The sequence below is a fragment of the Pontibacter diazotrophicus genome (assembly GCF_003367245.1).
In the GTDB taxonomy this organism is placed as follows: domain Bacteria; phylum Bacteroidota; class Bacteroidia; order Cytophagales; family Hymenobacteraceae; genus Pontibacter; species Pontibacter diazotrophicus.
Map to the genome: position 1 here is coordinate 115,344 of NZ_QRGR01000005.1, position 57,671 is coordinate 173,014.

Sequence of the window (57,671 nt, forward strand, 5' to 3'; positions counted from 1 at the left end):
GATCAGAAAAAATGATATGACCGGTGCTCAGACAACAATCGGGGCAGAGGCCATCGAAAGAACAGTGAACACAACTATTGAGCAGGCCATTCAAGGTCGTGCTGCCGGTGTTTACGTTACCCAGAACACAGGTGCGCCAGGTGGCGGTATTTCTGTAAATATCAGGGGGGTAAACTCTATCAATGGAAGTAACGAGCCACTTTATGTAATAGATGGTGTGCAGATTCAGGGAGCTGCATCTGCTGCGGGAACAAACCCATTATCGAGCCTGAACCCAGCTGATATTGAAAGCATGGAGATCCTGCAGGGACCTTCTGCTACAGCCGTTTATGGGTCAAGAGGAACGAATGGTGTCGTACTTATCACGACAAAACGCGGTAAAGCTGGTGAAATACGCGTAAATTACGCTTACCTGTATAGTTTACAGACAGCTCCTGAGCAGCTGCAAGTGATGAACCTGCGCCAGTATGCCCAAATGGATAATGAGTACAGGGAGATTGCAGGCGGAGAAGTTCGTGAAGACTTCCTGGATCCCGCTCTATTAGGCGAAGGAACTAACTGGCAGGAAGAGCTATTCAGGACTGCACCAATGCAAAAGCACCAGCTAAGTGTGAGCGGTGGTAGCGAGAAAACTACGTATTACCTGTCTGGTGAGTACTTAGACCAGGAAGGTATTGCAATCGGATCTGGTTTTGATCGAGCCTCCATACGTTTGAACTTAGATAATAAAGCAAAAGAATGGTTGACAATCAACGGTAATTTCAACTTTGCTCAAACAAACGAGCAATTATCTACAACACAGGGGAATATCATATCAAGAGCAATTCAGTTGCCTCCTCATATCCCGGTAAGAAACATTGACGGTACATACGGTGGAGGTACTGTAACAGCTGGTAATACGTCAGAGCAGTTTACGCCACCTAACCCTATCGGACTTGCCAATATCACGACGAATGAGTTAACCAGAAGACAATTTTTGGGAGGTTTAACTTTTGCTGTCAACATCATTGAAGGATTAGACTTTCGTACTTCAGTGAATGGTAACTTTGATTTCTCAAACTCTAATTACTTCCTCCCAACCTACCGTTTTGGATATCAGCAGAACCCGGAGGCAGTTTTAAGAAACAATAACGGGTTGAATACCAACTGGAACTGGAACCAAATGCTGCAATACAACAAGCAGTTTGGCAAGCATAGTGTGAATGTCATGGCAACGCATGAGTCTCAGGAGTCTACCTGGAGAAACTTATCCGGTGAGAGACGTGGTTTCCAGACGAACGATGTGATCGACCTGAACGCGGGTGATATCCTGACAAGTGTTGCCGGTGGTGGACACGGCGAGTGGGCAATGGAGTCTTACCTGGGAAGGGTTAACTATAACTTTGACGACCGTTACATCATTCAGGCTGCCTTCCGTGCCGATGGTTCTATCAACTTCGGACCAGAAAACAGATGGGGCTATTTCCCATCCGTGTCAGCTGCCTGGAGAGTTTCTGAAGAAGACTTCTTCAACGTTGGTTTCGTGAGTGACCTGAGACTACGTTACGAAATTGGTCTTACCGGTAATCAGGGTGGTAGTGGCGCAATTTTCGGCACACTGTCTTCTGGTCCGACACCATGGGGAACAGGTTTCATACCAAACAGGTATCCTAACCCGAACTTTCAGTGGGAAGAGACAAAGACAAACAACTTTGGTATAAACTTGGGCTTGTTTGAAAACAGAGTACAGTTAGAAGCTGATTATTACATCAAAGATACAGATAACCTGATTCTCGTAGCCACACTGCCTTGGTACATGGGTACAAGCGGTGTTGGTGCTATCGCAGCCCCTACTGTGAACATCGGTTCCCTGCAGAATAAGGGATGGAGTTTTACCCTGAATACTGTTAACATCGACAACACAAACTTCAGATGGGAGTCAAATTTCAACCTGTCTCACTTTGTAACGGAACTGACAGCTCTTTCTACTGAAAGCAGCATCCTGAACCGTACAACAAGAGAGTGGAACACCTGGACACAGCGTTCAGTTGTAGGACAGGCTCCATGGTTGTTCTATGGTTATATCGAAGAAGGATTGTTCCAGGATTTAGAGGACCTGCAGAACAGCCCGCGCCCGGCTGATAACAACGGCGAGCCTTTGCCAATTGGTGAAAACAGCATCTGGGTTGGTGATGTGAAGTACCGTGATGTAAACGGCGATGGCATTATCACGGGTGAAGACCAGACCTTCATTGGTAATCCTTGGCCAAAGTACTATGCCGGTTTCACGAACACCTTTACCTATAAAGGCTTTGATCTGAGCATTCTGATTACAAGCACACTTGGTAACGATATCTTTAACTATCTCAAAAGAGAAAACACAAACCCGAACAACATGAACCTTGGCCGCAATCTCTTTATAGATGCGTTTGACTATGCCAGAGTAGCGTTGGACGAGGAGGGTAATCCTTATCTGGAGAATCCGGAAACTAACGTGGCCAGAATGTCTGGCGGTAACAACAGAAACGGCAACTTCGAAAGACATACAGACAAATTTGTAGAAGACGGATCGTTTGTTAGGCTTAAAAACGTAACCTTGGGCTATAACCTGCCAACTTCATTGATTCAGAGACAGAATTTCATCAAGTCGGCCAGAGTAGGTTTCAGTGCTCAGAACGTGTTCACTATTACTAACTACACTGGATATGATCCTGAAGTTGGTTCACACGTGGGTGGTCTTGAAAACGCCAATTCTGCTGCCATAGGAGTAGATTATGGCCGCTATCCGTTAACACCGATTTACTCTGTTAACATGAGTATTGACTTTTAATTTAACACAACAATCAAAATGAAAAATAAATATTTATTTATAGGCGGGTTCCTGGCATTGTCTGTATTCTCAGGCTGTGAGAGCGAGTTTCTCGAAAGGCCCCCACAAGACACATTGGTGGATGCGAACTTTTTTCAAACAAATGAGCAGCTTTTAGCCGCTTCAGCGCCGCTGTATAGTGTAGTTTGGAAGGACTATGTGGATAAAGCCTACTGGGCACTGGGTGATATAAGAGCTGGAACGCTTTTCCGGGCCTGGGGTAACAGAGACCACGTACTATTCAACACCACAGAAGTTTCGAGTGAAAATGCTGAAGCCTACCGCGCTTTCTATATTGTGATAGGACAGGCTAATTCGCTTATCCAGAATGTGAACCGATATGCAGGAGCAGACACAAGTCCGGAAATAAGGAACCAGGTGATTGCCGAAGCAAGATTTATGCGGGCTACTGCGTACGCTTTCCTTGTAATGAATTATGGTGCAGTTCCGATTATTGAAAACAACCTGGATCTGTTAAATAATGCGGAGGTAACCCGTAATACAGTAGAAACAGTTTGGGAGTTTATTACAAGAGACTACCTGTTTGCTGCTGAGAACTTACCAGCGACTCCTGGTCAGCCAGGAAGGATAACCCGATGGTCGGCCGAAGGAATGCTGGCCAGAACTTACCTGAATAGAGCCGGAGTAGGTGGAACAAGAAACCAGGAATACCTGGATTTGGCGAAGCAATACTCCGAAAGAGTAATCCAAAGCAATGCTTACAGCCTATTACCTGACTACGCTAATCTGTTCAGATACCCTTATGATAACAATGCGGAATCCATGTTTGAGCAGCAGTGGGTTTTCACAACTGACTATGGGTATGCGAATACAATGGTTTCTCAGCTAACCTACAGCAATGATATTGCCAACGGTGATGGCTGGGGAGGTGACCTTAGCGCATCCTGGTGGATGCTGAGCCAGTATGATGGCCTGATGGAAGACGGTTTCACAAATGACAGACGCCTGAAAGCTACCTTCATGTTACCGGGTTTCCATTATCCGGAAATATCCCAGACAGTTAGAGATGCTGATGGTACTGAAAGAATGCAGGAGTTGATTTTCCCGGCACCAGCACCAGACGGAGACGCGAGCTTTGCCAATGTGAAGAAATATGTAGTTGGAAAATCAGAAGACGTTGGTGGGCAGTCAATCACGCAGCGATACCCTAACAACACCTATATGTTAAGGTTCGCGGAGATGTTCCTGATTTATGCAGAAGCATCCCTTGGCGCTGATGGATCTACTAATGATGCGCAGGCACTAGCGTATTTCAACACGATTCGCGCAAGAGCTGGAGTTCCTCCTCTTGATGGACCGATTACCTGGGACGATATTTATTCAGAGCGCGTGAAGGAGTTTGCAGTGGAGGGATTAGCTTGGTATGACTTAGTGCGCCTGCACTACTACAACCCGCAGCACGCTTATGATATTGTCAATAGCCAGGACCGCGGTCTTTTTGTAGTTCATCCAAATCGCATGCCGAACCCGTCTTCCTGGGAGTTTGCCAAAACAGAGTGGTTTGAAGAAAGAACGGCTACCGCTAATTCAGGAAACTTCGAGCTTCCGATACCGGCAGCAGAAGCAAGCCAGGCACCAGGACTGAGAGCAGAGCCTATTCCTTATATTTTTGGTGGTTAGTATCAACATCATTCATTGTAGAAAAAGATATTTATGAAATTTAATTTGAAATCGTTGTTATTCCTCTTCTTCGCGTTTGCGACGGCAGGAATGTTTACAAGCTGTTCGGATGATGATGACAATCTCCCGAGCGGCGGTACACCTAGGGTGGATTACATCAGGGTTACCAGACCTGAAGCATCAGACTCCCTAATTGCAATGGCAGGCCAGGGAGCTATGATTGCCATTGTTGGTCAGAATTTAGGAGATGCGCGTGAGATTTGGTTTAATGATCAACCCGGTGCCTTATCACCTACCTTCGTTACCAATAACTCTATCATCACCAGAGTTCCTACAGAAATACCGCTGGAGATCAATAACCAGATGAAACTGGTTTTCGCGAATGGTGATTCTTTGCTACATGATTTTGTAGTAGATATCAGCGAACCAATGCTTTCCGGTATGCTGAGTGAGTATGTGAACACAGGCGATGTAGCCGTGATTGTTGGTAACTACTTCTACGAACCCGTTACTGTGACTTTCACAGGAGGCGTAGAAGGCGAAGTGATCTCTGTAGATGATGATGTGATTGAAGTAAGAGTACCGGAAGGCGCTGAGCCAGGACCGATTACTGTGGCAACCAATTTCGGTGAGACAGAGTCTGAATTCTGGTTCCGTGATAACAGAAACATCATTGCAAGCTTTGATGAAACAACGGAAGGCTTATGGCACGGACCGGATTATATTAAAGCAGATGATCCTGTTATCCCTAACATCAGCGGTAACTTTATCCGAGTTAATCGCCAGTTAGGAGCATGGGCCTGGTTCGAAATGTACGTGGGTGGTGCAGACTCCGATATAGCTTTAGAAACAAGAAATATTCCGCAGGCAGCTTTTGCAAACCCTTCGGACTATGTCATTAAAATGGAAATCAACACATTAGCTCCTTTAACAGGTGCAAACATCAGAATGTACATGGGCCAGGACGTAGGGGGCGAGCGAGGTGAAACCTATTATAACTGGACACCTAACATAGACACAAATGGAGAATGGGAAACTATCACTATTCCATGGGAAGAATTCTATGCTGATAATGCTGAGTTTGCATACAACCCGAACGGGTATGGCGTGTCTTTCCACTTTAGTGGTCCGCTTGCAGTGGAAGCGAATTTTGCGATAGATAATATGCGGGTAGTACCTAAAGCGAATAATTAATTCTTATAAAATATATATATATGTATGAAGAATTTTTATAATACAAGGCTACTCTTGCTTATCTGCCTGGTGCTGTCGATTGGGTTTATAACCTCATGCGATGACGATGATGATGTTGATCCAACATCAGGGCAGGTGCAGTTGCTAAGCTTTGGCCCTACCGGTGTGCAACATGGAGACGAGATTCGGTTTTTTGGTCGAAATCTGAACCGTGTAGAGGCTATTGAAATGGCTGGCGCTACCGTTACAAGAGCGGATTTTATTGAGCAGACAACAGAACTCATCAGGCTCATGGTGCCTGATGAGGCCATGGAAGGATTAGTTACGCTTAGACTTGATAATGGCGAAGAGGTTGTTTCCAAAACGATCTTGAGTTTCAATGTTCCAATCACCATCACTTCTGTTACCGAAGAAGCAAGACCTGGTGCTAACATCACCATAACCGGTACTAGGCTTGATTGGGTGGAAGGTGTCGTGTTTGACAGAGACACAGTAGACGAGTTTGTCAGCCAGACAGCCTCTGAACTGGTACTACAGGTTCCAATGACTGCAAGCACCGGAACACTGTTCCTTCTAGGTGGCGGAACAGAGCCAATGTCTATTGAAACGGAGAACGAACTGGTAGTAACATTGCCTCAGGTAACGGCTTTACCTACAACGCCTTTCAATACCGGTTCAAACCTGACCATTACAGGTACTAATCTGGATCTTGTAAAAGCAATCATGTTTACAGGCGTAGGCGAAGCCGTAGTAACTGAATTTGTAAGCCAAACGCCTACTCAGATTGTCGCGCAGATACCAGCCAATGCGGCTACGGGTCCTCTTACGCTAGTGGCATTATCTGACGTGGAGGTAGAAACGACACAAGAGATAACCGTTGTTTTACCTGCGGTAACAGCATTGTCTCCTAGTGCTGTCCGACATGGACAGAACCTGACTATCACGGGTACAAACCTTAACCTCGTAGAGGAGATCCAATTTACAGGAGTAGGTGAAGCCAATGTAAGTGAATTTGTAAGTCAGTCTGCCACACAAATCGTGGTAGAAGTGCCCGGTAATGCATCAACCGGTACATTAACGATGGTGACAAGTTCAGGTGTAGAGGTTGAAACCACGCAAGAGGTGAATATTTCTCTACCGACTATCACTTCGCTATCACCAAGCCAGATAGATCCGGGGCAGAACTTGACCATCAACGGAACAAACCTTGATCTTGTTGAGATGATCGAGTTCCAGGGCGGTGCTGAGGTAACTTCGTTTGTTAGCCAGTCAGCAACGCGCATTGTTGTACAGGTTCCGATGGATGCCCAAAGAGGAGCTTTGACATTGACCACTAACACAGACTACGTGGTAGAAACAGAAGCTGAGGTTAATATCATACTACCTGCTATAACAAGCTTATCGCCTGAACCAGTAGCTCACGGCAGCTATCTTACTATCACAGGTACTGAACTGAACCAGGTAGAGACCGTTGTATTCGATGGAGGTGTAGAAGTTTCTGATTTTGTAGCGCAGAATGACAACCAGATTGTGCTCACAGTTCCTGCTGGTGCTCAGGCAGGCGAGTTGATCTTCATCACGCATTCTGGCTTCGAAGTATCTACTGGAGTAGAGGCACAAGTTGGTGGCCCAGGTCCTGACATTGACTACTACATATATGATAATGCCCTGCGTACAAACCCTGCTACTGGTGATGCAGAATGGCAACAGTGGGGTGGTTGGGAAACTGAATCCCAGGATCTTGCTAATACAGAACACCCAAACAGAGGCCCTAGAGCTATCAAAGTAGTGTATAGCGGTGAATATGGTGCTCTTCAGTTGCATCCGATAGATGCCGATGTGTTAGAAGGCTATTCAACTTTAGTACTTTATGTACGTGGGTCAGTTAACAGCACACTTGCTGTTCAGGTTAAAAATGGTGATGGTGACAATTCTGAAGATGTTCCTTTTGATGTTACAGCTGGAGAGTACACGCTGGTTGAGATACCTCTCAGTTCTTTAGGTGACCTTTCCAGCGGAATAACAGAATTCATGATCAAAAACTACGGAACACTACCAAATACTGTCTATATCGATGATATTGGATTACGTGAGTAAGACTTCGGTTACTAAAAAAAGGAAGAGCAGCAATGCTCTTCCTTTTTTTTTTACCATCATTGATTCGCAAAAGAATCTTCCATAATATAATACCCATATCGATTGGTTTATGCGCAGTACATTTTGCCTGACTGCAGATTCCCCTCCTGGGGGTAGGGGCCCTCTTGGAGGGGCAGGAGTGGGTTCTGCAGAACAGCTTCGTGCGCAGTATTCTGGTGATAATGGTATAAGTTGATTTGGTCAATGAAATGATATTAACGCATCAGTAAGCATGGCAAACAAATATATACCTTTGTTAAGTTATTTTAATGATAAACTTTGGATAAGAGAGAAGCTCGCTTATTAAATATATTTTTAAAATGTGAATGGTGCGAATGGATAAAACCTTTACTATACTTTTGGGCTTGCTTGTCGCGAGCCTGTTCACTTCCAAAGTGTTAGCCCAGAAATATGAAGCCGAAAACGCGACACTTGCCGGAGGAGCATCGAAAATAGCATGTGCAGGCTGCTCTGGAGGTAGTGCCGTGGCGCAGGGAGAGGGTAACCTTACTTTCACGGTGACCATTCCAACAGAAGGTTTCTACAATATCTATATCAAAGCGGCTGCTCCATCAGGCGATAAAATAAACAAGCTTGAAATAGGAGGGAACACCTTAGACTTTTCGCTGAAACAAAACAACCAGTATACCACCCATAAGCTAGTCAGCGCCCAGAAACAGGCTGCCGGCCAGCACCAGGTGAAAATTTCCAAATCCTGGGGTTGGATTGACATTGACTACATCGAGTTTGAAAGCGTGGACGGAACAGACAGGTTTGATTTGAACCAGACCCTCGTTACTCCAAATCCCACCAAAGAGGCAACAGCCCTATATAATTTTCTGCTGGACAATTACGGAGACAAGATCATCTCCGGAGTGATGACCTTAAATAGTTTTGATGAGTCAGAATGGCTAAAGGAAAACACCGGAAAAGAACCCGCCTTGCTTGGAATCGACTTCATGCACAGTGGCCGGGACTATGATTGGTACGATGATGAAACTCCTATTAATGACGCTAAAACCTGGTACAGCAGAAACGGCATACCCGCCTTAATGTGGCACTGGCGTGATCCTTCCCGTACCACTGAAGAATTCTATACCAGAACTAACACTAAGCCAGAAGGTACTACATTTGATATTTCCAGAATCTCTGACCCGACCTCAGCAGAATATACTGCCATGCTGGCTGACATTGATTATGTAGCAGGCATGCTGAAAGAACTGCAGGACCAGAATGTACCCGTAATATGGAGGCCTTTGCATGAAGCGGCAGGTGGCTGGTTCTGGTGGGGAGCCAAAGGTCCTGCGCCATTAAAAGCGCTGTGGCACCTGATGTATGACCGCATAGTAAACCACCACGGCTTGCGCAACCTGATTTGGGTATGGACAAGGGAGCCCGACGATGATGCCTGGTACCCTGGTGACGAGTATGTGGATATAGTAGGGCGTGACATTTACAAAGACGGAGATCATGGCTCTCAGACGCTGGAGTTTAGCGACATGAACAGCCGGTACGGCGGCAAAAAAATGCTGACTCTGAGCGAGGTAGGCTCTTTCCCGGATGTTGACAATCTTGTAAGCGACGGAGCCGCCTGGTCCTGGTATATGCCCTGGTATGGTGGGTACACCCGCGATAGCAAGTATAATTCTCTTGCCCTGTGGAGAAAGATGTTTGCGCATGAGTATGTGATTACGCTCGACGAAATGCCGCAGCTAAGCACATACGAAAGGCAAGACCCGGTAACTGAACCAACAGGCTTGTGGAACAGCCAAAAAGAGAAACCGGCTTTTGTGGCTTATCCAACCATGGTGGTGAGAGATTTAGTCATCAGCAGCGAGAGGAGAATGAAAACTGTTACTGTTTATAATGCGCAGGGAAAGTTGGTGAAGAAACAAAACATAGGCGGAACAACTGCTACCGTATCTTTCACGGACCTCGCTCCGGGATTATACCTAGTGAAAACAAATTTGAATGGAGCAGCAGTGAGAATTATAAAGAAATAGCCGCTGCTAATAATCTGCAGAAGGCGCAGCTATCAACTCTTTTCAACAGCATAATAATTGTGTTAAAAAAGCAGCACCCTCTCCAGTGCCACCTCGCTTTCGGAGGGGGCTTTTTAATACAGCCCGAACTGTATATGTCTCTAATTTCCTAACAATGCTTAATATGAAGAAACGCTACTTCCTTACTTTACTTTTATCTTTTGTTTGTATCATAATGCAACAGCATGCCTGGGCGCAGGCCTTAGGGGAATATACTTGGAAGAATGTGCAGATACAGGGAGGAGGTTTTGTAACGGGTATCATATACAACCCATCAGAAAGAAATTTAGTGTATGCGCGAACGGATGTAGGAGGTGCTTACCGGTGGAGCGAAACAAACAAAAACTGGATACCACTCACAGACCATCTGGGGCGGGACGAAGAAAACTACACGGGTATTCTTAGTTTAGCAACTGACCCTTCAGACCCTAATAACGTCTACCTTGCCACCGGGCTATATACCCAGTCGTGGGCGGGTGCGGGAGCAATACTAGCCTCAGCCGATAAGGGAAATACCTGGACAAAGACAGAACTGCCTATCAAGTTAGGCGGCAACGAAGATGGCCGGTCAGCAGGAGAACGGCTGATGGTAGACCCGAACCTTGGCAGTGTGCTTTACCTGGGGTCCAGCACCGATGGCCTCTGGAAAAGCACCGACAGCGGAGGAAACTGGAGCAAAGTGAACAGCTTTCCGGTAGAAAGCTCTCCCATAGCATCAGGTGGGATTTCATTTGTACTGTTTGATGAAGCCAGCGGAACAACAGGAGAGCTTACGCCTACTATCTATGTAGGCGTGCTGCAAACAGGAACCAACCTCTACAAGAGCACAGACGGAGGCAGTACCTGGCAAGCCATCGCGGATACTTCAATCAACTACATGCCGCACCAGGCTGCCCTGGCTGCAGATGGTACTTTGTACATTACTTACTCAAACGGTCCGGGGCCTAACAATGTAACGGCAGGAGCAGTCTGGAAACTGGATGCAGCAACAGGCCAATGGACTAATATCAACCCACCGGCAGGCCAGGGTGGTTATGCCGGTCTGTCACTCGACCCAAAGCAGTCGGGTACACTTATCGTTTCTACTATAGGCAGGTGGTGGCCCCGTGATGAGGTGTTTTATTCCAGCAATGGCGGAGCAAACTGGACAGCTCTTTTAAATGAAGCCACTTTCGACCATTCGCTGGCTCCTTATGCTGCCGCTTCCACGCCGCACTGGATAGGTGACGTTGAAATTGACCCCTTTCATTCAGACAATGCCTGGTTCACCACAGGTTATGGCGTGTACAACAGCAACAACCTTTCTGCTGCCGAAAGTAACAGCCCAGCCAAATGGATGTTCCAGAACCAGGGGCTGGAGGAAACAGTACCGCTACAGCTTATCAGCCCGCCTTCCGGTGCTCCTTTAGTCAGTGCTTTAGGCGACATAGACGGCTTCCGGCACGAAAACCTGGAGGCTTCTCCTGCTGCCGGTCGTTTGTCACCTACCTATGGCACCAACACAAGCATCGACTTTGCAGAGAACAAGCCTGCCTTTATGGCGCGAACACACTATAACGCGGATGGCAGGTTTGGAGCATACTCCACCGATGGCGGCGGCACCTGGACAGCCTTTGCCAGTGCTCCAGCAGGCACTACCGGAGGGGGCACGATTGCTGTTTCTGCGGATGGCACCACACTTGTTTGGGCTCCCGCCGGAGCATCAGGAGTATTCTATTCCCGAAATAATGGCGGCAGCTGGACCGGCGCGACTGGCATATCAAAAGGAGGCTTGAAACCTGTGGCAGACCGTGTGAACGCTAAGAAGTTTTATGTGTATGATGTCGAGGCAGGTCGGGTTATGTTGAGTACCAATGGAGGAACATCCTTTTCCGCAGCAGCTACAGGTCTGCCTACTGTGCCAGATTGGCAGCTTTGGGCCGCAAACCTGGAAGCCGTATTTGGCGTGGAAGGGGAGCTTTGGCTAACGAATCCGAATGGCGGCCTTTACCGCTCCACCAACTCCGGAGGCACTTTTCTGAGGCAATTTAATGTACAGGAAGCAGTAAAAGTAGGATTCGGTAAAGCGGCACCCGGCGAAACCTATCCGGCAGTATATATAGCCGGCAATGTTAATGATGAAAGCGGTTTCTTCCGCTCCGACGATGCCGGGGCTACCTGGGTGAGAGTAAATGATGAGCAGCACCAGTTCGGCGGCGTGAACGACATAACCGGAGACCCCCGCGTATTCGGACGGGTGTATGTAGCCACAAGTGGCAGAGGCATCGTGTATGGAGATATTCCGGGTATTGTGAATGGGATAGAAGATGAGCAGAAAATCTCCTTCACTTACTTTCCAAACCCTTTCAGCACGACTTTACAACTAGAAGCTGATGCGCCCTTTACTTACACTATCGTGAATATGCTGGGAGTGCAGGTAGCGAAGGGGCAATGCAGCGGCAAATGTGCTATTGGCGCCAACCTGGAGGCTGGAATCTATATTCTGACGGTAAAACAAAGAGAAAAGGTACAGTCTGTAAAGATTCTGAAGTACTAAAGTTGCGGGTGGCATTTATTTAATCTATAGATGAGTTATTACTTGCATTGGATTTAAAATCTAGCTTTCTGTGTTAGAGTACTTAGTACAGTAAGGCTTACATGCATGTTTGTTGCAGGTATGTACAACTTTACTTAATTTAGTTGCCATCATCTATCAGCATGCAGTTTTTAAAAAAGTCCCGTCTTTTCCGTCTTTTCGTGCTTACTGCTTTTTTTGCAGGTTGCCAGGAGAAAGATGCTAAAGTTGAAACAAGTGCATCGCAGGAAAAGCAGGTTCCCGCCGAGACGCTGTTTTCTTTGTTGCCAGCAGCGCAAACCAACATCAGTTTCAGCAATACCATACAGGAAAATCCCTATGGAAATATTTTAGCTTACCAGTACTTCTACAACGGGGGCGGTGTTGCTGTTGGTGATATCAACAACGATGGTCTGCAGGATATCTATTTCTCCGGAAACATGGTTACCAACCGCCTGTATCTGAACAAGGGCAACATGCAGTTCGAGGACATCTCAGTGCAGGCTGGCGTGGCTGGCAGACCGAACAACTGGAAAACAGGTGTGTCTATGGCCGATGTAAACGGAGACGGCCTTCTGGATATGTATCTCTGCTATTCCGGAAACATGCCTCCTGAGGCCCGGGCAAATCAGCTCTTCATTAACCAGGGGCCAGATGCCAACGGTGTTCCCAAGTTTAAAGAGCAGGCAAAGGAGCTTGGCCTTGCCGATGCCTCTTTCAGCACAAGCGCTTCTTTCTTTGATTACGACCGGGATGGCGACCTGGACATGTTCCTGCTCAACCACAACCCCATTACTTTCAACAACCTGGATGATATTGCAATAAAGGAGATTCAGAAAAAGACGGAGCCGGAAATGCGGGTAAAGCTGTTCCGGAACGATGGTGGCAAGTTCGCTGATGTGTCTGATAAAGCAGGTTTCGCTGGCTCTGCATTTACGTATGGGCTTGGAGCTGGTGTAGCGGATATTAACAACGACGGCTGGCTGGACATATACATTTCGAACGATTACTCTGCGCCGGACTACCTTTATATCAATAACGGCAACGGCACTTTCACTGATAAAATCAACCAAAGCATCGGGCACATCTCCCTGTATTCTATGGGAAATGATGTAGCAGACATCAACAACGATGGCCTGCTGGATGTGTATACCCTCGACATGCTGCCAGAGGATAACCGAAGGCAGAAGCTGTTGTTCTCGCCGGATAACTACGAGTACTTCGACCTTTTTGTGCGGGCAGGATTTAATCCCCAGTACATGCGCAACATGTTGCATGTTAATAACGGAGATGGCACTTTCAGCGAAGTAGGACAGTTGGCAGGTATCTCGAATACCGACTGGAGTTGGGCACCGCTGTTTGCCGATTACGATAACGACGGCTGGAAAGACCTCTTTGTGTCGAACGGCTTCCTGCGCGACTTTACCAACTTGGACTTTATTAAATACAGAAGTTCCTACTTCCAGAGTGCAGGCGGCAGGGGAGGCCCGAAGGCTATTCTGGACCTGGTAAATAAGATACCTGCCTCCAATGTGAACAACTACATTTATAAGAATAACGGTGACCTGACCTTCACTAACAAAGGTGTGGACTGGGGAGTGAACATTGCCTCTAACAGCAACGGTGCCTCCTATGCTGACCTGGATAATGACGGTGACCTGGACCTGGTGGTCAACAACATCAACAAACCTGCTTTTATTTACCAGAATAAAGCCGATAAGCAGCTGAACCACAAGTACCTGCAGGTAAAGCTACAGGGAGACAATAAGAACACGCAGGGTGTTGGCGCGAAAGTACTGCTGTATAAAGATGGTATGCAGCAGTACCAGGAGCAAATGCCTTCACGAGGGTATCAGTCAAACGTATCGCCGGTGCTGCACTTCGGTGTAGGCGAAGCAGCTACAGTCGACTCGCTGCGTGTGGTGTGGCAGAGCGGGAAGCAGCAGGTGCTGCGCGATGTAAAGGCAAACCAGGTGCTCGTGCTAGAGGAGAAAGAGGCTACTTCCACGTACCGTTACCCTAAAGCTAAAACGACTTCTGCTTTAGAGCCAATCAAATCGCCGGTGTCGTTCACACACCAGAAAAACACTGTAAATGATTTCAAACGTCAGCCGCTGCTGGTGAACCCAATGTCTTTCTCAGGCCCGGCTCTTGTAAAAGCGGATGTAAACGGCGATGGCCTGGAGGATGTTTTTGTGGGAGGTGGAGCAGGACAGGCAGGGGCATTTTACCTGCAGCAAAAAGGCGGACGGTTTGCCGCTAAGGCTTCAGCAGCTTTTGAGGATGATAAGTTGAGCGAAGACGTAGATGCCCTATTCTTTGATGCAAACGGTGACGGGAATGTGGATTTATACGTCAGCAGCGGGGGCTATGGCAATTTTGCACCCGAAGACCCTCTGCTGCAGGACCGCCTATACCTGAACGATGGGAAAGGCAACTTTACTAAAAATGCCGCTGCCTTACCTAAGATGCTGACCAGTAGCAGTAGTGCTCGTTCCGCAGACATCAATGGCGACGGGCACCTGGATTTGTTTGTAGGAGGCCGGGTTATTCCCGGTCGTTATCCGGAGCTGCCAAGAAGCTATGTGCTGCTGAACGACGGCACCGGCAGGTTTAAAGATGCGACCGCCACCGTAGCACCCGCTTTACAGCAGATAGGCATGGTATCGGATGCTGCCTGGCATGACCTGGATGGCGACAACAAGCCTGAACTGGTGATAGTAGGAGAGTGGATGCCGGTAACTGTGTTCAAAAACACCAACGGAAAATTAAGCGATGCCACCGGTACTTATTTTAGCAGAAACTACAGTGGCTGGTGGAATAAACTGGTGATTGAAGATTTTAACCAGGATGGAAAACCGGACCTGATGGTAGGGAACATGGGGTTGAATTCACAGGTAAAAGCTTCCGAAAATCAGCTGGCAGAGCTATATTACAAGGATTTCGACGACAATGGTTCTGTGGACCCTATCCTGACGTTCCACATCAAAGGGCAGAGCTACCCCTATGTAACTCGCGATGAGCTGCAGGAGCAGGTGAGCATGATGCGCACGCGTTTCGCAAGCTACGAGAGCTACGCCGATGCGACACTGCGGGATATCTTTACGCCGGAGGAACTTAAAGGGGCAAAACAACTGTCTGCTAATTACTTACAAACTGCTTACTTTGAAAGCAGTGCAGGTGGAAAGTTCATTCAAAGGCCCCTGCCGATAGAAGCACAGTTTGCACCAATCTACGCCATCAGCCCGGTTGATTTTAACAAGGATGGGAAACTGGATGTGTTGATGGCTGGAAATATGAACCAGGCTCGTCTGCGGTTCGGGAAGTATGATGCCAGCTATGGTGTGCTATTGCAAGGAGACGGTAAAGGCAACTTCACTTATGTGCCGCAGCATAAATCGGGCCTGCAGGTAAAGGGGGATGTCAGAAGTATACTTACTGTTAATAATTTGGTCTTATTCGGAGTGAATCAGCAGGATATAAAGGCATACAAAATCAAGTAACTATGAGAAAACTACTGCCCTTCATTTTTATTCTGATGCTGATGTTTGGTTGTAAAGAGCAGGAGGAGCAACCGCTTTCCTTCAGCAGCCAGGACATCAGTGAAGTTATCGCTGAAATGACGGACATCATGGTAAACGATGTCACCAACCCTCCATTGGCGGCACGCTTTTTCTCTTATGCTACGCTGGCGGGTTACGAGGTGATGGCTCAGAACGATAGCAGCCGCCAAAGCATGTACGGCGTCCTGAATGAATATCCTAAAATAGAGAAGCCTGCCGGGCTAACGGGATACTCTCCTGAGCTAAGCGCACTACTGGCGATGATGGAGACAGCCAAAAAAATGCAGCCTTCCGGTGCACTGCTGGATGCCTACGAGCAGCAGTTTCTTGATTCTTTACGGAACGCAGGTGTTTCTGTGGAGGTAGTTACAAATTCGCTTGCCTATGCGCAGGCGGTAAGTATAGATATTCTGGCCTATGCCAAAGCAGATAAATACAACCGCATCAGCAACTATGCCCGTTATTCTCCATCAGAGGTAGAAGGCACCTGGCATCCTACGCCTCCCGGCTTTTTTGCACCTGTGGAGCCTTATTTCAACACGATTCGCTCTTTCACCCTCGATACCTGTGCTCAGTTTCAGCCGATACCTCCTGTCGCTTTTTCAAAAGATAAGAGCTCTGAATTTTATACAATGCTGCAGCAGTGCCAGCAAAAAAGTGCCGATAACCTGACAGAAGAGGAGAAAAACATCGCCGCTTTCTGGGACTGCAATCCCTTTGCCTTGCAGGATAACGGACACCTGATGGTGGGCATGAAAAAGATATCTCCTGGTGCACACTGGTTGGGCATCACCGGTATTGCCTGCAAGCAGGCAAACAAAAGCTTTTCTGAGGCCATGGAAATTAATACCATGGTGTCGGTTTCCCTGATGGATGGCTTTATCTCCTGCTGGGACGAGAAATTCAGAAGTAACCGCATTCGCCCGGAAACAGCCATTCGCAGATACATGGATACCTCCTGGAAGCCTTTTCTGCAAACACCTCCTTTCCCGGAGTACCTGAGCGGTCATTCTACTATCTCTGCAGCTTCGGCCGTAGTGCTGACGCACTACTTCGGCGAAAATTTCAAGTATGCCGATACAGTAGAAGTGCGCTATGGCTTACCGGCGCGTGAATTCCAATCTTTCCAGCAGGCAGCCATCGAAGCCGGAGTCTCCCGATTTTATGGCGGCATACACTTCATGGATGCCATTGACAATGGCCGTACCCAGGGGTTGCAGGTAGGGGAGTGGGTTTTAGGCAAAACAGGAAAGGCACCTGCGGCAGAGAAAGGTGCCATCGTGCAGAAGTAGTTTTTTGATTTGATGCTGCTCTTTAGGACATCTGTGTCCGAAAGCGATCTGCCGGGGGACATCCTTGTCCCCGTACATCACCCTTCTAAATGCGCGACATGGATTTCTGCTGCAGATTAAGTTCTGCACACAGATGTGTCATAATCAACTTTGACTTTCAGTTAAAATGCGCAGCAAGGGCGGCCATGTTTTAGTCTTCATAATTCCCTTTTAAAGGTTTTACAACGAAATTTTCTCTCGAAAACTCTTATTTTCTGTTGCAAATGCAGCACTTTAACACGGCAGGTATGCATCTGAAACATTCTATGCCCTCCTGAACCGGGTACTATGCTTACCTTAGCAGTGTAACAAGTAAGCAATCACACTTATCAGAAAAATATGAACTCAACAACTTTTACAAAAATAGTATGTGGAGTATCTGCGGCGTTTCTTTTTTCATGCTCAACGGCGCAACAGGAAACAGGTACAGTCGCTATGGAGCAGCAACTGTCAGATAGTATACGACTGAACCAGGTTGGCTATTACCCAAATGCTCCTAAAATGGCTGTGGTGGTAGGTGAAGTGGAGGATGGTGAATTCTATGTGAAAACACCTGACCTTCAGAAAACGGTATACACCGGGCAGTTGACAGCCACCAAAGCCGGTGAATTCTCAAACAGACCGACACGAGTAGCTGACTTTTCTGACTTCAAAGAGCCGGGAAGCTACGTGCTGGTGATACCGGGAGTAGGACACTCTTATGAATTTGAGATAGACAGAGACGTGCACAAAGATGTGGCGGCAGCCTCTATCAAAGGATTCTATTACCAGCGTATGTCTACAGACCTCCCGGAGCAATATGCTGGTAAATGGGCCCGCGCGGCAGGTCACCCCGATAACGAGGTGCTGATACATCCTTCTGCAGCTTCGACGCAGCGCCCGGCTGGTTCCGTGATTTCTGCCCCGCGTGGTTGGTATGATGCCGGCGACTATAACAAATACATTGTGAACTCCGGCATCAGCATGGGTACCCTACTATCTGCCTACGAAGACTTCCCGGATTTTTATAAAAACCTGGAACTGAACATCCCCGAAAGTGGTAACAATGTGCCTGATATTCTGGATGAGGCACTTTGGAACCTCCGCTGGATGATGGCCATGCAGGACCCGGAAGACGGAGGGGTGTATAACAAGCTCACAACTCCTTCTTTCGAAGGCATGATAATGCCTGAAGAGGCTGCCAAACCGCGTTATGTGGTGCAGAAAGGCACCGCCGCAACCCTGGATTTTGCCGCTGTAATGGCACAGGCAAGCCGTATCTTCAGTAGCTACGAGAATGAATATCCTGGATTGGCGGACTCTGCGTTGGTGGCCGCGGTAAAAGCATGGAGCTGGGCACAACGGAATCCGAATGTAGACTACGACCAGAATGCCATGAATAAGCAGTTTGAGCCGGAGGTTACGACCGGTGCCTATGGCGATAAGGACTATAGTGATGAGTTTATCTGGGCTGCCGCGGAGTTGTATGTGACCACAAAGCAGGATACGTACTACAATGAAGTAAACATGTTACCTGACAATAAGATGCCGCTGCCGTCGTGGCCGCAGGTGCGCCTGCTGGGTTATTATACCCTGAACCGCTTCAGCAATGAACTCACACCTGCTGCGCAGAAGGACCTGCCGGAAATTAAGAATCGCCTTGTATCTTTTGCTGATGAGTTAATAGATGGAGCAGACACGCGTACCTATAGAACAGTGATGGGTAAAACGGAAGCGGACTATATTTGGGGAAGCAGCTCGGTGGCCGCCAACCAAGGCATCGTACTCATTCAGGCATACCAGCTGACAGATGACAAAAAGTACCTGAACGCAGCACTTTCCAACCTGGATTACCTGTTAGGCCGTAACGCTACCGGTTATTCTTTCCTGACTGGATTTGGTGAGAAGTCAGTGATGAAGCCACACCACAGGCCATCTGTAGCGGACGACATTGAGGAACCTGTTCCAGGCCTACTTTCCGGGGGACCGAACGCCAGAGCCGATAAGCAGGACCAATGCACGACCTACCAGTCTACTTTCGCGGATGAGATGTTTACAGACGATGACTGCTCCTACGCCTCCAACGAAATAGCCATCAACTGGAACGCGCCTTTTGTGTACTTGGCGGGTGCCATAGAGGCCCTGCAGGATAGAGCAGCCTTGTAAGCATCAGAAATAAAAGATAGAGGCCTCACCCGTTCAAGGATGAGGCCTCTATCTTTTATGCCGTAAGCTATTGAATTATACTCATTCACACAAACTCCTTCTATAAAGCTAACACTTATTCTATTTGTGGCACGGAGTGAATGCGTTTCCAGTCTTTGGGTTGAGCGCCTTGTAAATTTCCGGTGCCACGTCAGTGGCAGCCGAAAGGCAGGAAATATACACAGCGCGATGCCCGAAGACGAGGCCTCTCGGCCTAGAGAGCACGGAGCAACATAAATGAAACAATAGGTCTGCTGCCGCTGGATGAAATATCACTACGGCAGCTTAGACAAAATTTCATACTATCAAATTGCTCCTTCTCTATGGAATACAGCTCACGAGAAACGGTACTTAATCTACGTACACTTCTTCTGTACTTCCGCACTTCAGCATTTTCTCGCCGAAGTATGGGTTCCGGATTTCTTCGTTTGCGCTGAGCCAGTAAGCACCCTGGTTATTCAGGGCCATCGGGCAATGCTGGTAGTAGAGTGTTTCGTCGGCAGCATCAAAAGCCTTGGCCATAGCGAAGACAGACTCTGACAGTTGCTCAAAGTTCTCACGCTGCGCCTCCAGATCATTTGCCTGTGCAATCTGGGTGGCGCTGTTCACTACCTGCTCTCTCTTCTCCTCAGCATACGCTTTTTCATCGCCAGTGAGGGTTGCCACCGGCATCGCATGGGCTATTTCCAGTACTTCATTGGCCGATGCTTTGGCGGCATTGGCATCAGAGGCGACTAAAGCATCCTTCATGATCATATACTGGCTTACCAGCTGTGAAATCTGCGTTTTCATCGACTCTGCAACGTTACCATAATCAGGAGTTTCCACTACTACGTTTGTTGCCTGGGCAGCGTCTGTTTGTGTCGCTTCTGTGTTCTGCACTGTTGTTTCTGTCGTTTCAGATGTGTTTTCAGAACAAGAGGAGAATGTGAAAGCAGCTACAACGGCTGCTGCGAAAAGTGTCTTTTTCATTTTTTCTTTTTATAGTTATCTGTTTATTTATTCAGTTTTCAATTGATTCAAGGCTCCTAGTGAGTCATCCCTTCCTCATGCACCTCTTCCTCATGCACCTCTTCCTCATGCATTTCTTCTGAGTGCATTTCATCACTGTGCATCTCTTCATCATGCATTTCTTCATGGTGCTCCGTGTTTGCTGTGTTCTCTTCGGTACATGCCGAAAAGGAGAAAACAGTTACAAGGGCTGCTGCGAAAAGTATCTTTTTCATTGTTGTTGAATAAATGTTTTACTTGTTAATATCAAAGAGTTATCTGTTGTTGCACTATAAGACCAATTGCAAACAGCACGGCAACTTATGCCAGCCATCTCAACCACACCAGGTTTCTGTTTGGAGGCTGTTCGTCCCCGGTTTTGCAACAGTCTCTCATGGTGATATAGTTTAGTGTACGTGGCTCTGTACCGGAGCAGGCTGTTTCTCATTTCCTGAGGCATTCTGGCCTGCGCGGTAGGTCTGCTCCGTTTCGCCGCAAGTTAGCATAGCCTCGCCAAAATATGGGTTTCGTATTTCTTTTTGCTCACTCAGCCAAAAAGCTCCCTGGTCTTCCAGAGCCATCGGGCACTTCTGCTTATAAATTACTTCCTTGTTCGTGCCGAATGTCTCCACAGCATCAATCAGGTGGTCAGAGAGGGGCGAAAAGGCTGTGCGTTGCTTCTCAATTGCTGTGCTTTTCTGAATCGCCTCAGCGCTAGATTTTAAAGCAGGTAACAGTTGCATCCACTTCGCATGGGTACTTCCATCGAGCAGGCTCATGTCTACCTGGTTAAGGGCCTGCAGGAAGTTACCGGCGGCTCTGCGCGCAGCAGGGACATCGGAAGCGACTAAAGCATTTTTCAGGGTATAGTAGTTGTCAACGGTTGCAGTCAGCTGGTTCTGAAAAGCCTCCGGAACTTCCATTGTCTTGTTAGCCGGTGCCGACATCATACTATAGTTACCACTCAGTTGTGCGGCTCCATCCACGGCAAAAACACCATTGGTTACCACCTGCTCCCCTTCGCTCACACCCGATTCTATCAGGTACAGATCGCCTGTGCGTGGCCCTAAGGTTACTTCCCGCATTTCAAATGCAGGCACCTCCCGGTCATTTACCATCACATACACCACAGAGCGTTTGCCCGTCCACAGCACAGCAGTGCGTGGTACGGCCAGGGCATTCTCATCTGTTGCTGTCTGAGCAGAGGTGTTGATGCGGGCGTTCACAAACATGCCGGGCTTTAACTGGTTGTTTGGGTTTGTGACTTCGGCGCGCACCTCTACCGCTCTGGTACTGGCATCCAGCACAGGAGTCACAAACTGCACCCTTGCAGTGAATTCTTTTCCTGGTATACCCTGCACAGTGAAGTTAACTGTTGCGCCTTCTCCTACCCAGGAGAGATCAGTTTCATAAGCATCCAGCACCACCCATACCGAAGACAGATTGGCTACCTCAAAAAGCAGGGAGCCTGTACTAACATAATCTCCTACAGCTACCATCCGCTCTGTTACAACTCCGGAGGCATCCGCATAAATGTCGAAATTCGTGATAAGCTCATTGGCATTTTCGATGCGCTGAATCTGCTGGTCAGACAGGTTCCATAGTTTGAGTTTGGTCTTGGCTGCTTCGTACAGCTCCGGCATCAGGTCTCTTGACGTAGCAGCTTCCTGCAGTTCGCGCTGTGCTGTAATAAGTTCAGGAGAATACACAGAGGCCATACGCTCTCCTTTCCGCACTTCCTGACCCGTAAAGTTCACGTAAAGTCGCTCGATGCGTCCCGGAAATTTCGCCGTGATAGAAGAGACCTGCTGCTCGTTCAACTGCACCGTTCCCGACAGCATCAGTTCATTCTCAGCGCTCGTACTTTGTACCGGTGAAGTCTGGATATTGGAGAGGGCAATTGCCTCGGGTGTCATCTCTAACACGTAAGGGCTGGGCTCTCCGGCGCCACTGCCTCCTGTCGTTACCGGAATCAGATCCATCCCACAGATGGGGCACTTTCCTGGTTCGTTTTGCCTGATCTGCGGGTGCATAGAGCAGGTGTATTCGGTTACGCCTGCTACCTCTCCCGCATGGTCGTGCTCCTGCTCTGCAGGCCTGCCTCCGAAGAGGAGCCAGCCCAGTAGCAGGCCACCCAGCGCGACCAGTATGTATGTCGTATATCTCTTGTTTCTTGGTTTCATATGTTTATCTGCTAGATAAATGTCATCCTTTATTATATCCAACTGCCTCTTCTTGTCTATGGGAGGGGAGCAGGCTTTCTGTTAATTGTCGCTGTTCATCAGGCGGTTAATGGCAGACACGGTGATGTGCTGGTCTGTGATTGCCTGCAGTTGCTGTTGCCTGTAACCCAGTATCGCCTGGCGCTGCCTCAGAATCTCCTCGATACCTGCCCCGGCCACGGTATAGTTAGTCGTAAGCAAACGGATGGCCTGCTCATTCAGCGTTACCTGCTCTTCCAGCAGCTGCAGGGTGCTGCTGGCACGCTGGTAATCGTACAGCAGGTTCTCCAGTTCTGTGAGCAATTGCTTTTCAGCAGCTTCTTTGTTGTAAGCTGCCGCTTCCTGCTCAAACCTAGCCTGCTTTTTTGCCGCGTTATACTTCTTGCGGTAGATGGGCAGCGTTACAGTGACCATGGGCATCACCATATTCTCGCCCCCCATCGGCATTTGCGTCATCTCGTCTATTCGGGGCCTGAACACCATGTAATTCAGTCCTACGCCGAACATGGGCCTTCCCATCAGCTGGGCCATTCTGTATTGCGCTTCCCTTGCCTGCTCGTCCCATTCATACATCTGCAGCATCGGGTGGTTCTGGCGTATGGAGTCCTGGATAAGTGCCAGTGTGGCAGGCAGGGCAACAGATGCCAGTGTATCTGCTATCTGTATTTCCTGGTCAGGCTGCCGGTTCAGCAGGTTATTGAAAGCGATCTGCTGCGGCCTCCTGGAATCACGGAGCAGTTGCAGCCTGTTCTCCAGGTCCTTTACCTGCACCCGTATCAGGATGATATCTACCATGCTGCTGCCAGATGAGGCCATGGTGGACATGCCACCCCCGGCCATGCCCGCATTGCTGCCTGCTCTTGAAGGGGTGGAGCCGCTACTTGTTGTGTTACCGCCCATTCCCCCCATTCCCCCCATACCTGAAGAAGAATTGCCAGCCGTGCTGCCACCCATGCTCCCGGAAGGAGCTGTGCCAGTGCTTCGGCGTGTGCTGCCCGGGCTGTTTCCTGAAGGTGCAGCCGTGTACTTCGCCAAGGCCATCCGCTCCAGCGCTTTCATTATCTGCAGTTCACGTTCCAGCAGCTGCACTTCTTCGTCTATCTGGTATAAGCCCAGCCAGGTCGTGCGCACGTCGTGGTAGAGGTTGATTTTGGCTTCTATAAAAGAAGCAAACCTCATCTGCGCCATATAGTTAGCCTCGTTCTTCGACGCGCTCAGTGTACCAAACCAGGGGAACATCTGCATAATAGAGGCTTCACCCACCTGGTTTCCCATAAAGCGTGCCATCGGCGACAGAAAGAAACTAAAGGAAGCCTCCGGATCGGGGAGTGCCCCTGCCTGCGGCACCCTCTCCAACGCCGCCTGATACTCGGCGTAGCGGGCCTTCAGAAGCGGGTTGTTTTCTCCGGCAGTGACCAAGTATTCCTCCAGGGTTTGTGCCTGAATGTTTGGTAACAGTGCCAGGAGCATTATGGTGAATATCAGTAATTTTTTCATGCTGCTTCTTTAACTAACTTCTTAATTTTTACCTCTTCGCGCCAGCTGTATAGTACCGGTACAATCAACAGGGTGATCAGGGCAACCACCATGCCTCCGAAAGTCGGGATGGCCATCGGGATCATGATGTCGGAGCCCCGGCCGGTGGAGGTGAGCACAGGCAGCAGGGCCAGCAGGGTAGTGGCCGTTGTCATCAGGCAGGGCCGAACCCGGCGCATACCTGCTTCTAATACTGTTTTGCGTACCTGCTTTTCAGTCTCTGGCTGCAGGTTGTCAAAGCTCTGCTTCAGGTAGGTTCCCATCACTACGCCGTCATCGGTGGCGATACCAAACAAGGCAATAAAACCAACCCACACGGCCACACTCAGGTTGAAGGTGCGCATCTGGAAGAGCTCTCTTATATTGGTGTCGCCGAAGGAGAAGTTTAGGAACCAATCCTGGCTATAGAGCCACAGCATCATAAAGCCCCCGGAAAAAGCCATGGCGATGGACGTGAAAATGAACAGCGTGGTAGAAACCGATCGGAACTGGAAGTACAGGATGAGGAAAATGATGAGCAAGCTGAGTGGTATCACAACCGAAAGCCTTCTCTCGGCACGCACCTGGTTCTCATAGTTGCCGGAGAACTCGTAGCTTACCCCGGAAGGTACTACCAGCTCGCCGGAGGCTATCTTTTCGCTCATGTAACGCTGCGCATCTTCCACCACCGACACTTCGGCAAAGCCGTCTCTTTTATCGAACAGCACATAACCGGTCAGGAAGGAGTTCTCGCCCCGGATCATCATCGGGCCAGGGCGGTACACCAGCTCTGAAATTTCACCCAAAGGTATCTGGGCACCGCCGGCGGTGGTAATGAGTATTCTGTTGATTGCTTCCGGGTCGTTGCGGTACTCCCGGGCATAGCGGGCGCGGATAGAGTAACGCTCCCGGCCTTCCACCGTGGTCGTCATTGCCATGCCGCCCATCGCCACCTCAATATACTCCTGCACATCAGCCACATTCAGCCCGTAGCGGCCCATGGCGCTGCGGTTAAGCTCTATTTCCATGTAGGGCTTGCCCAGAGATCTGTCTGCATAAACTGCCTCGGGTTTAACAGAGGGCACCTCCTTCAGGTAACGCTCCAACTGCAGACTGAAATCCTCGATGGTTTGCAGGTCCGGGCCATACACTTTCAGGCCCATCGGTGCCCGCATACCTGTCTGCAACATCACCAGGCGCGCTTCAATCGGCTGTAATTTTGGAGCCGACGTTACGCCCGGAATGTTAGCCACGGCCACAATCTCGTCCCAGATATCATCCGGGTTCCTGATATGGTCGCGCCACTGCCGGTAATATTCTCCGTTATTGTCTTTTATCAATTCTCCGGCTTCATCACGCACAAAAGCGCCTTTATCGTCTACCTTAAAGCGCACCCGCTGCCCGTTGGCATTGGTGATGTACTCCGATTTATACTGGATGATGTTCTCATACATCGACATAGGAGCCGGGTCCAGCGCCGTTTCTGCACGGCCCGCCTTGCCCACCACCATTTCTACCTCTGGTATAGCCGTAACCAGCATGTCCAGTTGCTGCACAACGCGCTTGTTGGCCTCCACGCCGGAGTGCGGCATAGAGGTAGGCATCAGCAGGAAAGCACCTTCGTCCAGGGAAGGCATGAATTCTTCGCCTAAACCCGGAAAAGTATGCGCCAGCCCACTCCAGGCAGAAGAGGTTCTGACATTATACCCAGTGGTTTCAATGCCTCTGGCTACCCAGCCGAACACAGAATTGAAGCCCAGCCAGATGTTGAGGCCCAGCAGCATCACAAGGGCCGGCAGAATTAAGAAGGCGCCTTTATTGTCGAGGCACCATAGCAGGATGCGCGGGTAAGCCTTGATAAAGAGCGAAAATGTGCCCAGCACCAGCCCGATGACAAGCAGGATGAACAGGAAATTGACGATTAGGCTGACCGAAACTCCCAAAGGCATCCATTGCGAAGCCAGCAACCATGCTACTGCCAGCACTGCAATACCTACCATAACAGCTGTATTGTACCTGCTGTAGCGCTCCGGTTGGTAGTGTGTGAGCAGGTTGTTGGCGGCAATCAGCAACAGCGTGATACCAGCCAGCGGCATGATAAAGACTGCAATTGCTCCCAAACCCACCAGCAGCCAGTTCAGGATTTTAGACCAGGCTACATTTTTAGACTTCAGCCCCAGAATAGAGTGGGCGAAGGCTGGCATAATCAGGATAGTGAAGATAAGTGAAGCAATGAGCGCAAAGGTCTTGGTCCAGGCCAGTGGCCCGAAAAGCTTTCCCTCAGCAGCCTCCAGTGTAAACACCGGCAAAAAGCTGACGATGGTCGTGGAAACGGCTGTCAGTATGGCGGTGGCTACCTCAGTGGTGGCATTATATACCGTCTTTAGCAACGATTGCCCGGGCGGTGCCTCGTCCAGGTGGCGCAGGATGTTTTCGTTCAGGATAATGCCCAAATCCACCATCGTACCAATGGCAATGGCGATACCCGACAGCGCCACAATGTTGGCATCCACGTTGAAATACTTCATCATGATGAAGGTCATCAGCACGGCCAGCGGAAGCAAGGCAGAGATGAGGAGGGAGGCCCTCAGGTTATATACCATCACAATTATCACGATGATGGTAATGAGGATCTGCAACAGGATGGCCTCGTTCAGTGTGCCCAGCGTCTCGTTGATCAGTTCGGTGCGGTCGTAAAACGGAACCACGGTTACCTTCGAAGTACGCCCGTCGGCCAGCTTTTTGGAGGGCAGGCCAGCAGAAATATCATCCAGCTTTGCCTTTACGTTGTTAATAACGGCCAGCGGGTTGTCGCCATACCTTGCAATCACCACACCGCCCACTGCTTCGGCACCGCTTTTATCCAGCACCCCCAGCATCGATCGGTCGGCAGGCCCGATGTTAACACGGGCGATATCCCGGATACGAACCGGCACATTAGAGGTGACCTGCACCACCGCCTCTTCGATATCCGCTATATCCTGCACATAGCCCAGGCCGCGCACCAGGTACTCCACCTGGTTTATCTCCACGGTATTGGCGCCTACATCCTGGTTGCTGTTTTTCAGGGCGTTCATCACCTGCATAATGGAGACATTGTTCGCCTTCATAGCCGTCGGGTCCAGGTCTACCTGGTACTCCTTTATATAGCCACCCACAGAGGCCACCTCCGCCACGCCTTCGGCACCAGTCAGGGCATAGCGTACATAGAAGTCCTGAATGGTGCGCAGTTCGTGCAGATCCCATCCACCGGCGGGTTTCCCGTTTTCATCACGGCCTTCCAGCGTGTACCAGTACACCTGCCCCAACGCTGTGGCATCCGGCCCCAGCTTTGGCGTTACCTCCGCCGGCAGCAGGCCGCCCGGCAGGGAGTTTAGCTTCTCCAGAATGCGGGAGCGGCTCCAGTAGTACTCGGTGTCCTCGTCAAAGATGACGTAGATACTGGAAAAGCCGAACATGGAGGTAGAGCGGATGGTCTTGACACCCGGCATACCCAGAAGCGAAGTAGTGAGCGGATACGTAATCTGGTCCTCCACATCCTGCGGCGAACGCCCCATCCACTCTGTAAATATAATCTGCTGGTTCTCGCCTATATCCGGTATGGCGTCCACCGGCACCGGGTCGCGGGGCAGAAAATCAACGTTCCAGTTGAAAGGAGCGACGACAATCCCCCAGGAAACGATGAGCAGCAGGAGCAGGACTGTAACCAGTTTCTGCTCCAGAAAGAACTTGATAATGCTGTTTAACATGCTTTATTCGATTGAATACACGATTGTATGGCCACCACAAAGGCAGCAACAAACTATACCTGCCTCAGCGGCAGGCAGAATCGAAAAAGCAGGATCTATAGAAGAAAAGACTGCACCAGCACAGGAATGTCGCGGGCGAGTGGGGGAGACGCGTAACGGGCGTAAGTCGGTTGGATAGCAGCCTCAGGTGCAAACAGCTGTAAGATAATGGTTTGTACAGCGGCAATAAATTTAATATCAAGGGTTTTGCTGAGCGTAATGGCATCATGCTCAGAGGTAGCATCGGTGCGCTCTACTACAACTTTGTGATCTTCGCAGCAATTGTCATCAGCTTCTTTTTCGGCAGCATGGCAGGGAGGCAGGTCTTCCTGCTGCTTCTCCATCGGGCAGTCTGCTGCGGTACCAAAGAGCGTCACATCACGCAACTCGCCGCCACAAATATGCATACCCACTGCCATACCCGTCGAGGAGACGAGCACCAGCAGTGTGAGGGTAAGCAATATGACTTGGCGGTACAGTTTCATGTTTTTGTTATACGTAGTACAAAGGTAAGACAGAAGCGGAGAGGTCTGTTACACAATTTAAGAAAAAATTTACAGAAATTCTCTCTGAAGGAGCTAAACCATTTGTACTACCTACAACACCCTGTGCCGGGAATAGTTCTGTTTTTACGCTACACTTGGTTATCCTTTATCGCTGAAGGCTGGGTAGAGGGTCATGCCGCCGTCCACATAAATAGTAGTGCCGGTGATATAGTCCGCCTCGTCCGTTGCTAGCCAGACAGCCACTTTCGCAATGTCCTCGGGTTCCCCGATGCGGCCGTAGGGTATGAGCGAGAGCATATCTTTGCGGCCCTTCTCTGTACTCCAGACATCCTCGTTTATAGCCGTTTTGATTGCGCCGGGAGAGATACCGTTTACTCTTATTTTTTCGGAGGCAAGCTCCTGTGCCAGTGTTTTCATCAGCATCTGCACGCCGCCTTTGGCCGTGGCATAGTTCACATGGCCGGCCCACGGAATGATATCATGCACCGAGCTGATGAAGATGATGTGGCCCGCGGCGCGTTTTTCCTCCTGCTTTACCTTTCTCTTCACAAACTCTTTTGCCGCTGCCTGCGCACACAGAAAATTTCCGGTCAAGTTGGTGCTGATAACCTTGTTCCAGTCTTCCAGCGACATATCCAGGAAATTATCGTCGCGCTGTATCCCGGCGTTGCTTACCAAAATATCCAGCGTGCCAAAGTTATCTGTCGCGGCTCTGATTAGCTTTTCCACGTCATCGGGATTGGCAACATCCGCCTGCACGACCGCAGCCTTACTGCCTGCTTCTTCAATTTTGCTTTTAAGCTCCTGCGCGGACTCTTCATTGGAGTGATAGTTAATGACTACGCTTGCACCCTCACGGCCCATGGCCAGCGCAATGCCTTCTCCAATGCCAGAGCTCGACCCGGTTACAATGGCTACCTTGCCCTGTAAGCGTTTGTTTTCATTTGTGTTACTCATTGTTCGTTTGTTTTCTTTGCCTGTTATAAAGCATCTTCTACAACGGATGCTCCGCCTGTTTTTAGGTTAATAAGAGTATACCTGTATTTACTGAAGAAGTTATGCCTCCATTGTGGTGGGTGCAGTGCATTAACTGCAGTGGCCAGAGGCAAGAGTATTGTAGTTCCGAAGCCTGTTTATGGCCGCTATACTATAATAGAAAGGATTAAGTACCAGCTTTTAAGGTCATAACTGTGAATGTTTCTGATCTCAATCGTAGCTGTTACGTTATAATATTTCTTAACTTGAAAAGCAAAGCTAAGTCAGACATGATGAACAAATTATGGATTGCCCTTCTCCTGATAGCATGGCTGGTGTTACCTGCTGCGCGGGCACAGGAAAACACACCGCCTTTTTGGGATGAGATACAGGCCTTTAAACAGCAGGACAGTATCCAGATGCCGCCTGAAGACGCTAGCCTTTTTGTTGGGAGTTCCTCCATACGGATGTGGGACAACATGCAGGAGATGTTTCCAGACCATACCGTCATCAACCGCGGCTTTGGTGGTTCTGACCTGTTGGACCTTAAATACTACCTTCCTGATATTGTGCACCCATACCAGCCGAAGCAGATTGTGATCTACTCCGGGGAAAATGACATTGCCACGGGTACCGTGCAGGCACCCGAAGTGCTGGCACGGTTTAAAGATGTGTTTCAGGGTATCCGGCAAGAGATGCCGGAGGTGCCTGTCGTTTTTATTTCCATCAAACCCAGCCCATCCCGAATCCAGTATTTGCCTATTATGCAGGAATCGAACCAATTGATCCGAGCATATCTCAACACGCAGCCAAAGACGCAATATGTGGATGTATACTCCCTGATGCTGGATAAAAACGGCAAGCCCATGCAGGATATATTCCTGGAGGATAACCTGCATATGAATAATAAAGGGTATCAAATCTGGCAAGAGGCGCTTAGGCCTCACTTGCTCAGGTAACGGAATCAGAACAAGGAGATACCATCCTGCCTAGCGTGTTTTTATTTAATTTCATGATTGATGTCACACGATATATAAAAGAAGAAGGGCCGCAAAACTGCGGCCCTTCTTCTTTTATAAAAGTTACTGCTATACTGCCATCTCCTGCTTCTGTACCTGCAGGTGGGAGAGTATGACATTGAACACATCTACTGACTGCAGTTCCTGTGGCAAAGCTTGCCCGCTCTTTGTGAGCAATACTGGCCATTCGGCTTTGTCTTCGGGGATGCGGCCGTGCGAGCCTTTGATTAAAGTGGCATCCAGTGGTATTATGTCCATCACCATCCGGAAGCCCAGTTTTTTCTTCAGCACTTTGCCCGCCACTTTGGGCAGCAGGAACTTAATATTTGGATCTGCAAACATTTCTACAGGGTCGAAGCCGGGCTTTTTGTGGATGTCTACCATGCGGGCATAATCCGGTGCCTTCTTATCGTCGAGCCAGAAGTAGTAGGTGAACCAGGAGCGTTGGTCAGCCACCACCACTAGCTCACCGCAGCGTTCGTGCGCCAGGTTATACTTATTGCGCTCGTCGCCAGCTAATACCTCCTGCACCCCCGGCACCTGATGTAACAGCTTCTGTACCTCTGCTATGTCAGCAGGGTTCTCTACATACACATGCGCTACCTGGTGGTCGGCTACGGCAAAGGCTTTGCTCATCGCCATGTCCAGCAGTTCAGTGCCTCGCTCGTTGCGTACGGCAATGTAACCATGCTTGCGCAGCACACGGTTCAGGTGCACGGGTTGGTTTACGTCTGATATCCCGTATTCCGACAGCACGATAACCTGTGCTCCCTTTGCCTCATAAAACTGAATCAGGTCGCCCACTACGGCGTCTATCTCCTGCAGGTCTTTGGCCACGCGTGGGTCGCTGGGGCCGAGGCGCTGCAGGTTGTAGTCTAAGTGTGGCAGGTAAATGAGTGTGAGCGTGGGGTCATACAGATCATCCGTTATCTTGCTCGCGTCCGCTATCCACTTGCTCGACTTAATGGAGGTTTTTGGCCCCCAGTAGTTGAAAAGCGGAAAGGTGCCAAGCTTTGCCTGCAGTGTGTCCCGCAGGTCGGCAGGCTGAGTATAGCAGTCAGGCATTTTGCGGCCGTCGGCGAGGTACTGCGGGCGTGGCGTCAGGGTATAGTCGGCGGTAGTATTCATGTTATACCACCAGCCCATGTTGGCGACGGTAAAGTTGGGGTCTTTGGCACGGGCTATTTCCCACACTTTCGGCGCCTGCACCAATTTGTTCGATTGGCGCCACAGCTTCACTTCATCTTCATCCCGGAAATACCAGCCGTTGGCCACGATACCATGCTCTTCCGGCCACTTGCCTGTCAGGTAGGTCGATTGTGCCGTGCAGGTAACTGCCGGCAACACCGGGTGCACCACTGTATTTTGAGCATCCGCAGCCCATTTTGCCAGAAAGGGGGTATTTTTACCGAGGAGTGATTGCGTGAGGCCTACTACGTCCAGCACTACTGTTTTCTGCATTTTCAGTATTTTTTATGGTTGCCAGAACCCACTCCAACTCCCGCTGAATGGATTCTGAAAGGTCCTTTTTCAAATCCTCCGGCAGCACTTCCCAGGTATAGGTTTCTACCTCCAGGTGTGTTGTCAGTTGCTTTTGCTGTATAAGCTTTAGCACTTCTACAATATCCTCTTGAGTTGACTGTAAACCACCGTACTCCTGCGTGAAAAGCGGCACGTGGAAATGCATGCGCCATTCAACGGCATTCGGCTTACGGATGTGCTGCAGCGCAAAGGTCAGGTCGGGGTACTGGCATAGTTGCCCATCATCGTTCAGTTCCACCACCTGGTGCAGGTATGTTGATTCTGCAAAGCAAGCGAAAGTTTCAGCCAGTTTACCACGGGTTACCACGTCGTTTTTCGGGAGACTCGTTTTAAGGGCAGCGCTGAGTTGTATCTTGCCTATTTTGATACCGGCATGTGTCAGTTTGGCAAAGGCCTCGGCAGGTTTCTCATAGGCCAGTGCGAAGTGGCATACGTCGTAGCAAACCTGGATATGATGCAAAATAGCCTCCCTTGCTTCATCCTTTGTTAGCCCTTGCAACTCCTGCAGCACCTTCAAACCCTCAGGTATAAGCCATTGCTGATAATAGTTGATAACCTCTTTGCTGTTTTCTAGCAGCCCGTCCGGCTCCGGTTCAATATCGATATGAATGGTTTTGCCTGTTTCCTGCTTTAGTTGTAACAGGCTTGCTACCAAAGAAACCAGGTTTTCTGTTGATTGGTTGAAAACTGATTTGATTTTGGAATCATCATCCTCTAAAAACCACGGCTTATAAGAGAGAGGGGAGGTGGAGATACCGCCTCCCATACCCTCTGGCAGAAGCTCCGCTAGAATACGGGCCAGGCGCACCGTATATGTTAATCGCTCGTCAGTAGTCCAGTCGGGCTTGTGCACACCGTCTTTCACGGCCTGGTGATGGAAGCCACCGTACGGAAAGCCGTTCATGGTGAACACATACAGACCCTGCTCCTGCAGCCATCGCTTAAAATTGTTCAGGTGTTCCCCATCCAGTATTTGTTCACTAGCCTTGTTTGAGAGGCGCAAGCCAATACCGAAAGGCTGGTCCGGGGATAATTTTCTTTTAAGTGAAGGGAGGTAAGTTTGAAGCTGATGAAACACGTCTTCCCATGTTTCGCCGGGGTGGATATTGGTGCAGTACGTAAGGTGATGCCCTGTGTTCAGATACATATTTAGCTATAATTTAGTAAGAAAACAGCGGCCTGTAAAATACCATAGCGCTGCAGCTTTCTTGAACATCGGTGCTTAAGCAGCAGGCTGGGGTTGATGGCGCCTTTTTAATAGTTCTACGGCCTGTAGGAATAGCGGTTCTTCCATATGGTGTACTTCCACGCCTTCGCCGATTTTGTTTAGCAGCATAATCGTAAGCTTCCCACCCAGGTGCTCTCTAAACTCCTGAAGCCCCTTCCACACACTCAGTTGTTCTGAGCCCGGTTCGGATTGTGATAGCTGTGGAACATAGAGTTCAAAGCCTAACTCCTGCAGTAATGCCAGCACGTCTTCATGCTCCTCCTTCGTTAGCATGCCTTTCAGCATAGAGTAGGTGGTATCCAAAGCAATTCCGATGGCTACTGCTTCGCCGTGGCGCAGTTCGTAGTTGGTGAGTTGCTCCAGCTTATGGGCTGCCCAATGGCCAAAGTCGAGTGGGCGCGAAGAACCGGTCTCAAAAGGATCTGCGCCACCAATGTGCTCGACGTGCATCTCCGCGCAGCGGTGAATCAGCCGTTGCATGGCCGGCAGGTCACGTTGCGCCAGTCTGGCAGCATCTTTCTTTATTTCCTGGTAAAAAGCAGCATCTTTTATCAAGGCTACTTTTATGGCTTCTGAGATGCCGGAGCGCCAGTCGCGGTCTTGCAGGGTGAGCAGGAAATCGCTGTCGTTGATGACGGCAAAAGGAGGAGCGAAAGTGCCCAGGAAGTTCTTCTTGTCAAAAAAGTTGAAGCTGTTCTTGACACCTACTGCAGAATCATCCTGCGACAAAACAGTAGTAGGGATACGGATATGGCGGATACCCCTGTGGGCGATGGCCGCCGCAAAACCGGCCATATCCAGCACGGCGCCGCCGCCTACGGCAACAAAATAGGAGTGGCGGTCGATTTTAAAGTCGTTCACGGCTTCCAGCAGCTTTTGCAGTAGGTCGGTGCTGTTTTTTACTTCCTCACCGCCAGTTATCAGCATCGGCTCAGCCAGGAGCTTCATCACCTCGTTGTGCCTGGAAGTATAAAGCTTTATGTCTTCTATTAAATCAGGGTGAGCAGCGGCCACACCGCTGTCTATCACAAAGAATACTTTGCGTGGAGCAGTGCCCTTGTCCTGCTGCAGCACCTCGGCAAACAAATTGTTCTCAGGCTCAAAGAGGCCTTGTGTAAAGTACACACCATACCTGAATTGCACTGAAAACGATTGCTCAATAGCCTTCATATCTTTTTGAAGCATCTAATCTGGGGTTGAAGCAGTCTCCTGTTGAATAACCAACCCGAGATTGCTGTTTTGTTTATTGGCCTAAATGATATACTATTTATGCCTTTCATTTTTATATAACAAAGTATAGCGGCTAACAATTCTCAGGTAACGGCAAATTTCTTTGCTACATAGATAGAAACCGGCAAAAGCAGCAGCACCAGCAGCCCATACTGCCAGCCGGCAAAGCCAGCGGCCATACTGGCGTTCATAACAATCAGGGCCAGAATACCGGCTTTCACCGCTTTGATGATGAGCCTGGGCTCTTTGGCGGGCATCGCTTTGAACAGTGGCGGAAAGATGAGGTACGCGAAAAGCAGCAGAAACGGAATGCTGTACCACAAATTAAAGTGCGGCAACAGTGAAAGGCTAAGGATACCGGCAAACACCAGGGCATACATGAGCACAGCTCCTTTCAATGCCGCTGTGTTACCGCCGTGCACCTCCCCGCGACTCACCATCGTGATAGCCGCAATATACACGATTGGAATAAGCGCAATAAACCAAAGCTGTTCTACGGCTGCAGGCACAGCACTTACGCCAAGCAGCAGGTTGCCGCCACGGCAGGCACCCATGTTAATCGGGCCCAGCAGGGTGTTGTGCTTGCCCTGGTAGTCGTAGAGCAAGGCAAGACCGGCCACTGCCAGCGCAATAACAGCACTTACGAGCGATACTTGCCAGGCTGCCAGCACACCACCTATCAATAAAACGGCACCTAAAGTAGCAGCTCCTGTTAGGGAAGCTTTTCCACTAGGTATCGGCCGCTCCGGGCGCTCCACCCGGTCCAGGTCCGCGTCAAACACATCGTTGAACACCACCCCTCCGCCATACAAACCAATTGTGGCGAGCACGAGCCAGCCCAGCGGCTGCAGGGTATCAGCGTTCAAACCTCCTTCCCAGAACGGGCGCGACAGTATAGCGCCGGAAGCTGCAAAACCCATCATAATATCTGCTATGGCCGTAATGATGTTGGCCGGGCGCATGAGCCGCAGGTAAGCGCCAATTTGCGACATTAGCGTACGATGTTAGAGCCCAACTCTCCCTCGTCAGCGTCCGGGCCGCCGATTACGGGTGTTTGACCTCCTCTTAAAACAGAACTGTTTAAAAATTTCTCACGCTGGTCTACAGCGGCAGGGGTGAGCCAGTCAGACTCATGCATCTGGCCGCTCTTACCGAAGGCTTCTAATGCATTTTGGTAGCAAACTTTACGCACATCTTCCAGGGAGATGCCACGCTCCAGCATCAGGGAGGCAGTTTTCGGCACAGAAAGCGGGTCGCTGATACCCCAGTCGGCGGCACTGTTAATCATGATGCGCTCCGTACCGTATTTCTTCACAACCTCCACCATGCGCTCGTTGCCCATTTTAGAGTTCGGGTAAATGGTAAAGGCAGCCCAGAAGCCTCTGTCCAGCACGTCTTTTACTGTTTCCTCGTTGTTGTGGTCCACTATCACCATGTCCGGGGCAATGCCGTGCTCCAGGCTCACTTCCATACTTCGGATGGTGCCGGACTTCTTGTCGCGGTGCGGCGTGTGGATTTGCACCGGCATGTTTGTTTCTTTGGCCAGTTCCAGTTGGAGTCTGTAATACTTATCCTCTGCCTGTGTCTGGTCGTCATAGCCAATTTCGCCAACGCCTACCACACCTTCTTTGTAAATGAAAAGCGGCAGCAATTCCATTACCTGCTCAGCCAGTGCTTCGTTGTTCGCTTCTTTGGAGTTAAGGCCGATGGTGCAATAATGCTTAATGCCGAACTGGCTCGCCCGGAAGCGCTCCCAACCTACCAGGCTGCTGTAGTAATCTTTAAAAGAGCCGACTTCTGTGCGGGGCTGGCCCAGCCAGAAAGCAGGTTCGATAATGGCCACGATTCCCGCCTGGCGCATGCGCTCGTAATCATCGGTGGTGCGGGACGTCATGTGTATGTGCGGGTCAATCAGCATCAGGTTCTGGGTGTTCATAAGTTTTATCTTTTAGGATGATGTCTATCTGTATATTTTTAACGCTATGCCAGGGCTTTGCTGCCAATCAGGCTCCAGTTTAGTTCGCCACTTTCCACTTTCTGCTTTAAATCAGGGTGTGCCTCCAGCAGTTCTTTAGCTGGTTTATAGCTGCTCTGTGCACAGGCAAGTGCGGCTGCTTCCCGTTCTACCTCATTTGGCTGCGAGAACAGTTTCTCTATGTCCTGGATGTTAGTCTCATTTATATAAGGGCCAACGGGGCGCCACAGCTCCGGCGATACCGGGCGGCCAGCGGCCCAGCGCTCATGCGCATAATCAGTGAGCATGCGTGCCAGTTCGGCATTGCTGCGGGCCTCAATGCCATAAATGCGGTAAAGCGGCTTGGCTACAAACAGTGTCTTCAGCAACAGCTGGTTCCAGGCTTCTTCCTCCATGTAATCGGCAGGGTAGGGGTTTTCCAAAGCCACGGCTTCGTACACGTCACCCATGTTGGTGCGGACGCCTTCAGCTGCTCTTTTTTTAAACGATGCAGGGTGAGGCAGTAGCGGCAGGCTACCATACAGTGCTACCAGTTCCCCCATGTCGGCGGTGCTAAACAGCGTCTCCAGCTTCTTTGCAAAAGCATCGGCATCCTGGGCCGGAAGAGAGAGGAGGAGCAAGGTACGGGCGGCTTGGTCAGCAGTCCACCGGCTTGGATTAAAGCCTTTCCGGATGGTATTGGCCTGCTCCAGATCTGCTTCAGTTATGCGTAGCTTCTCTTTTCCGACAAAGCGTGGGGCAGCGCTGAAAGCCAGGTATAAATCCTTGTCTTTGGCGTCTTCAGAAGCCAGCTGGTCCATTTTTTTTGTGAGCCATTCGATGCCCTGAACCGTTGTATTGCGCTCCAGAAGCTCTTTCAGAAATGTTTTACTTGTGTTTATATCTGCCTGATACACGATCGTATAGTTTAAGATAAACAATGAATAAACGTGTTCTATGGGTGCTAAGCCTTATCCGTTAAGATAGCAAATGTTTTGTCAATGCTTCCGCGTTTCTTCAGGCTTCTTACACCCGGATTCAGAAGAGCTGGATGGTAGCACTGCTGTACCAGTATGAAGTTTAAACACTGTTCCTGCTGAACAAGAAGAAATATGCTGCTCCAGGTGCGACTCCAGCCGCTCTGCTGCAACAAAGGACTCTCAGGTAAAGGTAAAAAGAAAGATGCATATATATAAACCCACGAAAGAGGAAATATCAGCCGCAGCCGGAAAGACTGTACGAGATGTGCTAGCCCCGAACTTAAAGGTGCTGTTCTGCGGTATTAACCCCGGACTTTACACTGCTGCCACCGGGTATAATTTTGCCCGCCCCGGCAACAGGTTCTGGCCCACCTTGCATGCGGCAGGCTTTACACCGCGCCAGTTGAAGCCACATGAACAGCAGGAGCTGCTTACCTATGGTTTTGGCATCACAAACTTTGTAGAGCGGGCCACAGCGGCAGCGGCAGAACTCAGCAGGGCAGAGCTGGTGGAAGGAGGGAAACTGCTGCAAGAAAAGGTACTGCAGTATAAGCCTCAGGTAGTTGCTTTTCTTAGCGTTACGGCTTACCGTACTGCTTTCGGTATGCCTAAGGCAGTTCTGGGGCCGCAGCCAGAAACAATTGGAGTAACCCAGCTTTGGGTGCTCCCCAACCCCAGCGGCTTAAATGCACATTATCCTCCTGCTGCACTGGCGCAGGTATTCCGGGAACTGAGGGCAAGCTGTTGACTTAAGTTCATAAATATAGAAGTCAGGGCTGGAGTATTGCGCTGTTTCATACTGCTGCTGCTTATAAAATAGGACAGGAAATTAGCGTTGTTAAGAACTGATTTTTATAGGAAAAATAAATTTTATAAAAACAAAACCTTGTGAGCTAAAGAGGAGTATAAAGGGTGCAATTTGGTTATATAGTAAAAACATTATATTAAATATTGGGCGTAAGAAGCTAATAATAAGAAGGAAAAGGAATAAAAATTTCAATGTATCTACACACAAATGCTATTAACCCTCAAAATAATACCGTTTACTTTATTATTATAGCTTATTGTAATTATGGGCTATACTTTTGAACTATAAAGCTTTTTGAAATGTCGTCCAAATAGAACTGAAAACCATAATCAAATTCAAACTTAAAATTTTAGAATCATAAAAATCACTATGAAGGATTATTTAGAGAGATTAGAGAACGGACTTAACAAAAGCAAAACTTTACTTTACAAGCCTGACCAAACAGGCCTGGCGTGTTCCTTTGTGAATGGTGGATTGGTAATAGACACTTTCATTATTGAAGATGATGTGATTGCCGATGCTCTTTCTAAAAAAGGTTTAAATGGTGTGGTTGAAGGTTCTAACTTTGAGATGCTGAAGAGCAATTATTCATGGTTTTCGCTGCATGTTAAAACAAAGCAGGTTTACCGTGAGCTTGAAAAAGAGGCAGTACTCCAAGCATAAATACCAGTAGCCTTACATACAACCTCTCTATGCAGCCTGAAAAGGGCAGGTATGGAGAGGTTACTTTTTTATGTACGGTTTGTTTATCAAAATTTCTCACCAACAGAAAAGCCTCCCCAATACGGGGAGGCTTTTCTGTTGGTGAGAAACCAGAAGGTTTACTGCACGCCACCGGCACCGTTGCCGTCACCTTGCTTGGCGTCGTCGTTACGGATGCTTTTCCTGCGCCTGGATGCTTTCTTCTGGTCTAATTTGCCAAAGCGGTAATTGAAGGTGACGCGGGCACCACGGTTGTAATTGTTGATGCGGATGTGCTGCTCGTAGTCGATGGCGTTCACGTCATTCTTCATGGTCATGCGCTCCCGGAACGGATTGTCCAGGCCCAGGCTGATACCGCCTTTGCCTGCGAACAGCTCTTTTTTGAAAGCCAGCGTGTGGTAAGAGAAGGAGGCGAAACTACCTTGCAGCTGCACCCGGCGGGAGTTGAAGCCACCGTTAAACTGGGCGCTGAAGCCTTTGCCAAAGGTATAAGAGGAGTTCAAGTTGATGTTATACATCCAGCCATTGTTCTCGTACTGGCTGCTCTTCAGGTCCACGTAATAGATGTTGGAGCTACCCCCGATGGTAAGTGCTTTCACTGGTTTTACCGATCCGTAAACGCTCATGCCGTAGGTCTTGTTTACGGCTACGTTGGCGAACGTCAGCACTGTTGTGTTTCCTTCCAGTTGCGGAACTGTCTCAATGGCGTTATCTGTCTCGCGCATATACAGGGAGGCACTGATAGACGAAGTGTTGAAGTAGGTGCTGTAGCCTAACTCATACAGGTCTGTTAGTTCAGCATCGAGATTCGGGTTACCACGCACCACAGTGCCCGGTGCCTGCTCCTGGTCAAACGGATTCAGGTAGAACAGCGACGGGCGCTGGATGCGCTGCGTGAAGTTTGCCTTTAAGGTATGCTTTTCTTTTAAAGTATAAGAGAAGGCAATGCTCGGAATAAAGTTGTCGTAGGTATCAGAAAACTGATGATCGGCTGTGATCAGGTCAGCATTGATAGCCGTGTGTTCATAACGGCCACCCAACTTCACGTTCAGCTTCTTTTTTACTGTAAAGCCATAAGTCAGGTAAGATGCGAGTACATCCTGGCCGTATTCAAACTTTTCGCGCTCTGTTTCTTCCGATTCAGCATAGATGTCGTGGTAAAGGCCGTCACTGGTCACGTCCCTGAAAATAGATTTTGCTCCTACCTCCAGGGTTGTTTTGTTCTCAAACGGGTGCACGTAATCCAGTTGGAATGTCAGTTCGTTATTGCCGCCATCGTTGTTGTTCCGCTGCAGGTAAAAAGGAGACTCGCCCAGGTGGTAGCGGTCCTGGTAGTTGCGTGTGTCGGCATCCGTAACAGAGTACTGGGACAGGAACGTCAGCTCCTGCTGTGGTTTATTGAAGGTATGCACGAAGTCCAGGTTCAGGTCTGTGCCCTGGCGCTTGTTGCGGTTCAGAACGTCGGTGTTGAACGTCAGGCTGTCTACAATTACTCCATTCATGGTATACACCTGGCGCTGGTCGTTCTCCATTCTGAACTCTCCGCCGTTGCGTCGTATACTGCCAGACAGGCTGTTCTTTGGTGTGATGTCATAATCAAAACCGAGCAGTGCGTTCATAAAGCCCCCGCGCATTTTCGTGTCACCAAACTGTTCCCGTATGCTTCGGCTCTCAGAGGTAGTGTTGTATTTCGGCATGATGGTGACATTGGTCATGTCACCGTGGTTGTAGAACTGCACGGTGCTGGCGTTGGCATTGATGCCGAATTTGCCGTTGCGCACATTCAGGCTGGCATTTCCGTTGCTGGAGCGCGTACCGCCTGTTGCACTCACAGAGCCGTTGACTCCCTGCAGGCCACTGTCTTTTTTCGTGATGATGTTGATGATACCGGCAGTTCCTTCCGCGTCATACTTGGCTGAAGGGCTGGTGATCACTTCCACAGACTTAATCATATCTGCCGGTATTTGCTTAAGCGCATCCGCCACACTGCCGGCCATAATAGAAGAAGGCTTGTTATTGATTAGCACACGCACATTGGAGCTACCGCGTAATTGCACATTGCCATCCGTATCCACACTAAGAGCAGGTACTTTTTGCAGGACATCGGCTGCGTTGCCGCCAGCGTTGGTGATGTCTTTTTCTGCGTTGTACACTGTGCGGTCAATCTTTTCCTCCACCAGTGGCTTCTCGCCCGTAATCACCACCTCGCTCAGCTTTTTCACATCGGAGGCAAGGGAAAGTGTTCCGACGTTTACTTCGGCATTGTCGCTGGATATTGTTACATTCTCCACAGTGCGGAGCTGGTAACCCAGGAAAGAAACGTTTAGCTTATACTGGCCTGCTGCCACTTTCTGAATGATAAAGCGGCCTTTGTCGTCCACCATGGCGCCATCTATCGTTTTGCCCGTGCTCCCGCTGACAAGGGCTACTGTGGCAAATTCTATTGGTTGCTTTGTTTCGGCATCCACTACCATGCCGCTTATTTTAGCATTGCCCTTTGCGGGGGCAGCCATTTGTTGTTGCTGTGGGTGACCCTGTGGTGCCTGAGCCAGTACCGCAGTGGTGCTCAGGCCCAGTAATATTATGAGTAGATTCTTCTTCATAGCTTAAAAAAGATGGCATTGAACGAAAACAGGTACATGGTAGTCATTGGTATGGCGTCTGGATTTATTGTATTTCTTGTACAAAGTAAACCTGCTTTCCCGGGCTGCTAAAACAGAATATACCAATACATCTCTTTTCTATATGAACAGGCCCGAGTTGACGACAAGTCCCTCGTTGGAGGAGATACTCCTTCATTAGGTTATAAGAAAGGCAGAGCCAGTAGGGTAGGTCAAGGTTATAAAACAGGCAATACTAAACAGAAAGAGGGTGTGGAGGCTTCCTGACGGTATAAAAGCATATACTGCTGTTTATGAGCCTGGTGTAAAGTTAGCACCGTAATGGTCTTTCGATGGCACATGGCTTAAGTTCCTGCTTGTGCGGCACTGGAACTTAAGCAATACGACTCTTGTATAGAAAATAATCTCACGTTTTTGGCAATATGGTATACTATGTGAGATATATTTTCTATTTTTGCAAAGAATACTATTGCTATCCGCAAGAAATTTATAGACGAAGAGGCGAGAGAACAGGCTCCCAGACCCTCTGGCAACCATCCGTTTTGGAAAGGTGCCAAGTCCTGCCCAACGAAGGGGAAATATAAATTAGAGAACCATGAACAAGACATCAGGCATATTCCAACTCACCAGTTTAGTACCTCCCTCTAACCTCGTTGCCTCACCCTTGCCTGTGATGTGCTGTTGTTGCTGTTGTTCCTGTTAAAGGATCCACCCATCTTTTCCCTTCAGCCAGGGCTGGCATAGTAGATTGCCGGTTGTGAAGGAACTTATCACTCTTTTAGATCTTTAACATAGCGCAGGCTGCTGCATATCAGGTGTATATGCCCTTCGCGCAGAGCAACAAGTTTATGCCGTATACTATTAATTCGCTCCTATACCATAAGGTCATCAGGCTTTTGACTGATACCTTTGCTGATAGCACTCCTGCTCACAGGAGGCGCATGCGCTGTTGTAGCGCGTATGCCTGTTGCTGAGCCATAACCTTTGTGCAACTCTCCCTGCCTTGTGCAGCCATTTATTGATACTATAAATTACACATCACCTAACATTTGAGCAGAAGCCTTTACCGGCTCAATTATAAAACAGAAAATTTGTATGCAAAGCTTTAGATCTGAAATAGAGAATCCGATAGTAGAAAAGGATATCATTGACCTGGAAAAGAAAATCCGGTTATACCGTGAGGGCAAGTTACAGGAAGATAAATTTAAGAGCCTGCGCCTGGCCCGTGGCGTGTACGGGCAGCGCCAGCTGGGTGTACAGATGGTGCGTATTAAGCTGCCGTTTGGCAGAATGACCACGCAGCAGTTGGTACGCATTGCGGCTATTTCGGATGAGTACTCTACCGGAAACCTGCACCTGACTACACGCCAGGACATACAGATACACTTTGTGAGCCTGGACAGAACGCCTGAACTGTGGGCAAACCTGGAGAAGGATGACATCACCCTTAGGGAAGCTTGCGGTAACACGGTGCGTAACGTCACGGCATCGCCGGAAGCGGGTATTGACCCGGAGGAACCATTCGATGTGTCGCTGTATGCAGATGCTGCATTCCGCTATTTCCTGCGCAACCCGATTTGCCAGGACATGGGCCGCAAGTTCAAGATGTCTTTTTCATCCAGCGACTCTGATACGGCTTTGTCTTACATGCACGACCTTGGGTTTATACCGAAGGTGAAAGAAGAGAACGGCCAAACCATTCGTGGCTTTAAAGTGATGATAGGAGGCGGGCTTGGTGCACAGCCGGCACTGGCACACACTGCTTACGAGTTCCTTCCAGAGGACAGAGTTATTCCTTTCATTGAGGGAGTACTCCGCATTTTTGATCGCCATGGAGAACGCAACAACCGAAACAAGGCCCGTTTCAAGTACCTGATCGGTAAGTTGGGTCTGGAAGAAGTGATGCGCCTGGTAAACGAAGAGTATAACGCTTTAAAGTCGCACTCATTCGAGATAGACAAAGCGGCTAACTTCGACCCGGCCATGCCTGAAGTAAAGGAAATTCCTGATTATGTAATCGAGGAAACAGATAAGTATGATACCTGGCTGAAGACGAATGTATTCCAGCAGAAGCAGGAAGGCTACTATGGGGTATACATCAAGGTATTGATCGGAGACATCAGCAGCGACACCGCCAGAGCGCTGGCGCCTTTAGTGCGGGAGTATGCTGCCGATGATATCAGAGTAACGCAGGGGCAAAACCTGTTGCTGAAGTATGTGAGCAAGGAGGCGCTGCCTTATTTCTTCTCCAGGTTGGATGAACTGGGGCTGGCAGAGCCGGGCTTTAACAGTGTGGCGGATATTACTACCTGCCCTGGTACTGATACCTGTAACCTTGGTATCTCCAACAGCATGACCACCGCCAAAGTGATGGAGAATGTAATCATCAACGAGTACCCCGAGCTGTTGTTCAACAGAGACATCAAAATTAAGATAAGCGGTTGCATGAACTCCTGCGGCCAGCACGGTATGGCGAACCTCGGTTTCCATGGCTCTTCCCTGAAAAGCGGAAAGAATGTTATACCAGCCCTACAGGTGCTATTGGGCGGTGGGACAGTGGTGAACGGAGAAGGCCGCATTGCGCAGAAAGTACTGAAAGTGCCGAGTAAGCGTGGTCTGGAAGTGGTGCGCTCTGTTATAAACGATTACCAGGCAAACAAACTGGAAAACGAGCGCTTTAACGAGTACTACGACAGAAACGGCAAAGACTATTTCTACCAGATGCTGAAGCCGCTTGCAGACCTGTCTACGCTAACGCCGGACGAGCATATTGACTGGGGACATCAGGAGCAGTTTGAGACCGCTATTGGTGTGGGAGAATGTGCCGGTGTCATGATTGACCTGGTGGCCACGCTGCTGTATGAGTCTGATGAGAAACTGGAGTGGGCTGCCGAAGCACTGGAAGATAAGCGCTTTGCCGATGCCATCTATTATGGCTATGCTTCGTTTGTGAGCACTGCCAAAGCGCTTCTTCTGGACAAGAATGTAAAGTGCAACACACAGGCAGGTATTATCCAGGATTTTGACACACACTTTGTAGCAGAAGGCATCTTCAACTTTGCCCCTGACTTTACAACCGAAGTGATGCAGATAAATAAGCACAAGCCGGGCGAAGCATTTGCAAAAGAGTACCTGAACAAAGCCCTGCTGTTTTTGCAGGAAGCTACCCGCTACCGCAAAGAACAGCGCGACTTAACTGCACCTGCCTCCATAAAGGACGAGGCGTAGGAAAGGAATTTTGAATAACTGAATTAAGAATAATTGAATAAGTACGGTTTGCGTTCAGCATTAAGCCAAGAGCTACCTATGCCAGGTAAACTTGCTCTTATACTTAAGGCCTATTCATAATTCAGTTATTCAATCATTCAAAATTGAATCATTGATGGCATCAAGAAATAAACAAACGAAGCAGGGAAACAGTTATGTGTTGGCGGATACGGCAACGCAAAAGCAGCCGAGGCTGACGCTGGTTGGCGCAGGGCCCGGCGACGTGGACCTGATTACGCTGAAGGCGATAAAGGCGCTGCAACAGGCCGACGTGGTGCTGTATGATGCCCTGGTAAATCCGGAGTTACTGCAGCATGCACCTGCCGATGCGCCTAAACTTTTTGTAGGCAAGCGTGCCGGAGCCCATAGCTTAAAGCAGGAGGAGATAAACGAATTGATAGTAGAGTCGGCCTTTGCTTACGGACACGTGGTACGCCTGAAAGGCGGCGACCCTTTTGTGTTTGGCCGTGGGTATGAAGAGCTGGCGCATGCTGATAAGTTTAATATTCCTACGCAGGTGGTGCCGGGTATTTCCAGTGCTATCGCAGTGCCTGAATTGCAGCAGATTCCGCTGACTATACGAGGCGTGAACGAAAGCTTCTGGGTGATAACAGGTACAACCAGATCAGGCGAAATTTCCGCAGACATTCATCTGGCGGCACAATCCAGTGCGAGTGTTATCATCTTAATGGGAATGGGTAAACTAGCGCAGATTGCAGAAATATTTAGCGCAGCCGGCAAGGCCGATACACCTGTGGCTATCATTCAAAACGGTTCGCTGCCCGACGAGAAGATAGTGTTCAGCAACGTGCACAACATCGTGGAGCGTGTGGAAGCAAAAGGCGTAAGTGCTCCAGCCATTATTATCATCGGTGAGGTGGTGGCTTATCACCCGTCGCTGCGCTACACCCTGGACCTGGAGAAGGTGCAGGAACTGGTGAAAGCGTAGTTACATAGTCCTGAAGTACAGAAAATAAATGAGTAGCTCCCCAAACACAACCTTCGTTCCTCCTGCTGCATCAGCTCCAACGGCTACTAATCCGCTGTTCCCGGTTTTTCTAAAGCTGGAGCAATTGCAGACATTGGTAGTAGGTGGAGGCAATGTTGGCCTTGAAAAGCTTTCTGCCGTCTTAGCCAACAGCCCGCAGGCGCAGGTGGTGTTGGTTGCCCCTGAAATACGTCCTGAAATAGAAGAACTGGCCACTAAACATCCCTTTGTAACCCTGGTGAAGCGGGAGTTCCGAGAAGAAGACCTGACAGGAAAAGACATTGTATTGGTAGCCACCAACGACAATGTGCTGAACATCACTATACGGGACCTGGCAAAGTCGCATAAAATACTCACCAATGTAGCCGATACGCCGCTGCAATGCGACTTTTACCTCGGATCCATCGTGCAGAAAGGCAGTCTGAAACTAGCCATCTCCACCAACGGCAAGTCGCCGACCATTGCAAAGCGCCTGAAGCAGGTGCTGAATGAGGGGTTGCCTGATGAGATGGAGCAGGTGCTGGACAAAATGACGCAGCTTCGGGCTACACTCAAGGGCGACTTTGCCTATAAAGTGAAGCGCCTGAACGAGGCAACAGAAGTACTTGTTGAGCCGCCTGTTACTCCTTCATTAGCTACTGTAAAAAAGAAAAAACAGTCGAAGTACAGCCTGAAGGTGGTGCTGATGCTCGTTTTCGCTGCGCTCTCCCTGATGGTAACCGGCCACTTGCTCTTCAGCTATATTCCGTTCAGCACCATTGGTGCTGTGGCAATGGATGTAGCCGCACAGGTGGATAGGGAAATTCTGATTTTTATACTGGCAGGCTTTGTTGCGCAGCTAATTGATGGCGCTTTGGGCATGGCTTACGGTGTGAGTGCTACTACGTTCCTGCTCAGCTTTGGCGTGTCGCCGGTGGCGGCGAGTGCGAGTGTGCATGCCTCTGAGATTTTCACCTCCGGCGTGTCCGGCTGGATGCACCTGAAGTTCGGTAACGTCAACAGCAAGCTGTTTAAGACGATTGTGTTTCCGGGTGTTTTAGGGGCTATAGCAGGCGCTTTCCTGCTTTACACACTGGAGGAATACCTTTACCTTGTTAAGCCCATTGTGGCCTGTTATACGCTGTTCCTGGGCATCCTGATTATCCGGAAAGTACTGAAGAAGCACGTTAAGAAAAGTCCTGTAAAGCGGCTGGGCATGCTGGGGGCTGTCGGCGGCTTTCTGGATGCCATTGGCGGTGGCGGCTGGGGACCTATCGTTTCTTCTACTCTCATTGCTAAGGGCAGGCACCCAATGTACACCGTAGGTTCGGTTAACTTAGCGGAATTCTTTGTGTCATTTGCCAGTTCTGCTGCTTTTATCTCCCTTATTGGTATTACGCACTGGCAGATTATTATTGGTTTGATATTAGGAGGCACGATTGCAGCACCTCTAGGGGCTATGCTGGCCAGGAGGCTTCCTGTTAAAACCATGATGATTATTGTCGGCATTGTGGTCATCATCGTCAGTCTCCGCCTTATTTTTATGGCCTTCTTTCTTTAATTCCGCTGTCTCAGGCATGTCATTTGAAGAATCGCTAACACCTTCTTACCTTTAAGTGTAGTAAACCAATTAAATTTTGAGAGATTGTTGCTTTAGCAAAACAGGCTATGAGTTTTAGCTGTTAGCAAAATAACAATCAACATTCCAGCAATAAACAATTAAGATGTCTGATATAGAAACAAAGGCTATTCGGTTGCAGGCCAAGCGCAGCCATAACCGGGAGCACTCGGTGCCGCTCTACCTTACTTCCAGTTTCACCTATGAAAGTGCCGAGCAAGCCCGTGCGGTATTTGCCGATGAAGAGCCCGGTAATATCTATTCCCGTTTCTCCAACCCGAACGTGGATGAGCTGGTGGAGAAAATGTGTTATCTGGAGAAAGCAGAAGACGGGTTTGCTTTCGCCACAGGCATGTCGGCGGTGTTCACCAGCATGGCTTCGTTGCTGAGTGCCGGAGACCATGTATTAGCCGGGCGCGCCGTGTTTGGTTCTACACACCAGTTGCTTACCAGCATCCTGCCGCGCTGGGGCATTACCCATTCCTATGCCGATGCCAACAAACCGGAGGATTGGGAGGCGCTTATCACACCGCAAACTAAAATGATTCTGGTAGAGACGCCTTCAAACCCAGGCCTGGAACTTATAGACCTGGAGTTTCTGGGAGAGCTGAAGCGAAAGCACAACCTGCTTTTAGTGGTTGATAATTGCTTTGCCACACCCATTCTGCAAACACCCATTGACTTTGGTGCGGACCTCGTGGTGCACTCTGCCACAAAATATATTGATGGCCAGGGCCGCGTGTTAGGTGGCATGGTGGTTGGCAAGGCAGAGCTGATAAAAGAAATCCGCTTCTTCTCACGTCACACGGGTCCGGCTTTGTCGCCGTTCAATGCCTGGGTACTCTCCAAGAGCCTGGAAACACTGTCGTTGCGCATAGACAAACACTGCGAAAATGCGCTGAAGCTGGCACAAACGCTGGAAGGCAACCCGGCACTGGAGGTGGTAAATTACCCTTTCCTGCCGTCTTATCCCCAGTATGAGCTGGCTAAAAAGCAGATGAAGCAGGGGGGAGGCATTGTGACCTTTGTGGTGAAAGGCGGTTATGAAGCGGCAACGCGCTTCATTGATAGCCTCAAGTTGGCCACCATCACCTCTAATTTAGGGGATACCCGCACTATTGTCACGCATCCTGCTTCCACCACACACTCAAAGCTCTCAGCCGAAGAAAAAGCTGCTACAGGTATATCAGAAGGTCTTATCCGGGTGTCTGTTGGTCTGGAAAGTTTGCAGGATATCATCGAAGATATAGAGCAGGCACTGGCGAAGGTGTAGTTGTCGTCCATAGCGTGAGCGTCTTCGCTCGTGCTGACTATCCTAAGACCTCTGGCCTGTGTTAGATTGAAAAATTTACCCCGGTTTAAAGAGGTTATGAGCTAAGGGAAGAAGCACCACAACTCAAATACATATGCCATTTAGGATGACAGAATAAACTAGCCGTTTTTTATCACTATACCTAACAGTTACAGTATCTCGTTTATAATAAGCTGTAGTAGAAAAAATAGAAACACATGGAAGTAAATTTAACACGCGTAGATCAGGATTTTCATTTTGCAGCGAAGGGTGCCTCCGGCGTGGAGGTGCATATGGATGGTTCTCCGGAAATTGGCGGCCACAATGCAGGCGCACGGCCTATGGAAATGCTGCTCATGGGTTTAGGCGGTTGTAGTGCCATCGACATTATCCAGATTCTGAAAAAGCAACGCCAGCAGATTGATACCTTTGATATAAAAGTAACCGCAGAACGAACGCCAGGGGAGGTGCCCTCTTTGTTTAAGCACATCAACGTGCACTTTGTGCTGGGTGGCCCATTAGATGAGGAGAAGGTTCAGAAAGCTATCAACCTCTCGATGGACAAGTACTGCTCTGTCGCAGCTATATTATTTAAGACTGCTACTATCAGCCATACCTTTGAGGTGACTGCCGGGAAACTGGGTATGCCAGGGGATCTGGTATAGGGTGTAATGCACGTGGGGTAGAAAATTCGCTATACTTTATATATATGCAGCCGTGTACAAGCGAGTCTGGAGACTCGCACCCACAACACGTCACGGGATAGATTCCCGCGCCAGGATAAACAATAAAGCGAAACAGCCGCTGCAGGTATACCCGCAGCGGCTGTTTCGCTTTATTCACTACAGTATCAGAAAGTCCTTTGTCTTTCGTCTTGCTACTTTTGTACTGTTAAATCATATAATTCAGCTCACTTTCATGCGTGATGCTTTCTACCATGCCAGCGCCAACCGTTGTGAAGGAGGTTTCATCAATTAAAATAAATCCACCGTTTGCGCGGTTGTTATCATACTTGTCCAGCAGGAGAGGGGTAGCCGTCTTGATCTGAACACGGCAGATATCGTTCAGCTGTACCTGGTCGGCATCCATGATGTTGTCAAGCGAGTTTACATCTACTTTGTACTGTATCTGTCTTACAACAGCACGTGTTTCAGTAGAGTTGTGGCGCAGCAATAACTTAGCACCAGCTTTAAGCGGCTTGTTGTTCATCCAGCAAACAAGTGCCTCGAACTCCTTCGATACATCCAGGTTTTCGTCCTGTTTCACAATAACGTCGCCACGGCTGATGTCCACATCGTCCTCTAGCTGCAGTACCACCGACATAGGAGCGAATGCTTCTTCCAGTTCCTTACCACCAAGTTCTACCGATTTGATAGTAGAAGTTTGGCCGGAAGGCAATACCGTAACTTTGTCGCCTTTGCTGTACACACCGCTGATTACCTTACCGGCATAGCCTCTGTAGTCGTGGTGCTCGTGGGTGTGGGGGCGGATAACGTACTGAACCGGGAAGCGGGCATCGTCTAAGTTGAAGTCATTCGATACCGGTACTTTCTCCAGGTGCTCCAGAAGGTTCGGGCCTTCGTACCAGGGCATTTGCTCAGAACGGTCTACCACGTTATCGCCTTTCAGGGCGCTAATCGGAATAAACGTAATGTCTTTTGCAGTCAGTTTGGAGGCCGCAAACTGCTTGTAATCTTCTACAATCTGGTTGTATACCTTTTCATCAAAACCAACTAAGTCCATTTTGTTGATACAGATAACGAGGTGCGGAATACCCAGCAGCGAAGAGATGATAGAGTGGCGGCGGGTTTGCTCCTGCACTCCGTTACGGGCATCTACCAGGATAATAGACAGGTTAGAATTGGAGGCACCCGTTACCATGTTGCGGGTATACTGGATATGACCAGGGGCATCGGCAATGATAAACTTGCGCTTTGGCGTGCTGAAGTACTTGTAGGCCACGTCAATCGTGATACCCTGCTCACGCTCCGCCTTCAGGCCGTCTGTCAGCAGCGACAGGTCCACTTGGCCGTCTTCGTTTACTCTTCCGGAGCTCTCAATTGCTTCCAGCTGGTCAATGTAAATCTGCTTCGTATCGAACAGCAGGCGGCCTATAAGGGTGCTTTTACCGTCGTCTACACTCCCTGCAGTTATAAATCTTAATATATCCATGTTAAAAGTATCCTCCTTTCTTGCGGTCTTCCATCGCTGTTTCCGATAATTTATCGTCGATGCGGGTAGCGCCGCGCTCACTTATTTTTGACTCTATAATCTCCGCAATTACAGTGTCTATGTCGTATGCCACCGATTCCACAGCAGCTGTACAGGTCATGTCGCCTACGGTACGGAAGCGTACTTTGCGGGTCACAACTTCATCTTCCGGGTCGCGGTAAATAAAGTCTGAAGTAGCCATCAGCTTTCCATCGCGGATGAGGCACTCGCGCTCGTGTGTAAAGTAGATGTTAGGAAGCGAAATTTCTTCGCGCTTGATGTAGTTCCACACATCCAACTCCGTCCAGTTGCTGATAGGGAAGGCACGTACGTTTTCGCCTAAAGAAATGCGGCCATTGTAGGTGTTCCAAAGCTCCGGACGCTGGCGTTTTGGGTCCCACTGTCCGAACTCATCTCTTACTGAAAAGATCCTTTCTTTAGCACGAGCTTTTTCCTCGTCGCGGCGGGCGCCACCGATGCAGCAGTCAAAGCCGAACTCTTCTATTGTCTCCAGTAAGGTATACGTTTGCAGGCCATTGCGGCTGGCATAGCGGCCGGTTGGCTCCGAAAGGTTTTGCTTTTTGATAGTATCTTCTACGTTACGCACAACCAGCTTCTCACCCAGTCGCTCGGCTAATTCGTCGCGGTACTGTATGGCTTCCGGAAAGTTATGGCCTGTGTCGATGTGCACCAGCGGGAACGGGAACTTACCCGGGCGGAAAGCCTTTTCCGCTAAGCGTACCAGGGTAATGGAATCTTTACCGCCCGAAAAAAGGAGGGCCGGCTTTTGGAACTGGCCCGCTACCTCGCGCATAATATGGATGGCTTCCGCCTCCAGTTGGTCGAGGTAATCAAGGTATCTTTTATTCATTTCTTGTATGTTTTTCGAAATCGTGTTTCAGCGAAACAAATTAATGTGGATGCAAAATTAATGGAACTTAAAACGGAAAGCATGATTTAAATCAATTCTTTGCTACTGAAGAACAAATTTAAATCATGCTTGAAGCGTTTATTACCTGGCGTGCAGCCCGCACTCTTTTTTAGAGTTGCTTTCCCACCACCAGCGGCCTGCCCTGAAGTCTTCGCCTTCGGCAATGGCGCGGGTACAAGGGGCGCAGCCAATGCTCACGAATCCTTTGTCGTGCAGCGGGTTGTAAGGGATGTTGAGCTGGCTAATGGCCTCACGCACCGCATCCAGCGACCAGTTCTTGAGCGGGTTGTACTTAATTACCTGGAAGGCAGGATCCCATTCAATTAGCTGTAAATTCTGACGCGCATCAGACTGCTCTGCCCGGATACCAGTAATCCAGAGTTGTACGCCCTGCAGTGCCCGCTTCAGGGGCTCTACCTTGCGTACAAAGCAGCACTGCTTGCGGTCTTCCACGGAGTTGTAGAAGCTTAAGGTGCCTTTTTCGGTTACCATTTGCTCCACAGCCTCATGCTTCGGGAAGAATACTTCTATCTTCTTGCCATAGTGCTGATTGGTTTTATGCAGCAGGTTGTAGGTTTCATTGAAAAGGCGGCCTGTGTCCAGCGAGAAAACACGAATAGGCAGGTTACTCTCAAATATATAGTGTGTAACAAGCTGATCTTCGATGCCAAGGCTGGTGGAAAAGGCAATTTGCCCCTCAAACTGCGCAGCCAGTAGCGCCAGACTTTCTTCAATGCCTTTACCCTCCAGCAGGGCAAGCAATGCCGGCACTTTGGTTTCTAAAGCAGATATATCGTTCATGTGTTGTAAATTAAAATCTTGGGAAGATGAAATTTGGTTGTTTGTCATTGCTCCCGGGTTACAACTATTCTGCTCCTGTTTTTGTGCCCTTTGCAGCAGATAAATTAACTGAAGCACGGGCACATGGTGCCTTAAAAAATGGAATGCAGAAGGAGGTAACGGGTGCGCCTGACACGGCGAAAGTGCTGAAGGTTATAAATCCAGGGTAACAGATTTACATGCTAGCACAGGGTACAGCAACAACAACAGCAACATACTGCAATGGGGTAAGCAGGAGCTGTGGCAGCTGAGTAGCTACCAGAAAAAGAGAGCGATGTGTTGTAAGCTGTTGTTTGCATTGCGTTTTAAATTTATATGTCCCGAACAATCGGGATAGGACTTGGCACCTTCCCAAAACGGGTGGTTGCCAGAGGGTCATGGAGCCTATTCTCTCGCCTCTTCTTTATAAATTTTTCTTTTGACGGTTAAGTCAATCTGTATTAAGTATACAAATTTACATCAAAAAATGTTTAACTGCCTACAATTTAATTTAAAATATATTTGCGGAGCAGCAAACATATAATGTCAGCTGCTCCTATATTTATAATATAAGTCCGTTTATGCTGCCAGATTCGTTACGAATTTAACTAATGAGCGCTTTGCAATAGGCAGCAGCGAGTGCTCCAGCGGCACCGGAATACGGGACACAACGGCAAAGGTAGCGGGATTCGGCAGATCATGCCGCTCCCGGAGGAGCTGCACCTTCAGGTGCTCATGCGTCAGGGCGAGTCCACGGCGCACGGTCTGCAGGTGCTTTGTGTTTATGCCCCTGTACTTTTCGTAGGTGTTTTCAAAAACTGTAATGCGGTATACATATACTTGTGTCTCCTTGCCGGGGAAAGCCTCCAGGAACAGGTAGCCTTCGTTGTGGTACATGGGTGTAATGCCGACGGGACTTATTTCCAGGTGGCGCTCCACAAAGTCGTAGAGCTCTTTGCCCTCGGCCAATGCTTCGTTGAAGAGGGGTGCGGCATACTGAATGATCTCCTCAATCTGCTGCATCGTTTCGTCGTCCTGCACGATTTTCTCATACACCAGTTCCAGCTTTTCGAAATCTGCGCGGCTGATGCGCTCCGGAAACGACTCGTATACCAATTGCTTGTGAGCCTTTACCTGCTGCAGGTTACGGTAATGCATGTTAAGGTCAGAGAAAACAGGATAGAGGCGCTGCTTCCCAAACTCGTTTTTGGCGGCTTGCAGGTAAGCCAGCAGCAGATACTTTTTATACTCAAAGTCCAGAAGCCCTGCGGTGAGCCAGTTTGTAGGTAGGGTGTTCATAAGCTTTTCGTTTTCAAAGTTAGCACAGTAATATAACGCTTTATCTCTTTCCCTGTTGATACCTGTGAGGGGAAAATACTGAATATTTCCAAGCTCCGGATGCAGGTCGAGGGGTTACGATGGCCACTCTCTGGGCAGCTTCGCTTTGTGTGCCTGTACAGGAGCCACCTTCTGGTGTAACTGCTGCAGGATGTAATTTACATCAGCCTCATACTCTACATACAAATCCTCGTGCAGCTTATTCAGCTTTTGCAGTACCACCTGCATCCGTTTTACCATGTACTCCTGCAAAGTATCGGCGCGGTAAAGGTAGGCTACTATAAAGTTGAGGTGCTCTTCGAGGTAGCGGCGAAGCAGGAGCAGGGTAAGCTGTATCTCGCCCTCTTTGTCTTTGGTATACTTTACATGGCGGGTGATGTCTCCACTCAGGGAGCGCATGTCCATCATCAGGTAGCCGGGGGAATAAGCCTCGTATTTCACCTGCCGCTCTATCTGTGCAGCTACGTCCTCCCGCCGTTCCCGCAAGGTTTCACCCTGCTCTACCAGCTCAAACTGCAGGCGCTGGCACAGGTCCGGGTCTTTTTTGAGCAGGCGGAACAGCAGTTTGTCTTTTTCCTTGTGGGGTAGTTGGGATATCGCTTCCTTAAATTCTGAAGTTAATTGCATGGTGCAAAAGGTTTTTATGCCTAAAACGTAAATTTCTCTCAAGGATTTTAAAAAGGTGAAGGAGAGCTCAAGCTATAGGAACTTCAGAATTCACCTCGTCCTCAAGACGTATAGGGTGCTCCATGATATACAAGTAAAAAACGCCAGATACCTGGAAATACTGCTCTTCCTGCTGAGGCCAGTTATGATAAATGAACTTTATAGCCATGGCGTATATTGATTCTCTGCCCTTGATGTTTTAAAATCAAAAGAATTTTGTGTAACAGTAGCGCGTGTATTTCCCGTTGTTACCCTATCTGCGGCAGGACCATTGTTGGCACTTCAAGAATATTTCCTTAAACTTATAGGCTGTTTCACATTGAACCAAGCTATGGTGATTTTTGGTTAAGGGAGTGATTACTCAGGCTTTATTTGTAAGTTACTGCTATCTAATATTTTAGATCTTTTGATATTTAATTGAAATAAGCTTTTAGCCCTGCCGTTCTATTTTTGGTTTAAAAGGTCATTGCGTCAAATCAACACAATTGTTTAAATTATAAACACCAACAAAAAAATAAATGATTAAAAAGGTCTCCCTCCATCAGGTCTTTTGCTTATTTGCAATAAGCATATTTGCCCTTTCTTCCTGCAGCGACAAACGCTCCGGGGATCCCAAAGTGCTCGTCTTTAGCAAGACCAGCGGCTTTCACCATTCCTCTATTGCAGCTGGAAACAATGCCCTCCTGCAATTAGGAGAGGAGAATGGCTTTGTGGTGGATACAACCACCAATGCAGCTGTTTTCAATGAAGATTCTTTGAAGCAGTATTCAGCCGTTGTGTTCCTGAACACCACCGGCGATGTGCTGAACAATTTCCAGGAAGCGGACTTTGAGCGCTACATACAGGCTGGAGGTGGCTTTGTGGGTATACACGCTGCTACAGACACTGAGTATGACTGGGGCTGGTACGGCAGGCTGGTAGGCGGTTATTTTAACGGACATCCGGAACCACAGAAGGCAGTGCTGCAGGTAGTGAATGCAGACCACGCTGCCACAGAGCACCTGCCTCAGCAATGGGAAAGATCAGATGAGTGGTATTCCTTTAAAAACCTGAATACAAATGCCAATGTACTGCTCACTATAGATGAAAAAAGCTATAAAGGTGGCACGAATGGTGAAAACCATCCTATGGCCTGGTTCCATGAATATGACGGCGGCCGCGCTTTTTATACCGGTTTAGGGCACACAGACGAATCTTTCAAAGACTCGCAATACCTGAAACACCTGGTAGGAGGCATACAGTATGCCATTGGCGAAAACCTGGAGCTGGATTATGAAAAAGCCACTTCGCAGCGTGTACCGGAAGATGACCGTTTTGTGAAGGTGCAGATGAGCCAGGGGCAATTCTATGAGCCTACAGAAATGGCCATTCTCCCGAACCTGGACATATTGGTGGCACAGCGCCGTGGCGAACTGATGCTGTACAACCAGGAATCCGGTGATGTAAAGCAGGTGGGCGCGCTGAATGTGTATCATAAAACAACGGTGCCTGATGTAAATGCAGAGGAAGGCCTGATGGGCCTGGCCGCTGACCCTAACTTCAGCAAGAACAACTACATTTACATGTTCTACAGCCCGACGGATACTTCTGTAAACCGTCTGTCACGGTTCGTATTCAAGAACGGCCAGCTGGACAATAATTCTGAAAAAGTGATGCTGGAGTTCTACTCCCAGCGCGATATCTGCTGCCATACCGGTGGCTCTATCGCCTTCGGTCCGGGTAATATCCTGTACTTATCTACAGGGGATAACTCCACGCCGTTCAACGAGAAGGGACAGCCTTATGTAAACCATGGCTTTGCACCTTTAGATGACCGCCCGGGGCATGAGCAGTATGATGCCCGCAGATCTTCTTCTAACTCAAACGACCTGAGAGGTAAAATTCTTCGCATCAAAATAAACGAAGACGGTACTTACACTATACCAGAGGGCAACCTGTTCCCGGGCAACACTCCCAAAACGCATCCTGAAATCTATACCATGGGCCACCGTAACCCGTACCGCATTTCAGTAGACCAGAAAAACAGCGCCCTTTACTGGGGCGAAGTGGGACCGGATGCCGGGGCAGACAGCCTGGAGGTGCGTGGCCCGAGAGGGTATGATGAGGTAAACCAGGCCCGCGAAGCCGGCAACTATGGCTGGCCTTTGTTTATAGGTGATAATTACGCTTACCACAGGTATGATTATGCCAAAGGTGAGACAGGACCTCAGTTTGACCCTCAGAAACCTGTGAACAACTCTCCTAATAACACAGGAGTACAGGAATTGCCTGCAGCACAGCCGGCTTTCATCTGGTATCCTTACGCCGAATCTCCGGACTTCCCGCAACTGGGTACCGGCGGGCGTAATGCCATGACAGGCCCTGTATACTATTCAGACATGTATCCTGAAGCTACCCGCTACTCATCCTATTATGACGGAAAGCTGTTTATTTATGACTGGATGCGTGGCTGGATAAAAGCCGTTACGATGGATGAGAATGGTAAATTCGAGAAGATGGAGCCGTTTATGTCCACCATAGACCTGAACGCTCCAATAGACATGGAAGTAGGTCCAGACGGTAAACTTTATATTCTGGAGTACGGCTCTGGCTGGTTTGCGAAAAACGAAGACTCTGGTTTGGCACGCATCGATTATTTAGCAGGTAACCGACCACCGAAAATAGCAGGTTTAACTGTAGATAAAATGAGCGGGAAAACACCGCTTACAGTTAATGCCCAGGTTGAAGCCACAGACCCTGAGAATGACAGATTAAGGTATATTTGGACAATAGGTGACAAAAAGCAGGAAACTGCGGAGCCGAAGCTCAACTATACATTTGCTGGCAAGGGAGACCACAACATCAGCGTAGAAGTGCTTGATCAGAATAACGCTTCCTCTAAGAGCAATGTAGTGTCGGTGTACGCCGGAAACGAGCAGCCTGAAGTAAACGTAGCCGTTCAGGGCAACCGCAGCTTCTACTTCGAAGGGCAGCCTGTAAACTACCAGGTG

At 49.0% G+C, this 57,671-nt stretch carries 38 protein-coding genes and 2 riboswitches (2 of these 40 cut by a window edge); of the genes, 19 read left to right on the forward strand and 19 right to left on the reverse strand.

Annotated elements, in window-relative coordinates; genetic code table 11:
• The 9 genes from DXT99_RS05650 to DXT99_RS05690 all read left to right on the forward strand — a co-directional run.
• On the forward strand, positions 1 to 2,809 hold the 3' portion of the coding sequence (locus tag DXT99_RS05650; RefSeq protein ID WP_246000464.1) for a SusC/RagA family TonB-linked outer membrane protein. Its footprint begins 398 nt before the window's first position; the window shows 2,809 of its 3,207 coding nt (coding positions 399-3,207); its start codon lies off the left edge, out of view; the stop codon is at positions 2,807 to 2,809.
• An 18-nt stretch (positions 2,810 to 2,827) separates the two neighbouring features.
• Positions 2,828 to 4,489, forward strand: a complete 1,662-nt coding sequence (locus DXT99_RS05655; RefSeq protein WP_115564565.1) for a RagB/SusD family nutrient uptake outer membrane protein — start codon at positions 2,828 to 2,830, stop codon at positions 4,487 to 4,489.
• A 33-nt stretch (positions 4,490 to 4,522) separates the two neighbouring features.
• Positions 4,523 to 5,683 carry a glycan-binding surface protein gene (locus DXT99_RS05660; RefSeq protein ID WP_147294174.1) on the forward strand — a complete coding sequence of 387 codons (1,161 nt, stop codon included), beginning with the start codon at positions 4,523 to 4,525 and terminating at the stop codon, positions 5,681 to 5,683.
• A gap of 24 nt (positions 5,684 to 5,707) precedes the next feature.
• Positions 5,708 to 7,780 carry an IPT/TIG domain-containing protein gene (locus DXT99_RS05665; RefSeq protein ID WP_115564567.1) on the forward strand — a complete coding sequence of 691 codons (2,073 nt, stop codon included), beginning with the start codon at positions 5,708 to 5,710 and terminating at the stop codon, positions 7,778 to 7,780.
• 374 nt (positions 7,781 to 8,154) lie between these two features.
• The gene (locus DXT99_RS05670; RefSeq protein ID WP_181885039.1) at positions 8,155 to 9,822 is read left to right on the forward strand and encodes a glycosyl hydrolase; all 1,668 of its coding nucleotides are present in this window, start codon (positions 8,155 to 8,157) and stop codon (positions 9,820 to 9,822) included.
• Positions 9,823 to 9,985: 163 nt separating this feature from the next.
• Entirely contained in the window at positions 9,986 to 12,397 is a 2,412-nt protein-coding gene (locus DXT99_RS05675) for a T9SS type A sorting domain-containing protein (protein ID WP_181885040.1), read from the forward strand.
• A 161-nt stretch (positions 12,398 to 12,558) separates the two neighbouring features.
• On the forward strand, positions 12,559 to 15,918 hold the full coding sequence (locus DXT99_RS05680; protein WP_115564570.1) for a VCBS repeat-containing protein: 3,360 nt from the start codon (positions 12,559 to 12,561) through the stop codon (positions 15,916 to 15,918).
• A 2-nt stretch (positions 15,919 to 15,920) separates the two neighbouring features.
• The gene (locus tag DXT99_RS05685; RefSeq protein ID WP_115564571.1) at positions 15,921 to 17,270 is read left to right on the forward strand and encodes a vanadium-dependent haloperoxidase; all 1,350 of its coding nucleotides are present in this window, start codon (positions 15,921 to 15,923) and stop codon (positions 17,268 to 17,270) included.
• Positions 17,271 to 17,744: 474 nt separating this feature from the next.
• Positions 17,745 to 19,454, forward strand: a complete 1,710-nt coding sequence (locus tag DXT99_RS05690) for a glycoside hydrolase family 9 protein (protein ID WP_115564572.1) — start codon at positions 17,745 to 17,747, stop codon at positions 19,452 to 19,454.
• A gap of 390 nt (positions 19,455 to 19,844) precedes the next feature.
• On the opposite strand, the gene DXT99_RS05695 is transcribed toward DXT99_RS05690, so the two are convergent.
• The 7 genes from DXT99_RS05695 to DXT99_RS05725 form a co-directional block, all read right to left on the reverse strand.
• On the reverse strand, positions 19,845 to 20,465 hold the full coding sequence (locus tag DXT99_RS05695) for a DUF3347 domain-containing protein (protein WP_115564573.1): 621 nt from the start codon (positions 20,463 to 20,465) through the stop codon (positions 19,845 to 19,847).
• A 56-nt stretch (positions 20,466 to 20,521) separates the two neighbouring features.
• Positions 20,522 to 20,719: a hypothetical protein gene (locus tag DXT99_RS05700; protein WP_115564574.1), complete on the reverse strand. Its 198-nt coding sequence runs from the start codon at positions 20,717 to 20,719 to the stop codon at positions 20,522 to 20,524.
• A 171-nt stretch (positions 20,720 to 20,890) separates the two neighbouring features.
• Positions 20,891 to 22,666, reverse strand: coding sequence for an efflux RND transporter periplasmic adaptor subunit (locus tag DXT99_RS05705; protein ID WP_115564575.1), 1,776 nt, complete (start codon positions 22,664 to 22,666; stop codon positions 20,891 to 20,893).
• An 81-nt stretch (positions 22,667 to 22,747) separates the two neighbouring features.
• Positions 22,748 to 24,202: a TolC family protein gene (locus tag DXT99_RS05710; protein ID WP_115564576.1), complete on the reverse strand. Its 1,455-nt coding sequence runs from the start codon at positions 24,200 to 24,202 to the stop codon at positions 22,748 to 22,750.
• Complete coding sequence (locus DXT99_RS05715) at positions 24,199 to 27,969, reverse strand: efflux RND transporter permease subunit (protein WP_115564577.1); 3,771 nt, start codon at positions 27,967 to 27,969, stop codon at positions 24,199 to 24,201. Before DXT99_RS05715 ends, DXT99_RS05710 begins: the two co-directional genes overlap by 4 nt.
• 95 nt (positions 27,970 to 28,064) lie before the next feature.
• Complete coding sequence (locus DXT99_RS05720; protein ID WP_115564578.1) at positions 28,065 to 28,493, reverse strand: HYC_CC_PP family protein; 429 nt, start codon at positions 28,491 to 28,493, stop codon at positions 28,065 to 28,067.
• 159 nt (positions 28,494 to 28,652) lie between these two features.
• Positions 28,653 to 29,471 carry an SDR family oxidoreductase gene (locus DXT99_RS05725; RefSeq protein ID WP_115564579.1) on the reverse strand — a complete coding sequence of 273 codons (819 nt, stop codon included), beginning with the start codon at positions 29,469 to 29,471 and terminating at the stop codon, positions 28,653 to 28,655.
• Between the two features lie 308 nt (positions 29,472 to 29,779).
• Between DXT99_RS05725 and DXT99_RS05730 the strand changes: the two genes are divergently transcribed.
• The gene (locus tag DXT99_RS05730; protein WP_220273351.1) at positions 29,780 to 30,448 is read left to right on the forward strand and encodes an SGNH/GDSL hydrolase family protein; all 669 of its coding nucleotides are present in this window, start codon (positions 29,780 to 29,782) and stop codon (positions 30,446 to 30,448) included.
• Positions 30,449 to 30,577: 129 nt separating this feature from the next.
• Here the strand turns inward: DXT99_RS05730 and DXT99_RS05735 are convergent, their stop codons facing one another.
• The 6 genes from DXT99_RS05735 to DXT99_RS05760 all read right to left on the reverse strand — a co-directional run bounded on the left by DXT99_RS05735 (position 30,578) and on the right by DXT99_RS05760 (position 37,379).
• Positions 30,578 to 31,969, reverse strand: a complete 1,392-nt coding sequence (locus DXT99_RS05735) for an alkaline phosphatase family protein (protein ID WP_115564580.1) — start codon at positions 31,967 to 31,969, stop codon at positions 30,578 to 30,580.
• On the reverse strand, positions 31,914 to 33,197 hold the full coding sequence (eboE, locus tag DXT99_RS05740) for a metabolite traffic protein EboE (protein WP_115564581.1): 1,284 nt from the start codon (positions 33,195 to 33,197) through the stop codon (positions 31,914 to 31,916). Before eboE ends, DXT99_RS05735 begins: the two co-directional genes overlap by 56 nt.
• Before the next feature lie 75 nt (positions 33,198 to 33,272).
• Positions 33,273 to 34,463 (reverse strand): 3-dehydroquinate synthase, encoded by a 1,191-nt coding sequence (locus tag DXT99_RS05745; RefSeq protein WP_246000465.1) that lies wholly within the window; start codon positions 34,461 to 34,463, stop codon positions 33,273 to 33,275.
• Positions 34,464 to 34,591: 128 nt separating this feature from the next.
• Positions 34,592 to 35,500 (reverse strand): UbiA-like protein EboC, encoded by a 909-nt coding sequence (gene eboC / locus DXT99_RS05750; protein ID WP_115564582.1) that lies wholly within the window; start codon positions 35,498 to 35,500, stop codon positions 34,592 to 34,594.
• A complete protein-coding gene (locus DXT99_RS05755) occupies positions 35,500 to 36,444 on the reverse strand; it encodes a TatD family hydrolase (RefSeq protein ID WP_115564583.1) in 945 nt (314 codons plus the stop codon). Before DXT99_RS05755 ends, eboC begins: the two co-directional genes overlap by 1 nt.
• Positions 36,445 to 36,488: 44 nt before the next feature.
• A complete protein-coding gene (locus DXT99_RS05760; protein WP_147294175.1) occupies positions 36,489 to 37,379 on the reverse strand; it encodes an EboA domain-containing protein in 891 nt (296 codons plus the stop codon).
• Between the two features lie 265 nt (positions 37,380 to 37,644).
• Here DXT99_RS05760 and mug point away from each other — a divergent pair, with 265 nt between their 5' ends.
• Entirely contained in the window at positions 37,645 to 38,190 is a 546-nt protein-coding gene (mug, locus tag DXT99_RS05770) for a G/U mismatch-specific DNA glycosylase (protein WP_115564586.1), read from the forward strand.
• Between the two features lie 429 nt (positions 38,191 to 38,619).
• Positions 38,620 to 38,913, forward strand: coding sequence for a hypothetical protein (locus tag DXT99_RS05775; protein WP_115564587.1), 294 nt, complete (start codon positions 38,620 to 38,622; stop codon positions 38,911 to 38,913).
• 158 nt (positions 38,914 to 39,071) lie between these two features.
• Here the strand turns inward: DXT99_RS05775 and DXT99_RS05780 are convergent, their stop codons facing one another.
• The gene (locus DXT99_RS05780) at positions 39,072 to 41,555 is read right to left on the reverse strand and encodes a TonB-dependent receptor domain-containing protein (protein WP_115564588.1); all 2,484 of its coding nucleotides are present in this window, start codon (positions 41,553 to 41,555) and stop codon (positions 39,072 to 39,074) included.
• 502 nt (positions 41,556 to 42,057) lie between these two features.
• Positions 42,058 to 42,160, forward strand: a riboswitch (SAM riboswitch).
• 508 nt (positions 42,161 to 42,668) lie between these two features.
• Between DXT99_RS05780 and DXT99_RS05785 the strand changes: the two genes are divergently transcribed.
• From DXT99_RS05785 to DXT99_RS05805, 5 genes are all read left to right on the forward strand, one after another.
• The gene (locus DXT99_RS05785) at positions 42,669 to 44,801 is read left to right on the forward strand and encodes a nitrite reductase (protein ID WP_115564589.1); all 2,133 of its coding nucleotides are present in this window, start codon (positions 42,669 to 42,671) and stop codon (positions 44,799 to 44,801) included.
• Between the two features lie 154 nt (positions 44,802 to 44,955).
• Positions 44,956 to 45,789, forward strand: a complete 834-nt coding sequence (gene cobA / locus DXT99_RS05790) for a uroporphyrinogen-III C-methyltransferase (protein WP_115564590.1) — start codon at positions 44,956 to 44,958, stop codon at positions 45,787 to 45,789.
• Between the two features lie 28 nt (positions 45,790 to 45,817).
• Positions 45,818 to 47,368 carry a TSUP family transporter gene (locus DXT99_RS27865; RefSeq protein WP_115564591.1) on the forward strand — a complete coding sequence of 517 codons (1,551 nt, stop codon included), beginning with the start codon at positions 45,818 to 45,820 and terminating at the stop codon, positions 47,366 to 47,368.
• Between the two features lie 163 nt (positions 47,369 to 47,531).
• The gene (locus DXT99_RS05800) at positions 47,532 to 48,698 is read left to right on the forward strand and encodes an O-succinylhomoserine sulfhydrylase (RefSeq protein ID WP_115564592.1); all 1,167 of its coding nucleotides are present in this window, start codon (positions 47,532 to 47,534) and stop codon (positions 48,696 to 48,698) included.
• Between the two features lie 236 nt (positions 48,699 to 48,934).
• Positions 48,935 to 49,381, forward strand: a complete 447-nt coding sequence (locus DXT99_RS05805; RefSeq protein WP_115564593.1) for an OsmC family protein — start codon at positions 48,935 to 48,937, stop codon at positions 49,379 to 49,381.
• A gap of 226 nt (positions 49,382 to 49,607) precedes the next feature.
• On the opposite strand, the gene DXT99_RS05810 is transcribed toward DXT99_RS05805, so the two are convergent.
• The 3 genes from DXT99_RS05810 to DXT99_RS05820 form a co-directional block, all read right to left on the reverse strand.
• Positions 49,608 to 50,888 (reverse strand): sulfate adenylyltransferase subunit 1, encoded by a 1,281-nt coding sequence (locus tag DXT99_RS05810; RefSeq protein ID WP_115564594.1) that lies wholly within the window; start codon positions 50,886 to 50,888, stop codon positions 49,608 to 49,610.
• 1 nt (position 50,889) lies between these two features.
• The gene (gene cysD / locus DXT99_RS05815) at positions 50,890 to 51,798 is read right to left on the reverse strand and encodes a sulfate adenylyltransferase subunit CysD (protein WP_115564595.1); all 909 of its coding nucleotides are present in this window, start codon (positions 51,796 to 51,798) and stop codon (positions 50,890 to 50,892) included.
• 141 nt (positions 51,799 to 51,939) lie between these two features.
• On the reverse strand, positions 51,940 to 52,659 hold the full coding sequence (locus DXT99_RS05820; protein ID WP_115564596.1) for a phosphoadenylyl-sulfate reductase: 720 nt from the start codon (positions 52,657 to 52,659) through the stop codon (positions 51,940 to 51,942).
• A gap of 26 nt (positions 52,660 to 52,685) precedes the next feature.
• Between DXT99_RS05820 and DXT99_RS26815 the strand changes: the two genes are divergently transcribed.
• Positions 52,686 to 52,868: a hypothetical protein gene (locus tag DXT99_RS26815; RefSeq protein ID WP_147294176.1), complete on the forward strand. Its 183-nt coding sequence runs from the start codon at positions 52,686 to 52,688 to the stop codon at positions 52,866 to 52,868.
• A 138-nt stretch (positions 52,869 to 53,006) separates the two neighbouring features.
• Positions 53,007 to 53,110, reverse strand: a riboswitch (SAM riboswitch).
• Between the two features lie 146 nt (positions 53,111 to 53,256).
• On the opposite strand, the gene DXT99_RS05825 is transcribed toward DXT99_RS26815, so the two are convergent.
• Both DXT99_RS05825 and DXT99_RS05830 read right to left on the reverse strand, forming a co-directional pair.
• Positions 53,257 to 53,976: a hypothetical protein gene (locus DXT99_RS05825; RefSeq protein WP_115564597.1), complete on the reverse strand. Its 720-nt coding sequence runs from the start codon at positions 53,974 to 53,976 to the stop codon at positions 53,257 to 53,259.
• Between the two features lie 114 nt (positions 53,977 to 54,090).
• On the reverse strand, positions 54,091 to 54,642 hold the full coding sequence (locus DXT99_RS05830; RefSeq protein WP_115564598.1) for a hypothetical protein: 552 nt from the start codon (positions 54,640 to 54,642) through the stop codon (positions 54,091 to 54,093).
• 557 nt (positions 54,643 to 55,199) lie between these two features.
• Between DXT99_RS05830 and DXT99_RS05835 the strand changes: the two genes are divergently transcribed.
• Positions 55,200 to 57,671 carry the 5' portion of a ThuA domain-containing protein gene (locus DXT99_RS05835; protein WP_115564599.1) on the forward strand. 957 nt of this gene lie beyond the right edge of the window, so the window shows 2,472 of its 3,429 coding nt (coding positions 1-2,472); the start codon lies at positions 55,200 to 55,202; its stop codon lies off the right edge, out of view.

What these genes read in the sequence shown, in the direction of transcription:
- DXT99_RS05655 (WP_115564565.1), top strand. Translation starts at nt 2,828, where the DNA reads ATGAAAAATAAATATTTATTTATAGGCGGGTTCCTGGCATTGTCTGTA.
- DXT99_RS05660 (WP_147294174.1), top strand. Translation starts at nt 4,523, where the DNA reads ATGAAATTTAATTTGAAATCGTTGTTATTCCTCTTCTTCGCGTTTGCG.
- DXT99_RS05665 (WP_115564567.1), top strand. Translation starts at nt 5,708, where the DNA reads ATGAAGAATTTTTATAATACAAGGCTACTCTTGCTTATCTGCCTGGTG.
- DXT99_RS05670 (WP_181885039.1), top strand. Translation starts at nt 8,155, where the DNA reads ATGGATAAAACCTTTACTATACTTTTGGGCTTGCTTGTCGCGAGCCTG.
- DXT99_RS05675 (WP_181885040.1), top strand. Translation starts at nt 9,986, where the DNA reads ATGAAGAAACGCTACTTCCTTACTTTACTTTTATCTTTTGTTTGTATC.
- DXT99_RS05680 (WP_115564570.1), top strand. Translation starts at nt 12,559, where the DNA reads ATGCAGTTTTTAAAAAAGTCCCGTCTTTTCCGTCTTTTCGTGCTTACT.
- DXT99_RS05685 (WP_115564571.1), top strand. Translation starts at nt 15,921, where the DNA reads ATGAGAAAACTACTGCCCTTCATTTTTATTCTGATGCTGATGTTTGGT.
- DXT99_RS05690 (WP_115564572.1), top strand. Translation starts at nt 17,745, where the DNA reads ATGGAGCAGCAACTGTCAGATAGTATACGACTGAACCAGGTTGGCTAT.
- DXT99_RS05695 (WP_115564573.1), bottom strand. Translation starts at nt 20,465, where the DNA reads ATGAAAAAGACACTTTTCGCAGCAGCCGTTGTAGCTGCTTTCACATTC.
- DXT99_RS05700 (WP_115564574.1), bottom strand. Translation starts at nt 20,719, where the DNA reads ATGAAAAAGATACTTTTCGCAGCAGCCCTTGTAACTGTTTTCTCCTTT.
- DXT99_RS05705 (WP_115564575.1), bottom strand. Translation starts at nt 22,666, where the DNA reads ATGAAACCAAGAAACAAGAGATATACGACATACATACTGGTCGCGCTG.
- DXT99_RS05710 (WP_115564576.1), bottom strand. Translation starts at nt 24,202, where the DNA reads ATGAAAAAATTACTGATATTCACCATAATGCTCCTGGCACTGTTACCA.
- DXT99_RS05715 (WP_115564577.1), bottom strand. Translation starts at nt 27,969, where the DNA reads ATGTTAAACAGCATTATCAAGTTCTTTCTGGAGCAGAAACTGGTTACA.
- DXT99_RS05720 (WP_115564578.1), bottom strand. Translation starts at nt 28,493, where the DNA reads ATGAAACTGTACCGCCAAGTCATATTGCTTACCCTCACACTGCTGGTG.
- DXT99_RS05725 (WP_115564579.1), bottom strand. Translation starts at nt 29,471, where the DNA reads ATGAGTAACACAAATGAAAACAAACGCTTACAGGGCAAGGTAGCCATT.
- DXT99_RS05730 (WP_220273351.1), top strand. Translation starts at nt 29,780, where the DNA reads ATGATGAACAAATTATGGATTGCCCTTCTCCTGATAGCATGGCTGGTG.
- DXT99_RS05735 (WP_115564580.1), bottom strand. Translation starts at nt 31,969, where the DNA reads ATGCAGAAAACAGTAGTGCTGGACGTAGTAGGCCTCACGCAATCACTC.
- eboE (WP_115564581.1), bottom strand. Translation starts at nt 33,197, where the DNA reads ATGTATCTGAACACAGGGCATCACCTTACGTACTGCACCAATATCCAC.
- DXT99_RS05745 (WP_246000465.1), bottom strand. Translation starts at nt 34,463, where the DNA reads ATGCTTCAAAAAGATATGAAGGCTATTGAGCAATCGTTTTCAGTGCAA.
- eboC (WP_115564582.1), bottom strand. Translation starts at nt 35,500, where the DNA reads ATGTCGCAAATTGGCGCTTACCTGCGGCTCATGCGCCCGGCCAACATC.
- DXT99_RS05755 (WP_115564583.1), bottom strand. Translation starts at nt 36,444, where the DNA reads ATGAACACCCAGAACCTGATGCTGATTGACCCGCACATACACATGACG.
- mug (WP_115564586.1), top strand. Translation starts at nt 37,645, where the DNA reads ATGCATATATATAAACCCACGAAAGAGGAAATATCAGCCGCAGCCGGA.
- DXT99_RS05775 (WP_115564587.1), top strand. Translation starts at nt 38,620, where the DNA reads ATGAAGGATTATTTAGAGAGATTAGAGAACGGACTTAACAAAAGCAAA.
- DXT99_RS05780 (WP_115564588.1), bottom strand. Translation starts at nt 41,555, where the DNA reads ATGAAGAAGAATCTACTCATAATATTACTGGGCCTGAGCACCACTGCG.
- DXT99_RS05785 (WP_115564589.1), top strand. Translation starts at nt 42,669, where the DNA reads ATGCAAAGCTTTAGATCTGAAATAGAGAATCCGATAGTAGAAAAGGAT.
- cobA (WP_115564590.1), top strand. Translation starts at nt 44,956, where the DNA reads ATGGCATCAAGAAATAAACAAACGAAGCAGGGAAACAGTTATGTGTTG.
- DXT99_RS27865 (WP_115564591.1), top strand. Translation starts at nt 45,818, where the DNA reads ATGAGTAGCTCCCCAAACACAACCTTCGTTCCTCCTGCTGCATCAGCT.
- DXT99_RS05800 (WP_115564592.1), top strand. Translation starts at nt 47,532, where the DNA reads ATGTCTGATATAGAAACAAAGGCTATTCGGTTGCAGGCCAAGCGCAGC.
- DXT99_RS05805 (WP_115564593.1), top strand. Translation starts at nt 48,935, where the DNA reads ATGGAAGTAAATTTAACACGCGTAGATCAGGATTTTCATTTTGCAGCG.
- DXT99_RS05810 (WP_115564594.1), bottom strand. Translation starts at nt 50,888, where the DNA reads ATGGATATATTAAGATTTATAACTGCAGGGAGTGTAGACGACGGTAAA.
- cysD (WP_115564595.1), bottom strand. Translation starts at nt 51,798, where the DNA reads ATGAATAAAAGATACCTTGATTACCTCGACCAACTGGAGGCGGAAGCC.
- DXT99_RS05820 (WP_115564596.1), bottom strand. Translation starts at nt 52,659, where the DNA reads ATGAACGATATATCTGCTTTAGAAACCAAAGTGCCGGCATTGCTTGCC.
- DXT99_RS26815 (WP_147294176.1), top strand. Translation starts at nt 52,686, where the DNA reads ATGAAATTTGGTTGTTTGTCATTGCTCCCGGGTTACAACTATTCTGCT.
- DXT99_RS05825 (WP_115564597.1), bottom strand. Translation starts at nt 53,976, where the DNA reads ATGAACACCCTACCTACAAACTGGCTCACCGCAGGGCTTCTGGACTTT.
- DXT99_RS05830 (WP_115564598.1), bottom strand. Translation starts at nt 54,642, where the DNA reads ATGCAATTAACTTCAGAATTTAAGGAAGCGATATCCCAACTACCCCAC.